The 57,671-nt window shown below is 63.1% G+C and carries 50 protein-coding genes and 2 tRNA genes (1 of these 52 only partly in view); 33 read left to right on the top strand and 19 right to left on the bottom strand.

The genetic code is table 11. The features are described 5' to 3' along the window. Window positions 1-17: 17 nt before the first annotated feature. Window positions 18-419: a rhodanese-like domain-containing protein gene (locus tag EN853_RS05095; protein ID WP_127858101.1), complete on the bottom strand. Its 402-nt coding sequence runs from the start codon at window positions 417-419 to the stop codon at window positions 18-20. A gap of 302 nt (window positions 420-721) precedes the next feature. On the opposite strand from EN853_RS05095, the gene EN853_RS05090 reads away from it, so the two are divergent. Continuing rightward, complete coding sequence (locus EN853_RS05090; protein WP_127858102.1) at window positions 722-2,599, top strand: murein L,D-transpeptidase; 1,878 nt, start codon at window positions 722-724, stop codon at window positions 2,597-2,599. Window positions 2,600-2,691: 92 nt separating this feature from the next. Here EN853_RS05090 and EN853_RS05085 read toward each other — a convergent pair whose 3' ends face one another. Together EN853_RS05085 and EN853_RS05080 are read right to left on the bottom strand one after the other, a co-directional pair. Further along, window positions 2,692-3,150: a hypothetical protein gene (locus EN853_RS05085; RefSeq protein ID WP_127858103.1), complete on the bottom strand. Its 459-nt coding sequence runs from the start codon at window positions 3,148-3,150 to the stop codon at window positions 2,692-2,694. A gap of 89 nt (window positions 3,151-3,239) precedes the next feature. Next, window positions 3,240-3,500 (bottom strand): PepSY domain-containing protein, encoded by a 261-nt coding sequence (locus EN853_RS05080; protein WP_127858104.1) that lies wholly within the window; start codon window positions 3,498-3,500, stop codon window positions 3,240-3,242. Window positions 3,501-3,909: 409 nt separating this feature from the next. Between EN853_RS05080 and EN853_RS05075 the strand changes: the two genes are divergently transcribed. Next, complete coding sequence (locus EN853_RS05075; RefSeq protein ID WP_127858105.1) at window positions 3,910-5,691, top strand: adenylate/guanylate cyclase domain-containing protein; 1,782 nt, start codon at window positions 3,910-3,912, stop codon at window positions 5,689-5,691. Between the two features lie 119 nt (window positions 5,692-5,810). Continuing rightward, window positions 5,811-10,079, top strand: a complete 4,269-nt coding sequence (locus EN853_RS05070; protein WP_127858106.1) for a cytochrome P450 — start codon at window positions 5,811-5,813, stop codon at window positions 10,077-10,079. A 16-nt stretch (window positions 10,080-10,095) separates the two neighbouring features. Here the strand turns inward: EN853_RS05070 and EN853_RS05065 are convergent, their stop codons facing one another. Continuing rightward, complete coding sequence (locus tag EN853_RS05065) at window positions 10,096-10,782, bottom strand: Crp/Fnr family transcriptional regulator (RefSeq protein WP_127858293.1); 687 nt, start codon at window positions 10,780-10,782, stop codon at window positions 10,096-10,098. Between the two features lie 714 nt (window positions 10,783-11,496). Between EN853_RS05065 and EN853_RS05060 the strand changes: the two genes are divergently transcribed. The 3 genes from EN853_RS05060 (at window position 11,497) to EN853_RS33865 (ending at window position 16,902) form a co-directional block, all read left to right on the top strand. Continuing rightward, complete coding sequence (locus EN853_RS05060; RefSeq protein WP_245516830.1) at window positions 11,497-15,057, top strand: S8 family serine peptidase; 3,561 nt, start codon at window positions 11,497-11,499, stop codon at window positions 15,055-15,057. Further along, window positions 15,050-16,594 (top strand): MBL fold metallo-hydrolase, encoded by a 1,545-nt coding sequence (locus tag EN853_RS05055; RefSeq protein ID WP_167524379.1) that lies wholly within the window; start codon window positions 15,050-15,052, stop codon window positions 16,592-16,594. Before EN853_RS05060 ends, EN853_RS05055 begins: the two co-directional genes overlap by 8 nt. A 137-nt stretch (window positions 16,595-16,731) precedes the next feature. After that, on the top strand, window positions 16,732-16,902 hold the full coding sequence (locus EN853_RS33865) for a hypothetical protein (protein WP_167524378.1): 171 nt from the start codon (window positions 16,732-16,734) through the stop codon (window positions 16,900-16,902). Window positions 16,903-16,980: 78 nt separating this feature from the next. Here EN853_RS33865 and EN853_RS05050 read toward each other — a convergent pair. Further along, window positions 16,981-17,055: transfer RNA gene (locus tag EN853_RS05050), tRNA-Val, on the bottom strand. Window positions 17,056-17,181: 126 nt separating this feature from the next. After that, a complete protein-coding gene (locus EN853_RS05045; RefSeq protein WP_127858109.1) occupies window positions 17,182-17,862 on the bottom strand; it encodes a phosphoglycolate phosphatase in 681 nt (226 codons plus the stop codon). A gap of 154 nt (window positions 17,863-18,016) precedes the next feature. Here EN853_RS05045 and rpiA point away from each other — a divergent pair, with 154 nt between their 5' ends. The 3 genes from rpiA to gor all read left to right on the top strand — a co-directional run bounded on the left by rpiA (window position 18,017) and on the right by gor (window position 20,861). After that, the gene (gene rpiA / locus EN853_RS05040; RefSeq protein ID WP_127858110.1) at window positions 18,017-18,748 is read left to right on the top strand and encodes a ribose-5-phosphate isomerase RpiA; all 732 of its coding nucleotides are present in this window, start codon (window positions 18,017-18,019) and stop codon (window positions 18,746-18,748) included. Next, on the top strand, window positions 18,735-19,352 hold the full coding sequence (locus EN853_RS05035; RefSeq protein ID WP_127858111.1) for a DUF2059 domain-containing protein: 618 nt from the start codon (window positions 18,735-18,737) through the stop codon (window positions 19,350-19,352). Before rpiA ends, EN853_RS05035 begins: the two co-directional genes overlap by 14 nt. A gap of 120 nt (window positions 19,353-19,472) precedes the next feature. After that, the gene (gor, locus tag EN853_RS05030; RefSeq protein ID WP_127858112.1) at window positions 19,473-20,861 is read left to right on the top strand and encodes a glutathione-disulfide reductase; all 1,389 of its coding nucleotides are present in this window, start codon (window positions 19,473-19,475) and stop codon (window positions 20,859-20,861) included. Between the two features lie 57 nt (window positions 20,862-20,918). Here the strand turns inward: gor and mgtE are convergent, their stop codons facing one another. Next, window positions 20,919-22,283, bottom strand: a complete 1,365-nt coding sequence (gene mgtE, locus EN853_RS05025) for a magnesium transporter (RefSeq protein WP_127858113.1) — start codon at window positions 22,281-22,283, stop codon at window positions 20,919-20,921. Between the two features lie 281 nt (window positions 22,284-22,564). Next, entirely contained in the window at window positions 22,565-24,457 is a 1,893-nt protein-coding gene (locus tag EN853_RS05020) for an ABC transporter ATP-binding protein/permease (protein ID WP_167524377.1), read from the bottom strand. 623 nt (window positions 24,458-25,080) lie between these two features. On the opposite strand from EN853_RS05020, the gene EN853_RS05015 reads away from it, so the two are divergent. Further along, window positions 25,081-25,488, top strand: coding sequence for a hypothetical protein (locus EN853_RS05015; RefSeq protein ID WP_167524376.1), 408 nt, complete (start codon window positions 25,081-25,083; stop codon window positions 25,486-25,488). 1 nt (window position 25,489) lies between these two features. Here EN853_RS05015 and EN853_RS05010 read toward each other — a convergent pair whose 3' ends face one another. Both EN853_RS05010 and EN853_RS05005 read right to left on the bottom strand, forming a co-directional pair. Beyond that, the gene (locus tag EN853_RS05010) at window positions 25,490-26,170 is read right to left on the bottom strand and encodes a DsbA family protein (RefSeq protein ID WP_127858116.1); all 681 of its coding nucleotides are present in this window, start codon (window positions 26,168-26,170) and stop codon (window positions 25,490-25,492) included. A gap of 34 nt (window positions 26,171-26,204) precedes the next feature. Continuing rightward, window positions 26,205-28,025: an extracellular solute-binding protein gene (locus EN853_RS05005; RefSeq protein ID WP_127858117.1), complete on the bottom strand. Its 1,821-nt coding sequence runs from the start codon at window positions 28,023-28,025 to the stop codon at window positions 26,205-26,207. 287 nt (window positions 28,026-28,312) lie between these two features. Here EN853_RS05005 and EN853_RS05000 point away from each other — a divergent pair, with 287 nt between their 5' ends. Next, the gene (locus tag EN853_RS05000) at window positions 28,313-28,942 is read left to right on the top strand and encodes an invasion associated locus B family protein (RefSeq protein WP_127858118.1); all 630 of its coding nucleotides are present in this window, start codon (window positions 28,313-28,315) and stop codon (window positions 28,940-28,942) included. Between the two features lie 74 nt (window positions 28,943-29,016). Here the strand turns inward: EN853_RS05000 and hspQ are convergent, their stop codons facing one another. Further along, the gene (hspQ, locus tag EN853_RS04995) at window positions 29,017-29,340 is read right to left on the bottom strand and encodes a heat shock protein HspQ (protein WP_167524375.1); all 324 of its coding nucleotides are present in this window, start codon (window positions 29,338-29,340) and stop codon (window positions 29,017-29,019) included. Window positions 29,341-29,671: 331 nt separating this feature from the next. Further along, window positions 29,672-30,883, bottom strand: coding sequence for a UbiH/UbiF family hydroxylase (locus tag EN853_RS04985; RefSeq protein ID WP_127858121.1), 1,212 nt, complete (start codon window positions 30,881-30,883; stop codon window positions 29,672-29,674). A gap of 100 nt (window positions 30,884-30,983) precedes the next feature. On the opposite strand from EN853_RS04985, the gene EN853_RS04980 reads away from it, so the two are divergent. From EN853_RS04980 to EN853_RS04940, 9 genes are all read left to right on the top strand, one after another. Then, a complete protein-coding gene (locus EN853_RS04980) occupies window positions 30,984-31,874 on the top strand; it encodes a DUF2182 domain-containing protein (RefSeq protein WP_127858122.1) in 891 nt (296 codons plus the stop codon). 11 nt (window positions 31,875-31,885) lie between these two features. Beyond that, complete coding sequence (locus tag EN853_RS04975) at window positions 31,886-32,500, top strand: DUF1326 domain-containing protein (protein WP_127858123.1); 615 nt, start codon at window positions 31,886-31,888, stop codon at window positions 32,498-32,500. Beyond that, window positions 32,497-33,315, top strand: a complete 819-nt coding sequence (pcsA, locus tag EN853_RS04970) for a phosphatidylcholine synthase (RefSeq protein ID WP_127858124.1) — start codon at window positions 32,497-32,499, stop codon at window positions 33,313-33,315. The genes EN853_RS04975 and pcsA overlap by 4 nt, the downstream gene beginning before the upstream one ends. A gap of 84 nt (window positions 33,316-33,399) precedes the next feature. Then, window positions 33,400-34,377, top strand: a complete 978-nt coding sequence (locus EN853_RS04965; protein ID WP_127858125.1) for a quinone oxidoreductase — start codon at window positions 33,400-33,402, stop codon at window positions 34,375-34,377. A 316-nt stretch (window positions 34,378-34,693) separates the two neighbouring features. Next, a complete protein-coding gene (locus tag EN853_RS04960; protein ID WP_167524374.1) occupies window positions 34,694-36,271 on the top strand; it encodes an ABC transporter ATP-binding protein in 1,578 nt (525 codons plus the stop codon). Next, window positions 36,268-37,380: an ABC transporter permease gene (locus tag EN853_RS04955; RefSeq protein WP_127858127.1), complete on the top strand. Its 1,113-nt coding sequence runs from the start codon at window positions 36,268-36,270 to the stop codon at window positions 37,378-37,380. The genes EN853_RS04960 and EN853_RS04955 overlap by 4 nt, the downstream gene beginning before the upstream one ends. Beyond that, window positions 37,380-38,300, top strand: coding sequence for an ABC transporter permease (locus tag EN853_RS04950; protein WP_127858128.1), 921 nt, complete (start codon window positions 37,380-37,382; stop codon window positions 38,298-38,300). The genes EN853_RS04955 and EN853_RS04950 overlap by 1 nt, the downstream gene beginning before the upstream one ends. Before the next feature lie 49 nt (window positions 38,301-38,349). Then, window positions 38,350-39,417 (top strand): BMP family ABC transporter substrate-binding protein, encoded by a 1,068-nt coding sequence (locus EN853_RS04945; protein ID WP_127858129.1) that lies wholly within the window; start codon window positions 38,350-38,352, stop codon window positions 39,415-39,417. A 288-nt stretch (window positions 39,418-39,705) separates the two neighbouring features. Next, a complete protein-coding gene (locus tag EN853_RS04940) occupies window positions 39,706-40,143 on the top strand; it encodes a hypothetical protein (RefSeq protein ID WP_127858130.1) in 438 nt (145 codons plus the stop codon). Between the two features lie 88 nt (window positions 40,144-40,231). Here the strand turns inward: EN853_RS04940 and rimO are convergent, their stop codons facing one another. From rimO to EN853_RS33860, 5 genes are all read right to left on the bottom strand, one after another. Beyond that, a complete protein-coding gene (rimO, locus tag EN853_RS04935) occupies window positions 40,232-41,545 on the bottom strand; it encodes a 30S ribosomal protein S12 methylthiotransferase RimO (RefSeq protein WP_127858131.1) in 1,314 nt (437 codons plus the stop codon). Between the two features lie 139 nt (window positions 41,546-41,684). Beyond that, on the bottom strand, window positions 41,685-42,344 hold the full coding sequence (locus tag EN853_RS04930; RefSeq protein ID WP_127858132.1) for a TerC family protein: 660 nt from the start codon (window positions 42,342-42,344) through the stop codon (window positions 41,685-41,687). Window positions 42,345-42,535: 191 nt separating this feature from the next. Then, entirely contained in the window at window positions 42,536-42,943 is a 408-nt protein-coding gene (locus tag EN853_RS04925; protein WP_167524373.1) for a DUF930 domain-containing protein, read from the bottom strand. Window positions 42,944-43,594: 651 nt separating this feature from the next. Then, window positions 43,595-43,900, bottom strand: coding sequence for a hypothetical protein (locus EN853_RS04915; protein WP_127858134.1), 306 nt, complete (start codon window positions 43,898-43,900; stop codon window positions 43,595-43,597). A 96-nt stretch (window positions 43,901-43,996) separates the two neighbouring features. Beyond that, window positions 43,997-44,158, bottom strand: a complete 162-nt coding sequence (locus tag EN853_RS33860; protein WP_167524372.1) for a hypothetical protein — start codon at window positions 44,156-44,158, stop codon at window positions 43,997-43,999. A 1,094-nt stretch (window positions 44,159-45,252) separates the two neighbouring features. Between EN853_RS33860 and EN853_RS34350 the strand changes: the two genes are divergently transcribed. Next, the gene (locus EN853_RS34350; RefSeq protein ID WP_135893692.1) at window positions 45,253-45,549 is read left to right on the top strand and encodes a hypothetical protein; all 297 of its coding nucleotides are present in this window, start codon (window positions 45,253-45,255) and stop codon (window positions 45,547-45,549) included. A 29-nt stretch (window positions 45,550-45,578) separates the two neighbouring features. On the opposite strand, the gene EN853_RS04905 is transcribed toward EN853_RS34350, so the two are convergent. Next, window positions 45,579-45,668 (bottom strand) — tRNA-Ser (locus EN853_RS04905). A 534-nt stretch (window positions 45,669-46,202) separates the two neighbouring features. Here EN853_RS04905 and EN853_RS04900 point away from each other — a divergent pair. The 11 genes from EN853_RS04900 (at window position 46,203) to EN853_RS04845 (ending at window position 56,595) form a co-directional block, all read left to right on the top strand. After that, a complete protein-coding gene (locus tag EN853_RS04900; protein ID WP_127858135.1) occupies window positions 46,203-47,468 on the top strand; it encodes a septal ring lytic transglycosylase RlpA family protein in 1,266 nt (421 codons plus the stop codon). An 82-nt stretch (window positions 47,469-47,550) separates the two neighbouring features. After that, window positions 47,551-48,729, top strand: a complete 1,179-nt coding sequence (locus EN853_RS04895) for a D-alanyl-D-alanine carboxypeptidase family protein (RefSeq protein ID WP_127858136.1) — start codon at window positions 47,551-47,553, stop codon at window positions 48,727-48,729. A gap of 72 nt (window positions 48,730-48,801) precedes the next feature. Further along, a complete protein-coding gene (gene tmk, locus EN853_RS04890; RefSeq protein ID WP_127858137.1) occupies window positions 48,802-49,476 on the top strand; it encodes a dTMP kinase in 675 nt (224 codons plus the stop codon). After that, window positions 49,473-50,528 (top strand): DNA polymerase III subunit delta', encoded by a 1,056-nt coding sequence (locus EN853_RS04885; protein WP_127858138.1) that lies wholly within the window; start codon window positions 49,473-49,475, stop codon window positions 50,526-50,528. The genes tmk and EN853_RS04885 overlap by 4 nt, the downstream gene beginning before the upstream one ends. 82 nt (window positions 50,529-50,610) lie before the next feature. After that, the gene (gene metG, locus EN853_RS04880) at window positions 50,611-52,158 is read left to right on the top strand and encodes a methionine--tRNA ligase (RefSeq protein ID WP_127858139.1); all 1,548 of its coding nucleotides are present in this window, start codon (window positions 50,611-50,613) and stop codon (window positions 52,156-52,158) included. Continuing rightward, window positions 52,158-52,946 (top strand): TatD family hydrolase, encoded by a 789-nt coding sequence (locus EN853_RS04875; protein WP_127858140.1) that lies wholly within the window; start codon window positions 52,158-52,160, stop codon window positions 52,944-52,946. The genes metG and EN853_RS04875 overlap by 1 nt, the downstream gene beginning before the upstream one ends. 3 nt (window positions 52,947-52,949) lie before the next feature. Continuing rightward, on the top strand, window positions 52,950-53,768 hold the full coding sequence (locus tag EN853_RS04870) for an MBL fold metallo-hydrolase (RefSeq protein WP_127858141.1): 819 nt from the start codon (window positions 52,950-52,952) through the stop codon (window positions 53,766-53,768). Window positions 53,769-53,831: 63 nt separating this feature from the next. Next, window positions 53,832-54,680, top strand: a complete 849-nt coding sequence (locus tag EN853_RS04865; protein ID WP_127858142.1) for a PhzF family phenazine biosynthesis protein — start codon at window positions 53,832-53,834, stop codon at window positions 54,678-54,680. 353 nt (window positions 54,681-55,033) lie between these two features. Beyond that, entirely contained in the window at window positions 55,034-55,447 is a 414-nt protein-coding gene (locus tag EN853_RS04855; RefSeq protein WP_127858143.1) for a transposase, read from the top strand. Continuing rightward, entirely contained in the window at window positions 55,444-55,845 is a 402-nt protein-coding gene (gene tnpB / locus EN853_RS04850) for an IS66 family insertion sequence element accessory protein TnpB (RefSeq protein WP_127858144.1), read from the top strand. Before EN853_RS04855 ends, tnpB begins: the two co-directional genes overlap by 4 nt. Before the next feature lie 141 nt (window positions 55,846-55,986). Next, complete coding sequence (locus EN853_RS04845) at window positions 55,987-56,595, top strand: alpha/beta fold hydrolase (RefSeq protein WP_189343860.1); 609 nt, start codon at window positions 55,987-55,989, stop codon at window positions 56,593-56,595. Between the two features lie 133 nt (window positions 56,596-56,728). On the opposite strand, the gene EN853_RS04840 is transcribed toward EN853_RS04845, so the two are convergent. After that, window positions 56,729-56,965: a DUF1127 domain-containing protein gene (locus EN853_RS04840; protein WP_127858145.1), complete on the bottom strand. Its 237-nt coding sequence runs from the start codon at window positions 56,963-56,965 to the stop codon at window positions 56,729-56,731. A 253-nt stretch (window positions 56,966-57,218) separates the two neighbouring features. On the opposite strand from EN853_RS04840, the gene EN853_RS04835 reads away from it, so the two are divergent. Then, window positions 57,219-57,671, top strand: the beginning of a protein-coding gene (locus tag EN853_RS04835; protein ID WP_189343859.1) for a winged helix-turn-helix domain-containing protein. The gene runs 1,065 nt beyond the window's last position; only the first 453 of its 1,518 coding nucleotides appear in the window; its start codon is at window positions 57,219-57,221; its stop codon lies off the right edge, out of view.

Here is a 57,671-nt window from a genome sequence, read left to right as displayed (position 1 = left end):
TTGCGCGAGAAACCCGGTCAGTCGGCCTTCTTCTTCTGCCCGGGCTCGACCGGCAGGCCGGCGGCCTTCCAGGCGGTGTAGCCGCCAAGGATGTGCTTGACCGGTGTGAGGCCCATGTCTTGCGCCGTCTTGGTGGCCAGGGCCGAACGCCAGCCGCCGGCGCAGAAGAAGACGAAAGTCTTGCCCGAGGCGAAGAACGGCTTGTGGTAGGGGCTTTCGGGATCAATCCAGAATTCAAGCATGCCGCGCGTGACATGCTTGGCGCCGGGGATCTTGCCGTCACGCTCGACTTCGCGAGGGTCGCGCAGATCGACGAAGATCGTGTCGTCATCTTCCAGCAGCCCGGCCGCTTCCTCAGGCGACACGACCTCGATCTCGGCATTCGCCTCATCGAGAAGTTCGCGATATCCCTTCTTCACCGCACATCCTCCAGGCCTCGCACGGGCCATCCGGATTTCGAGCATAATCCTCTCAGCTTGTCACGCCACCGCCAGCTCCGTCACGGCCCGGCGCAGCAACGCAAGCAAGGCGGGTACCAGGCGGGGTCGCAGCCTGCGTCACGATGATGTGAAACCGTTCTGCCACAGACCCATCGAAATTTATGGAAGCTTAACGAAATCGGTATGAATCAGTATAGTTGCGCCTTACATCCGCCATGCGGTGGGCGAGATCGTTTTCGCGGCGCGGAACGGGAACCGGTGACAACCGGAGCGGGTGATTCATGAAATTCCTCGGAAACAGACAGGCCGTGCTGCCAATTGCGATCGCAGCGACACTTGCCGTCGGCATGCCGCAGGCCAGCGCCCAAGGGCTGTTCGACATGCTTTTCGGCGGCGGCATCCGGCACAGCCCCCAGGGCGAATTTCCACCACCGCCGAAATCTCGCAAGATACAGCCAGGAGCATCCGCCGGAGGCGGCGTCAGAATCAGCAGCCCGACCTACAACACCTACAGGGCCGACAAGCTCGTGCGCGTCGACTTCAAGTCGCTGCTTCCGGCTCCGCAGCCCGCGACCGCGCAGGATGCCGCCTATGTGCCGTCGGTGACTGGAAGCGCTTTCCGCGACGCGCTGGCGGGCTTGAGCGACTATGAACTCTTTGCCGAACCCGATATCGCCAAGGCGTTGATCGCCTATTATTCGGCCAATCCGGATTTCATCTGGGTGACGGGGGCGGCGCCGAACAGCCGGGCGCAGGATGCGGTGCGGGTGCTCGGCGAGGCGGCGAGCTACGGCCTGACGCCTGCGGACTACTCCGTCGACGTTCCGGCGGCCACGACGTCCGCCGCGCCGGAAGAGCGGACCAAGGAACTGGCCCGCTTCGAGATGGCGCTGTCGGCGCGCGTGCTGCGCTATGCCCATGACGCCCAGAGCGGCCGCGTCGACCCGAACCGCATCACCGGCTATTACGATTTCCCGGCCAAACCGCTTGATCTCGAGGGCGTGCTGAAGACCTTGGCGCACACGCAGGAGGTGCGCACCTATCTCGAATCGCGGCACCCGCAGAACCCGGAGTACCAGGCGCTGCGCGTCGAACTGGAATCGCTGGAGGCGAGCGAGGAGAACGAGATCGTCGTCGATCCGAAGCTGCTGCTCAAGCCCGGCGAAAGTAGCCCGGAGCTGCCCAAGCTCTTGACGCTTATTGCCCGCAATCTCGATGACGAGATGGGCGGCGAATACGGCGAGGTCCTTGCCAGGCTCGGCAAGAGCGAGCTTTACGACCCCGAACTGGTGCCGGTCATCAAGGCGGTGCAGAAGCGGGCCGGCATGAAGGGCGACGGCGTCATCGGCGCGCGCACCGTTGCTTCGCTTGCCGGAACCTCCAAGGCCGACAAGATCGGCAAGGTGAAAGTCGCGCTCGAAGAGCTGCGCTGGCTCCCCTCCGACCTTGGCAGCCCCCGCGTGTTCATCAACCAGCCGGCCTTCACCGCAAGCTACATCGACAATGGCGAGGAGAAGCTGAAGACCCGCGCGGTCATCGGCAAGGTCACCAACCAGACCGCCTTCTTCTACAACCAGGTCAAGCAGGTCGATTACCATCCCTATTGGGGCGTGCCGCAGTCGATCATCGTCAACGAGATGCTGCCGCGGCTGCGCAGCGATCCGGGCTATCTCGACCGCGCCGGCTATGAGGTTACGGATTCGCAGGGTAGGCAGATCCCGTCGTCGGCGGTGGACTGGGGCGCCTACGGCTCCAAAATCCCATTCAGCGTGCGCCAGCAGCCAAGCGAGGCCAACGCGCTCGGCGAATTGAAGATCCTGTTCCCCAACAAGCACGCCATCTACATGCACGACACGCCGCAGAAGTCGTTCTTCGAGCGCGACATGCGCGCGCTGAGCCACGGCTGCATTCGTCTCCAGGATCCGCGGGGCATGGCGGCGGCAGTGCTCGGCACCTCGGTCGACTATGTCGCCGAGAAGCTGAAGCACGGCCATTCGACCGAGAATGTCACGCGCGTCATCCCGGTCTATGTCGCCTATTTCACCGCATGGCCGAACATGTCCGGCAAGGTCGAGTATTTCGACGACGTTTACGATCGCGATTCGAGGCTGATGCTGGCGCTGGATGCCACCGAAGCGGTGCGCGCGCCGTCAAGCTGAAGGTCGGATTGGTTCAAGCGCAGAGCCGCTTTATCTGTTGTTTGACGCAATTCCGGACGGAAGACCGCTACGCACTTTTCCTGGGAGCTGGTTTAGACGAGCGGGCGGCGGAAGCCGGCGTCGCGCCCGGCGATCAGCCAGTAGACCAAGCCGGCGACGAGACCGGCGCCGGCGATGATGCCCATGTCGGCCCAGCGTTCCGGATCGTCCGGCGCATCCGGCCATAGCAACATGAAGCCGGCAGCCGCGGCCGCGCCGCCGAACAGCATGTGAAGCCAGAAGCTCCGCAGCGAAAAGAACTCGGCAATCAGGGCGAAGACCAGGGTCTGCATGCCGGTGACCACGATCGTCAGGAAATAGACGAACATGCCGAGAGGCGGCACAACCAGCACCGCGACAGGCGTGAGCTGCATCAGCTCAAAATAGCCTATGGGCAGCGCGCTCAGCACCACGTAGATCACGACCAACGCGATCAACCCGACGAGCACCGCGACCAGATAGCCAGCGAGCACCATCAGGATGCGCTTCAGCACGTAGCCAACCATTGCCATGCACCCCCGTGCCCGCAATCGTGGCGCGCAGTCAGCCATCAAACGCGCGTCGACGCAAGTTCCCGCGGCGGGTGACCTGTCTGGGATGCCTATTTCGGCTCGCCGGTCACCGGATCATAGGTGATTTCGACCTTGGCCTTGTCGGTCGTGTAGTAGGTGACGGTATAGCCGTCACTGCTCCAGGCGACCTCCTTCACATATTGGAAGTCGTTCCGCCTCTCGACCTTGGCGACGATGTCCGAAAGCTTCTTGGCATTTTGTGGCGGCAGCGCTTGCTGGTCTGCCGCGAAGGCCGAGCCGCCGATAACGAAGAACGCAATACCGCTTGCCAAAACAACAACAGCGCGCATGACTGCCCCTCAATCTGGTGTTGGCATGAGTGCACTGAAAAACTCGAATCCCCGCCCGTTGGTTCCGCCACGAGTGGACAACGCCTTGCTCCACAGCCAGTCGAAGGAAGGCAACCAGGGTTTCATTCGTATTATCTAAAGTAAAGAAAGTCACAGGAATCCAATGACTAAGGAAGCTTCCACGATATGGTACTTTAGGTAACGAACGGCTAACCATGGGTCGGGCCGAGGCGTCGGTCCATTAGCTGTTCGTGGTAGAGCTTTTGGCCAGACCCTGTTAGACTTCCGTACTGACAGGGTGGCAACGGCGCGCCGAGCCTGCCGGGGATCTTCCGTCGGCAAACGGCGAAGTGTTTTGAGAGCGGAAGTCGCCTGTTCTGGACCGAAAACAGGGACCGGGGGCTCGATCATGGCTGAACGGAACTATACCCGTCAGCTTGCAACAATCATTTCTATCGACGCCGTGGGCTTTTCGCGGCTGATGGGCATCGACGACGAACGCGCCGTCGCGGCCTTCGAGGAAAGGCGCGATATCATCACAGACAGCTGCGGTACCTTTGGCGGCCGCACCTTCGGCGTTGCCGGCGACAGCATCATGGCCGAATTCGGCAATCCGATCGAGGCCTTGCGCGCTGCGTTCGATTTCCAGGATCGGATCATGGCTCTCAACGCCTCGGCCGCCGAGGAGATGCGGATGCCGTTTCGGGCCGGGATCAACACCGGCGACGTGATCGTGCGCGAGGGCCGTCTCTATGGCGACGACGTCAACATCGCCGCTCGTCTCCAGGAATTCGCTCCGCATGACGGGCTCGCCATCTCCGAGACAACCTGGCACCACGTGAAAGACAAGACGGCAGCGGTCTTCATCGACCTTGGCGAGTTCATGCTGAAAAACATCGCCCTGCCGGTACGCGTCCTGATTGCGGGGCGCGGTGGCAACGGCGCGGCGATGGCGGCTCCCCTGGCCGCCATGTCCACGGCATCCGGCCACTACAAACCCGTCCCGAAGGGACCGCCTGCAATCGCGGTGTTGCCGTTCCAGGGCGAGGGAAGTGAACCCGATGTCGGCTACATGGCCGACGGCGTTGCCGAGGACATCATCTATGGCCTCTCCAACACCCGGTGGCTTTCGGTGATCGCCAAAGGCTCCAGTTTCCAGTTCCGCGACGATAGCCTCGGAACCAGGCTCATCGGCAATGCGCTTGGCGCGCGCTACATCGTCAGCGGCACGCTGACGGGTCTGGGCGGCCAGATCCGCCTGAACGCCTCGCTCACCGATACCTCGAACGGGCGCCTCGTCTGGTCGCAACGCTTCGACCGCGATCTGGTCGACATCTTCAGCCTGCGCGACCAGATCGGCAGCGAGATTGTTTCGATCCTCGACAAGGAGGTCGACCGGGCAGAGCAGGTGCGGACCTTCCAGGTGCCGTGGGAGAGCCTCGAGACCTGGCAGCTGGTGCGGCGCGGCCGCTGGCATATGAACAGGCGCACGCGCAAAGATACCGAGATCGCACTCGAATTCTTCGACAAGGCGTACCGCGAAGATCCGAATTCCAGCGCCGTGCTGAACGAGCTGGCATGGTGGTATTTCTGGCGTGCATGGCTCCGCTTCGGCGACAGCGACGACCTGGACAAGGTCGAGGCGTTCGCGCGCAAGGCGCTTCTGATGGACAGCCTGGACGCGCGCCCGCACGCCTATCTAGGCGCGGCCGACATCATGCGCGGCCTGCCGGCATCGGCCGCCGAGCATCTCATCGAGGCGATCCACATCAATCCGAGCTTTGCGTTCGCGCGCTCGGCGATGGGCAGCGCGCGCCTGCTGCTCGGCGATGCCGCGGGCGCGATCCCGTTCTTCCTGGATACCGAGCGGCTGAGCCCGTTCGATCTCTACCGCTTCCACAATCTGGGGGAGCTGGCCGCCGCATATTGCCTCGTCGAGGACTGGCCGGCGGCAATTGCCGTTGCTGACCGCTCGCTCAACCTTTCGCCAGGCTATTTTTACGCAAGGTTCCTCAAAATCGGCGCCTTGATGCGGAGCGGCCGCCGCGACGAGGCCCGGCGGGAACTCGCCATTTTCGCGACCAGGCATCCGGATTTCTCAGAGCAGCGCATCCGCTGGATACCGTTCGCCGACCCGGCGAAGAACAAGTTCCTGATCGCCAATTTCGACCTGGCCAAGTCCATTGCATGATCATTACCGCCGAAGACAAACGACTGTGAGGAAATTCACATACGCCGGACCGATGCAAACCTAGGCCATGAGTTTGCCGGCATCGCATCGACGTTGACAGCCGGGGGGCTCGAACGCGCATGATCAAGTTGAAGTATTTCGCCGCTGTCCGCGCTGCCCAGAAGAGCCAGCGCCCCGTCGCTGAAATGCCGCCGTTCGATATCAATCGGCTTCGCGCCAAGGGGCTTGCGTCCCGTATCGCCGGCTTCTTGTTCAGCGATCCACGCTGGTTGTTGGCGCTGCTGCGCCGCTTTTGGCCGAACCTGGCTTTCGGCAATTTCCTCCTCGTCACCAAAGGTGCCGATGTGCGCGACATATTGGAGCGCGGCGACGAGTTCGAAACGCCCTACGGACCGGAAATGGCGGAACTGGCCAGGGGATCGAATTTCATCCTCGGTATGCAGGACGGGGCTGCATACCGGCAGATGAAGTCGGCCGTGCTAAGCGCCTTTCCGCCAGCGGAAGTCGAAGCCGCCGTCAGGCCGATCGCGGAGCGCCATTCGCGCGACATCATGACCAGGGCCGGCCCTGGCTTCGACGCCATCGCCGGGTTGATGAAGATCGTGCCGGTGCGCATCTGCCGCGACTATTTTGGCCTCGAGATCGACGACGAAACCGAATTCGCCGACTGGTCGATCGCGCTCAGCGCACTGTTCTTTTCCGATCCGGCGGCGAACCGGACGACACGTCAGCTCGCGGTCGTCGGCGGCGATCGCTTGATCAAGGTCATCGACCGCTCGATCGCCGCGGTCCGGGACAGGGGAGGCGAGGACAACCGGCCGCTGGCGCGTCTCGTCACGCTCATGGATCAGGGACGCCTGTCGCTGCCCGACATCCATTCCATCATGCTCGGCATGGTTGCCGGCTTCGTTCCGACCAACGTCCTTGCCGGGGGCAATTGCCTGGACGTGATCCTGTCGCGCGCCGATGCGCGGCAGGCAGTCGATGCCGCGCTTGCGGACTGCAGCATCGACAAGCTCGACCGGGCGATACTCGAAGCCATGCGCTTCAAGCCGATCTGGGTCGGGCCCTGGCGTTACACCAGGCGCGATGCGGTGATTGGCCAGGGCACGCGCCGCGAACGTCTGGTCAAGGCCGGAACGGTCGTGATGCCGGCGACGCTGTCGGCCATGTTTGATCCGGAAATCGTGCAGCGGCCAAACGAATTCGACGCCTTGCGGCCGCATCGCGACTATATGGTTTTCGGCCACGGCATTCATCTGTGCATCGGCGCCGAGATTGCCCGCATTCAAATCGGTGAATGCGTTCGCGCGCTGTTCAGCAAGCCCAACCTCAGACGCGCGCGCGGCAGGGCCGGCAAGATGGCCAATGTCGGCGCGTATCCGGCGAACCTCAAGGTCGATTTCGAGCGCTCGCCGCTTTGCCGCACGGTCGAGCAGTCGATGGTCACCGTCGTATGCCCGATCGTGCGCGCGATGCCGTTGGATGCCGTGCGCGACAAGGTTGGCTCTCTCGGCAATCCGGCGATCGACGAAGTGGGCGGCGCGCTCGACAAGGTGGGCTCGATTCATTTCACCAGCCTGGCGGTCGCCGCCACCGGCAAGGACGAGAAATCAGGCATGGAGAAGGGCGCGCTCGTGCTCGAAATCTCCGGCGACGGCAGCACGGACGATGTCATCGGCGCCATCACGCTTGCCATAGGCAACCGGCTGCGGCCGATCCTCAGGGATGCGTGCGGTCTGCCCGACGGCGGTTCGCTGGAGGACTTCCTGAAGAAGTATCACATCGAAATATCACCATCCTTCGGCAGCACGGCAGGGTTGGTGTTTTCGGGAACGCCTGGCCATTCCGTGCGCCGCATACTGGCGGAAGCGGAGCTTGCCGACAGTGTGCGCCAGATCGTCGAAAAGCCGCGCGCGGGCACCGGCAACGCCCTTGCGGTGCTTACCGAAGCGCGCCGGCACGCCCAGGCGCTTGGGCAATTCGGCTGGGCCTTCGAGCCGGCCGAGAGCCTGCTGGAGCGGCCGCCGGGCCGCTGGTGGCGGGCCCTGACGACGACGCTGCTTGCACCCGCGATGCTCGCCACTTTGGCGATCGTCGTTGTCGCCTTCTGGCGCATGACCTATGTGCTGGTGCTCGGGAACCCTCACGGCATCACCTTCACCAACATCGCAATCGCCGGCACCGCGCTTCTGCTGGCAGTGCTGGGTCTGCTCGCGATAGCCTCGGCGTTCGTCGGCTTGTGTTTCCTGGGCCTGCGGCGCCTGGAGGACAAGGACCGGCCGCAGAGCACGCCGGTCGACATCGGCGCCCTGGACAGGATCCTGGCCAACGAGGACCACAGCGCGCAAAACCATCTCACCGCGATCTCGACGATGAAGGCCGGCACCTTGCGGCGGCTGGCGCTGCGGCTTTCCTTCTACCTGATCTCGATAACGGCGAAGAAAGTGTTCAAGCCGGGGTTCCTCGCAACCATCAACACCATTCACTTCGCCCGCTGGGTGCTGCTGCCCGGCACCGACAAGCTGATGTTCTTCTCCAACTATGGCGGCAGCTGGGAAAGCTATCTGGAGGATTTCATCGCCAAGGCCTCCGAAGGCCTGACCGGCGTCTGGAGCAACACGGAAGGTTACCCGCGCACGCGCTGGCTCTTCCTCGACGGCGCGCGCGACGGCGACCGCTTCAAGCGCTGGGCACGGCGCCAGCAGGTACCGACGCTGTTCTGGTACTCCGCCTATCCGCATCTCAACACCACGCGCATCCGCATCAACTCCAGGATCAGGCGCGGCATCGCTTCCGCCACCGGCAATGAGGCCCGCGACTGGGTGAGCCTGTTCGGCTCGTTGCAGCGGCCGCAGGCAAGGTCGGCGTCGGCGTCAACCGGCCCGGCGCCTTCGCCTCTCGAGGAGTTGGAAGCCGGCGAGATCCAATCCATCTTCTTCGGTCCTTTTGGCGCCCTCGGCTACGGGCACATGCTGGCGATCCGGGTGCCCGAAGAGCTGCCGGCAATGCAACGCAAGGCGTGGCTGGACTTCGTCATCGACAAAACGAGTTTCGGCGACGGCGTGCCGGCCGGACGCGCCATGATGGTGGCCTTCGGTCCCGACGGCCTGCGCCGTCTCGGGCTGGAGGGCGGCGTCGACGACGATCCGCTGGACACATTTCCAGCTGCCTTTCGCCACGGCATGGGCAATCCGGAGCGCAGCCGCATCCTCGACGATACCGGCCCGGACGCGTCGGACAAATGGCAGTGGGGCGCGGCCAAGACGCCGGTCGACGCGGTCGTTATCTGCTATGCCGAGGAGCCTTCGGCGCTCAAGGCAGAGGTCACGGCGGCGAAGCGAAAGACGACGGGCGCGGGGATGAAGATCGTCGCCGAGCTGCCGCTCGTCGTGAATCGCGAGCCGAAGAAGGACGGCACAAAATCCCGGCATACGGGCAACGGCAAACCGGAGCGCGCCCGCGCCTATGAGCATTTCGGCTTCGCCGACGGTGTCTCGCAACCGATCGTCAGGGGTACCTCGCGCGCCAACAAGGGCGCCGCACCGATGCATTTGGTCGCGCCCGGCGAGTTCCTGTTCGGATATCGCGACGAGCACGGGTTCTATCCAGCCTCGCCCTCCGTGCGGGCAGCGCAGGACCGCACCGGCATCCTGTCACAGGTGCGGCGAAACCGGCAGATTCCCGGCCAGCCCCCGCCGCCGCGCGACTTCGGCCGCAACGGCTCCTTCCTCGTCGTGCGCCAGTTCGAGCAGCATGTCGAGTTGTTCGATGACTACTGCAAGCACGCCGCCGCGTGGGCTGCGCGCGAGACCGGTGACGACGCCATCACGCCGCGCTGGGTGGCGGCCAAGATGCTCGGGCGCTGGCAGGACGGCAGTTCGCTGGTGCGCAACCCCGACGGCCGCCCGGATCGCGCCGTCGACAACGACTTCGCGCTTGGCGCCGAGGACCCGCAAGGGCATCGCTGTCCGCTCGGCTCGCACATACGCCGCTCCAATCCGCGCGATTCGCTCGGCGAGGACCGCGAGACGCAGATCAGGATCGGTAAGCGCCACCGCATCCTGCGCGTCGGCCGCACCTATGAGAAGAAGGACCGGAGCGGCAAGGTCGAGAAGGGGCTGCTCTTCATGTGCCTCAACGCCGACATCGAACGCCAATACGAATTCATCCAGCAGACCTGGGTCTCGTCGAGTTCGTTCCAGGGCCTTGCCGGCGAAAAGGATCCAACGATCGGCGCGCGCAACGGCGGCGGCCGGTTCTCGATTCCCTCGTGGGAAAAGGTCACGGTGCTTAAAGACATGCCGCAATTTGTTACCACGAAGGGCGGCGGCTACTTCTTCATGCCGAGCCGGTCCGCGCTGCGCTACCTGATTTCACGGCTCTGATTCGAGGCAAAGCCGTTCAGTCGTCGTCCTGCGATTCTGCGATCTGGTTCAGCGCGGCGGCATTGGTGATCCGCAGCCCGCCGCGCCTGATGGCGATCATCTGCCGGTTGCGCCAATCATTGAGCGTCTTGTTGACGGATTCGCGCGTCGCGCCGAGGAATTCGCCGAGTTCCGATTGCGAGATCGGGATCCAGCCGGCGGCATCGGCCATGACGCCGCTGAGAAACACCAGGCGCTTCGCCAGCCGGGCTTCGATGCCGAAGAAGGCCTGGTCGCCGAGCTCGCCGCTGACCCAGCGCAGCCGTGTACACAAGAGTTCGATCATGGCGCGCGCCAGCGGCGGATTTTTTTCAATGCGATCAAAGAGTTGCGCTCGGCTGAGCGAAACCAGCTCGCAAGCGGTGAGGCAGATCGCGGTTGCCGTGCGCGGACGCCCATCCAAGGCGCCGATCTCGCCGATGAGGCTGCGCGACAGTTCGATATTGGCCACCAACTTCTGTCCGCCCGGCGAATAGAGCGAGATTTCGACGGTGCCGCTCAGGACGCCGTAGATGCGGTCGGACGCGTCCTCCTGGACAAAAAGGTGCTGGCCGGCGGCATAGCGTTCCACCTTGCAACCGCCGAACAGCAGTTCGAAGTGACGCGGATCGATCCGCGCCAGACGCGGCACAGCGCTCCTGTCGTCTGCGCTGGCTGGGGACATGATGCGATTCCGCCTCTCGTTGAGCGGAAATTGTATGACAAGTGCGTGCTCGATCAAGGCCTGGTCTCCTTTCGTGGTGGTTACGGCAACACACGACGGCCTGTGGTGAAGATCGAGCGCCAGACATGTGCCGCCGGCATCGATTAGCCGGCAACTTTCCTTGCAAAGGGATCGGAGCGTGCTGGCGGACACGGGCCGATCTTGGAAACGCCGTCCACGCGCGTGGCGGGAGGGGACCGACGCGCGCGGAACAGCAAATCTGAAAATGGCTAGGTGATCGAAATGCCCTGCCGAGGACCGCCCCATTTTCAAGCCCGGAAGCCATTCGAGCCCGTGCATCGAAGCAGAAGCCAGTGCCACCCGGTGCAGTATTTGTGCCCGAAGCCCGCCCGGCGTATGTGAAGCCAGTCACAGAAGCGCCGACCGGCCAGCGCGATTGTTGCCGGGCGGGTAAGCGAAGGCCGTATGCTTCAGCATCAAGCAACCGTGCTCGGCAAGACGGTTGTCCCGGCATCCGAATGATGAAGTGATTGATAGCGATGTGGTTGGAGACTCTGGGTTGACTGCAGCTGACAGTCGACACCATGATTTCTACTTCGGGGGCAGGCCATGGCACAAGCTGGGGGACTCCTTGTGAAGGTTCGCGGCCAAGGCGTAGGCCTTGCCGCAGTCGGGCCGGCGTTCGCGGGATTTGTTGCCGAACCAATTTTGACTGTGCCGCCGGGTGCTCCCGGCGCCAACCTTGGCGCCGCCGCGAGTCAAGGCGCCACCTGGCTAAAGCTCACCCCCAATGTCGCCGGTTCGGGCAATCCCTGGGACGATGCCCACAATCTGCTTTCCGGAAGCGCCGGCGTCGCCGCGGCGGCCAGCGCCAACGTCCTTGCGGTCGAGCCCGATATCGTCCAGCGGTGGGACTACAAGAACAGCAAAGGCGACCGTGGCATGGCGGCCAGCGCCAGCCCCGCCTGCACTTTCGACGACCAGGATCCGAGCGGCGGGCAAGCGATAAAACCAGGCGTAGTCGCCTGGAATGCCGGTCCGGCCTTCAGCCAGTTCACCGATGCCCGCAACAAAGTTGGCGCCAAGCAGTCCAACATCACCATCGCTCATCTAGATACCGGGTTCGACCCCGGGCACCGCACCCGCCCGGCAGAACTCGTCACGGCTCTGCAGCGCAATTTCGTCGATGGCGGCGCGCCGAACGACGCGACCGATCATGCTCCGGTGGGCACGCTCACCAGCAATCGCGGCCACGGCACCGGCACGCTCAGCCTGCTCGCCGGCAACAAGCTCGACGGCACCTCGCCGAATTGGCCAGGCTTCACCGATTTTGTCGGAGGCGCCCCATTGGCAAATGTCATCCCGGTGCGCATCGCTGATTGGGTGGTGCGGCTGACGACCGGCACGATGGTCCAGGGCATCGACTATGCGCGCTTGAAGGGCGCACAGGTCTTATCGATGAGCATGGGCGGGCTGACCTCGCAGGCGCTGGTCGATGCCGTCAACCTTGCCTATGACAACGGCGTGGTGATGGTCACGGCGGCCGGCAACAACTTCACCCTCACACCGCGAAGCATCGTCTTTCCCGCCCGCTATAATCGCGTGCTGGCGGCGTGTGGCGTCATGGCCGACGGCCGCGCCTATTCCGGCCTGAGCCTGGGAACGATGCAGGGCAATTATGGCCCGCCCTCGAAAATGGCGACGGCGATCGGCGCCTATACGCCGAATGTGCCCTGGGCCGAGATCGACTGCGCCAAGGTCGTCGACATGGATGGCAACGGCACCTCGGCGGCGACGCCGCAGATCGCCGCCGCGGCCGCACTCTGGCTGGCTGAGCATTGGGACGTCGTGAAGCACTATTCGCAGCCTTGGATGCGCGTCGAAGCCGTCCGCCACGCGCTGTTTTCAGCGGCGGCAAAGTCGACGCCCAGGATGAGCGCCGCTGAAACCTTGCAGAAGGCAGGGCAAGGAGTGTTGCGCGCGGACGCCGCGCTCCTGGTCATGCCGCTGGCTGAAAACCTCCTGAAAAAACTGCCGCCGGCCAGGTATTCGTGGGGCTGGCTCGATCTCTTCACCGGCGGCGGCAACGCTTTGTCGCCCTTGTCGCCGACGGAGCTTCGGCACCGGGAGATGCTGGCGCTGGAACTGACCCAGATGGCGCAAAATGTCGCTTCGGTCGATCAGGCGATCGCCGATCCGGACGGCGGCATGGTCTCGTCTGCGGCGTGCAACCGCTATCTGGAGGCAGCGCTGGACGAAGGCAATCCGTCGAAGCCGCTGCGGGCCTTTCTCGAAGGCGCGCTGGGACGCAAGAGTGCCAAACCAGCCACGCGCGCGGCGACAAAACGGGCGCCGCCGATCAAGCGTAAGCCGCGTCCGGCGGCATCACCGAAGCGTCGCCTGCGCATCTACGCGCTCGACCCTTCCATCGCCAAGCAACTGGATTCCGTATCTGTCTTTCAGGCGACCCTTTCCGTTCCCTGGGACGACGGGCCGCCGCCTGCAAAGGCGCTGTTGCCCGGCCCGATCGGCGAATATCTCGAAGTCGTCGACGTCGATCCGGCGTCCAACCGCGTCTACGATCCGGTCGACCTCAATGACAAGATCTTGCTCGCCCAGGATGGCCTGACGCCGTCGGAAGGCAATCCGCAGTTCCACCAGCAGATGGTCTACGCCGTTGCCATGACCACGATTGGCCATTTCGAGCGCGCGTTGGGACGCCGCGCGCTGTGGGCTCCCCACTATACCGGCAAACCCGGCAGCCGTGGGAGCATGGCCATGAAAGCACATGAAGTGCCGCGCCTGCGCATCTACCCGCACGCGCTGCGCGCCGCGAACGCCTATTACAGCCCTGACAAGAAGGCGTTGCTGTTCGGCTATTTTCCCGCCGAGAGCAAGGACGGCGACGTCACCACACCAGGCACGACGGTGTTTTCCTGCCTGTCGAACGACATCGTCGCTCATGAGATGTCGCATGCGCTGCTCGACGGGTTGCACCGTCTTTTCGAAGAGGCGTCCAATCCCGACGTGCCGGCCTTCCACGAGGCATTCGCCGACATCGTGGCGCTGTTCCAGCATTTCACCCTCAAGGAGCTGGTCAGCTTTGCCATCGCCAAGGCGAAGGGTGACGTCTCCGTGGCGACGCTTTTGTCCGGCATCGCCGCTCAGTTCGGCGAAGGCAGCGGTCGCGCCGGGCCGTTGCGCGACTATGGCGGCCCCGGCATGGCCGCGCTTGACTACACCAAGACCTTCGAGCCTCACGACCGGGGGTCGATCCTGGTGTTCGCCGTCTATCAGGCGTTCCTGGCGATCGCTGACCGCCGCACCGACGACCTTATCCAGTTGGCGACCGGCGGCACCGGCGTGCTGCCGGCCGGCACCTTGCATCCCAGCCTGGTGGAGCGTCTGACCGACGAAACCGCCAAGGTTGCGCAGCAGATGCTGACCATGTGCATTCGCGCACTTGATTACTGCCCGGCCGTCGACATCACCTTCGGTGAATATCTGCGCGCCCTGATCACGGCCGACATCGATGCCTACCCCGACGATCCGCTCCATTATCGCTTGGCCTTCATCGAATCCTTTCGCCGATGGAAACTTCTGCCGCGCGACGTCCGCACCATTTCGGAGGAGACGCTCGCCTGGAGCGAGCCTGACGATCCGTCGCCTCGTTGGCTGAAGGGGCTGTTGGGCGAAATCAACCTCGGCTGGAACCAGGAACTCGATCGCTCCGAGATCTTCGCGCTCAACGAGGACAATCGCTATGCGATGTGGGAGGCGATGCACCGTGTCTTCGCCGCTCATCCGGCGGTTCACAAGCAGTTCGGCCTTCTGCCCAACCTGCCACGCTACGACGACGATGGCACCCTGCTGGCCGAGGCAAAGAGGGGCGAGACCACTTTCAGTATCCTCAGCGTGCGTCCGACCCGCCGCGTCGAAGCTGACGGTTCGTTCCGCACCGAGGTGATTGCCGTCATCCAGCAACGCATTCCGATCGGCTTCGACGGCAAGCCGATGCTGAAGGGCGTGAAGGCAGGGGACGGCTTCATCTGGTTTCGCGGCGGCGCGACGCTCATCATCGACCCGCGCGAGGGGAAAGAGCGGATCCGCTATTCGATCATCAAGAACACCGGCAGCCTCGACCGGCGCGAGCGGCAGGCCAAGACTGCGACCGCCAACTTCCTGTCGCCACTGCGGGCCCTCTATTTCGGTGGCGAGATCACCGAACCCTTCGCCCTGCTGCATGCCAGCGATGGAGATGACGATCATGTCTAAGAAGCCAGCAGCAGCGACCAAGCCGGCAGCAGCGACCAAGCCGCGGGCAGTGACCGGCGCGGCGGCGGCGGTGAAGCCGGCCGTCACGATCCGGCACTATTGCCAGGGTATCGGTGACTGCCACCTGCTGACCTTTCCAGCGCCCGACGGCTCGCCTTTTCGCATACTGATCGACTGCGGCATCCACGTGTCCGTCCAAGGGGGCCCGGCGCTGGTGTCGGACATCGTCGCCGACGTCAAGAGCCAGACCGGCGGCAAGATCGACGTCCTGGTCATCACCCACGAGCATTGGGATCATGTTTCGGGCTTCCTGACCGCGAAAGACCTGTTTGCGGGTTTTGACGTCAAAGCGGTATGGATGGCATGGACGGAAGACCCCGCCGATCAGCAAGCCGCCGAGCTCGACAGGTTCAAGGGCGCGGCCCTGACGGCGCTACAAGGCGTGAGCCAGCGGCTCGACGCCGACGACGCGCCGACGCCTTATCTCGCCGGCATACGCGACGGCCTGCAGTCGGTGCTCGGCTTCCAGTTCGGCGCCGCCGGCGAGAGAGTGCGCTCGGCGCGCAACGCGGCGGCCAGCCTTTCGAAGAGCAAACCCATCTATCTTGAACCGGGCAAGCCGCCCCTTTCGATCAAGGAACTGCCCAAGCTGCGCATCTACGTGCTTGGTCCGCCGCGCGACAAGGCAGCACTTCGGCTTGAGGAGAAGGCGGGCGAAATGTTCCCGCTTGCCAGTGGCGGTCCATTCGCGCGAGCGCTTGCCGCAGGGCTGAAGATGAACGACGGAGCTGGCGATGCAACATATGTCGACGAACTCTGCCCTTTCGAGCGTTATGTTGGTACGGACCTGTCGGCGGCGCTGAATGGTGACAAGGGCAGCGATACGACGCTCGACATTGCCGCTTTTGTCCGCGAACACTATTCGGGCCTCGTCTCCCATACGGCGGCAAATGAAGACAGCGACCAGTCCTGGCGCCGTATCGATGCCGACTGGATGGGGATTGCCGCCGACCTCGCCCTGCAGCTCGATCGCGGTGTCAACAACACCAGCCTGGTGCTGGCGTTCGAGTTCACCGACAGCAACAATGTGCTGCTGTTCCCCGGCGATGCGCAAATCGGCAACTGGCTGAGCTGGAAGGATTTGAAATGGCAGCAGGAGCAGGCGACTGTGACAACCGCCGACCTCATGGCTCGCACAGTCTATCTGAAGGTTGCTCATCATGGCAGCCAGAACGCCACGCCGCAAAAGCAGGGCATCGACCTTCTGACCAACACCGATCTTTCGGCCTTCATTCCGACCAACAAGGATGACGCCAAGAAGGTGCACTGGGGCGAAATGCCTTACGACGCTATCGTGACGGCACTGGCCGAAAAGACCAGTGGCCGCGTCATCCGCGCCGACGACAAGTGGCTGGCCGACAAGAACGGCAAGCCGCCCTTTGCCGCGCCATCCGGTTCGATCCGAGCGGTCCGCCACGCACCGCGCGATGCGGTTCGTGGCCCCGGCGGGCTGTGGATTGAGGTGGATCTGGCCTAGCAACACCAGCGCGCAACAGACCGTCCGCCTTGTCGGGCTCCGCGCCGGGCCGATTGCGGAAATCGAAAAATCGCTCTATTGAGCGCACGGCTGATTGAGGGCGGCCATATCCATCTTGCTTCCACAATAGGTCGCCCATGCCCGATGAATTCTCGCGGATAGTCGCATTTCTCGCCGTGGTGATGGCCCTGCTGCTTGCAGGGTTTCATTTCCATCACGGCAACATCCTGGCCACGCTCTATTTCATGACCGGCGCCATCCTGGTGACGGCGGTGACACGTTTGAACGTGCGCAGAGGGCTGATCTGAGCAGCCGCTCGGCTGCCTGCGCTATGAATTCTGGAAGTTCGTCGCGGCCAGGTCATCCAACTCAATCAGGGAGTTGGATGGTGGGCGATGCAGGGATTGAACCTGCGACCCCACCCGTGTGAAGGGTGTGCTCTCCCGCTGAGCTAATCGCCCGCTCATTGCCCGAAGGCCGAAGCGAGCCGCGATATAAGGGAGGCGGGTGCGCTAAGTCAAGGCGATGTGGCGACGTTATGCTGCGGTTTGTTTCGTGACTTCCTGCGAGCCCGATCCGGCAGCCGTTCAGCGCGCCGCCGCGATCAAACGCTCCGCCAGGTCCGGCGTCAGCGTGTCGAAATGCGAGATCACCAGCGTCGGCTCGAACTCGCGCACGTGGCGATCCGTGTAGCCGAAATCGACGGCAACCACCGGAATGCCGGCGGCTTTGGCCGTGTCGATGTCGGTTTGCGAATCGCCAATCATCAGGGCGCCGTGCGGGTCACCGCCGGCCAGCTTGATCGTCTCGGTCAGGTGGCGCGGATCGGGCTTGCGGAAGGCGAAGGTGTCCTGGCCGCAGATCGCCGCGAAGTAGTTCTCCAGGCCAAGCGCGCCGATCAGCGCCACCGAATGCGCTTCGTATTTGTTGGTGCAGACCGCCATCAGGTAGCCGGCGGCCCGGAAGCGGTCGAGCGCCGCGACGACACCGGGGTAGGGGCGCGACTTGCCCGGAATGTTGATCGTGTAGTGCTCGAGGAAGAGTTTTAGCAGCCGGTCGTGCTCTTCCGCCACCAGCGCCCTGTTCTGTGCCGCATGCGCCCGTTCGATCATGACGCGGCCGCCATGGCCGACGAAGCGCCGGAAGCCGGCTTCGTCGACGGCAATGAGATCGCTTGCCGCCAGGCTGTGGTTGAGGCTGTCGAGCAGGTCCGGCGCGGTGTCGATCAGCGTCCCGTCGAGATCGAACACAATGATCGGTCGGGTCATGGTCAGTTCCTGCGACGATTGAGGTGCCGCAGCCGATACAAGTTGCGCGGTGGTCAAGCAAGCTACCTCTATCGGTCCACAGGCAGAGCCTTTGACGGGGCAGGCAAAAATGCTAGGACGCGCGCCAAATCACGGAAATCGGGACAATAGCGGCATGGACGCAAGACAGTTGAAGGTCGAGGCCGCACGCGCGGCCCTTGCCCATGTCGGCAACGGCATGCGGCTCGGCATCGGCACCGGCACGACCGCCGACGAATTCGTCCGGCTGCTGGCCGAAAAAGTCGCGACCGGCCTCACTGTCATCGGCGTACCCACATCCGAGCGCACCGCGGCACTCTGCCGCGAGCTCGGCGTGCCGCTGTCGACGCTGGAGGAAACGCCCGAGCTCGACCTCACCATCGACGGCGCCGACGAGATTGACCCTTCGTTGACGCTGATCAAAGGCGGCGGCGGCGCGCTGTTGCGCGAGAAGATCGTCGCCGCGGCGTCCCAGCGCATGATCGTCATTGCCGACCGGTCCAAGATGGTCGAGACCCTCGGCCGTTTCCCGCTGCCGATCGAGGTCAACAGGTTCGGCCTGCGCGCCACCGAGATCGCGGTCGGCGCAGCGGCGGCAAGCCTCGGCCTCGTGGGGCCGGTGACATTGAGGATGACGGGGGGCCAGCCATTTGTTACAGACGGCGGCCACTTTATCCTCGATGCATCTTTTGGCCGCATTCCGGATACAAGAGCGCTTTCGAATGCTCTCTTCGCCATTCCAGGCGTTGTCGAGCACGGTCTATTCATCGGGCTGGCGTCAACGGCCATCATCGCCGGCGGCGACGGCATCCAAACCGTCCATGTCGCCCGAAAACCAGGGAGTTCTACCGATCATGATGTTGCATAAACGGGTTCGCCGCCTTTCGACACTTCTGGCGGCCTCAGCTATCCTTGCGCTGTCCTCGCCGGCGTTCTCGCAGGATGTGAGCGAATCGCATCTCAAGGCCGCGCGCGCCGCGGTGGCTGCGATCCACGCCACTGACCCGTTCGACAACATACTGCCGCAGGCCGCTGCTGCGCTTGAGAACCAGCTGATCCAGAAGAACCCCGACATGCAGGAGCTGATCGGCAAGACCGTCAGCGAGAAGGCGCTCGGCCTCGCTTCGCGCCGCGCCGACCTCGAGAAGGAGGCCGCGCTCGCCTACGCCAAGGTGTTCTCCGAGAAGGACCTCAACGATATCGCCACCTTCTACAGCTCGGATGCCGGCAAGAAGCTGCTCGACAGCGGCCCGGCGGTCACGCGCGACCTCGTGAAGGCGGCCGACATCTGGCAGAACGGCGTCGCCCGCGACCTCGCTCAGCAGGTCGGCGAGACTCTCGCCGCCGCCGCCAAGGCCGCGGCTCCGGCCAAGCCTGCGCAGGATGCCACAGCCCCCGCCGACGGCTCTGCTCCGGCCGACGATTCAGCGCCGGCCGATGGCTCGGCACCGGCGGACAATTCGCAGAATTGATCGCCAATCAGCGCGGCTCCGCGCCGCTGGACCACAAAGCCCGGGTTTCCCCGGGCTTTTCTTTTGCCCCCCGGCAGCCTACCTCTGACGCGTCCCTCCCATCTTGCAGGAGCCCATCCGATGGCCGGTTACGATTATGATCTTTTCGTCATCGGCGGCGGCTCCGGCGGGGTGAGGGCGGCACGTGTGGCGGCGTCCCTCGGCAAGCGCGTCGCCATCGCCGAAGAATATCGCTATGGCGGCACCTGCGTCATCCGCGGCTGCGTGCCGAAGAAGCTCTATGTCTATGCCTCGCAGTTCCCCGAGCATTTCGCCGATGCGGCCGGCTATGGCTGGACGGTGCCCGAGGCAAGCTTCGACTGGCCGACGCTGGTCGCCAACAAGGACAAGGAGATCGCCAGGCTGGAGGCGATCTACAAGAGGAATGTCGAGGGCGCGGGCGGCGAGACGTTCCATTCGCGCGCCGTGCTCGTGGACCGGCATGCCGTATACCTGACCGCCGAGGACCGCACCGTCAGCGCCGACCAGATCCTGATCGCCACGGGCGGCCGGCCGGCCCCGCATCCTGCGCTTTCCGGCCACGAATATTGCATCTTCTCCAACGAGGCCTTCGATCTGAAGGCGCTGCCGAAGGCGATCATGATCGAGGGTGGCGGCTACATCGCCGTCGAATTCGCCAACATTTTCCATGGACTTGGTGTCGAAACGACGCTGGTCTACCGTGGCCAGGAGATCCTCAGCCGCTTCGACATGGACCTGCGTCGCTCGCTGCACGAGACGATGGAGAAGAAAGGGATCAGGATCCTCTGCCACGCGGTGTCCGAATGGGTGCGCAAGAACCCGGATGGCAGGCTGGACGTGCTGCTTTCCAGCGGTCAGGCGCTGACGGTCGACCAGGTCATGCTGGCGATCGGCCGCATCCCCAACACCGAGAACATGGGGCTCGAAGGCGTCGGCGTGGAACTCGGCAAGACAGGCGCGATCGTCGTCGATCAATATTCCCGCACCAATATCGACAACATCTGGGCGATCGGCGACGTCACCCATCGCGTGCAGCTGACGCCGGTGGCCATCCACGAAGCGATGTGCTTCATCGAGACCGCCTTCAAGGGCAATCCGGCATCGCCTGACCACGACACCATCCCGACGGCCGTCTTCTCGCAGCCGGAGATCGGCACCGTCGGCCTGTCCGAGGATGAGGCAGTCAAGCGCTTCCCGGATATCGAGATCTATCGCGCTTCCTTCCGTCCGATGCGGCACACGCTGTCCGGCCGCGACGAGAAGATGCTGATGAAGCTTGTGGTCGACAGCGCCACGAGAAAGGTGCTCGGCGCCCATATTCTCGGCCCCGACGCCGGCGAAATGGCGCAGCTTCTCGGGATTCCGCTGAAGGCGGGACTCACCAAGGACGATTTCGACCGCACCATGGCGGTCCACCCGACCGCGGCCGAGGAACTCGTCACCATGTACAAGCCGACCTACCGCGTGAAGAACGGCGAGCGCGTCTGAGCACGGCGTTGCGGAGCGGAACCGCCGCCGGCGAAGCCGGCGACGGTGAGGCTTGGTTCAAAGCAAGGTGCCGCGCAGGATCACCAGCGCCACCGAGAAGTAGATGACCAGCCCGGTCACGTCGACCAGCGTGGCGACGAAAGGCGCCGAGGCGCTCGCCGGATCGAAGCCGATGCGCTTCAGCGCGAAAGGCAGCATCGAGCCCGACAGCGAGCCGAAGGTGACGATGCCGATCAGCGCCGCGCCGACCGTTGCCGCGATCAGAATCCAGTGCGGGCCGTAGTCGTAGAGGCCGAGATACTGCCAGAGCGCGATGCGGCAGATGCCGACGATGCCGAGGATCGAGCCCAGCACCAGACCGGTCGGCAACTCGCGCAGCGCCACCCGCCACCAGTCGCGAAGGCCGATTTCGCGCAGCGCCAGCGCCCGAATGACCAGCGAGGTGGCCTGCGAGCCGGAATTGCCGCCCGAGCTCATGATGAGCGGGATGAAGAGGGTGAGCACGATCGCCTTCTCCAGTTCGCCGTCATAGCTCTGCATGGCGTTGGCCGTCAGCATCTCGCTGAGGAACAGCGCGCAGAGCCAGCCGGCCCGCTTCTGGATCATGGCGAGGAAGCTCATCTTCATATAAGGCTCGTCAAGCGCCCCCATGCCGCCGAAACGATGCACGTCCTCGGTCGTTTCCTCCACCATCGTGTCGATGATGTCGTCGATGGTGACGATGCCGAGGATCTTGCCCTGATCCACAACCGGCACGGCGAGCAGGTCGTATTTGGAAATCGTCTGCGCCAGCGTCTCGCGATCGGTGAGCGGGGTGACCGTCACCGGCATGCGGTCCGGCGCCACCGACAGGATCGAGTCCTGCGGCTCGCCGGTGATCAGCCGGCGCAAGCCCGTTGCCCGCAACAGGAGGTGCGTCTGCGGGTCGGTGATGTAGATCGCGTAGACCGTCTCGCGCGTCCGCTCGACCTTGCGGATGTAGTCGAGCGTGCGGTCGACGGTCCAGTCCGAAGGCACGCTGACGAATTCCGTCGTCATGATCGAGGCGGCACTGCCCTCGGGATAGCCGAGGATGGATAGCAACGTTGCGCGCAGCGGCGGAGCAAGCGCGCCGAGCAGTTCGGAACGGGCCGGCTCATCCAGCTCGCGCAGGATGTCGGCCGCGCGGTCGACCGACATGGCGGTCAACAGCCTGCTCGCCTTGGCGCGTGGCAGGGCTTCGGCCAGCTCTGGGGCGCTTTCGAGCTCCGGCTGGTCGAAAATCTCGACCAGCCGCTCGAACGGCACGGCGCAGAGCAGCTCGATGGCCGTCTCACGGGGTTCGCGGTTGAGGGCTTCGACCACGTCAGCGACGTGATCGTTGGCAAGAACACGGGCGACGGCGACCGCTTCGTCGTCCAATACGGGTGCGAATTCGTTCATGGCTCACTCCTTGCCGTCCGGCAGGACGTGAGCCGTCAGGTCACGTCAAGGCGGACGGCCGTTGCGTTCGACTGTGACTATCGCCAGGCATGGCGGGTTGACCTTTCTGCTCGCGGGGTTCGCGTTTTGAATTTTGCGAGCGGGCGCAACATAGGAGTGGGCGATGCCGAGTCAATCGCGGCGAGCGCGAAAAATGAGCGAAGGGACGTCGGCTCGCGAGACTGTGATCGACGCCAGCCGCAGCCTGGCGATGGAGTCAGCTCAAAGGCTTGGTATGGCCGCTATTTCTGCTTCAGCCGGCGGAAGCGCAGCCATTTGTCCTCGGCCGGCCGCGGTGGCTGGGCGAGGATGGTGGTGAGCTCGCGCGGCAGGGTGGGGACCAACGGCTTCTTGGTCGCGACACTGTCGGTGATCGCCACGACGCTGTGGTAGAACTCTTCACCGGCAAGCGAGCGCGGCGGCACGGCCTCGTGCATCACGCTGATCACCGTGACATCGGGGCAATTGGCCTTGATCGCTTCGTGGAAGGCAATCTTGCCTTCGGGGTCGAGCGCGCCGGTCGCTTCGTCAAGGAACAAAAGTCCCGGCTGCTGCAGGATGATGCGGGCGACAACCAGCTTCTGCTTCTGCCCGCCGGACAGGACCTGATCCCAGATCTTGCCCTCGCGGCTCTCGTCAGGCAGGTGCCCGATGAACTCGCCGAGGCCAGCCTTGTGCAGTGCCGCCGCCACCTGCATGTCGCCGTGGTCGTTCTCCGAGCCCGGCAGGCAGACGAGCTGCTTCAGCGAAACCTGCTGCAGCTTGACTTCCTGGGCGGCGTAGAAGCTCGTTACCCCTTCCGGGAACACGATCGTGCCGCGGCCATAAGGCCAGAGGCCGTTGATCGCCTTGATCAGCGAGGTCTTGCCGCAACCGGACTCGCCCTTGAGGAACGTCCACTCGCCGCGGCGGAAGCGAAGGTTGGCAGCGCTGAGGAAGGGCGTTGCGTCCTCGCCTTGATGCGCCAGCTCGAGCTTCTGGATGGTGAGGCCGAAAACGGGGTTTTGCGTGGCGTAGCTGAAGTCCGAGCGCCCGGTCTGGCGATAGAACTCCCGCGGCTGCTGGACATTCTCGATGGCGTCGGCGAGCTCGGTCACGCGCTGGCTGTTGGCCCTGAGCGTGGCGATCGCCGGCATCACATGGATGAACCACGAACACTGGCTGATCAGCTGCGCGACCATTTCGGAGCCGGTAATGTAGCCCTTGAGGTCGAAGCCGTTGTGAATGAACGGCACGAGACCGGGTCCGTAGGCAACGATACGAGCGCCGATGAAATTGTAGATCAGCTCGAATGATGTGTAGCTGGTGTTGACGACGTTCAGCCGTCCCCAGGTCTTGTCGATGTCGACATAGAGTTTGTCGTGCATCGACTTCTGCACATCCTCGCCATGCGAGGCGGCGACGTGGAAGCTGCGACGCAGGAAGGTCGTCAATTCGCCGCGATAGCTGCCCTCTGCCTGCTGCATGCGTACGTTGAGACGTTCGAGCAGGCCGCCGAGCTTGATCGCGATCCAGGTGTTGAGCGGAACGTAGGTGGCGACCGCCAGGAAGGCGAGAACGGCGCTGCCATAGCTGCCGAGAAACTCCAGCCCTTTGACCTCCACCGAGGCTCCGATGAGGTTCTCACCGACGAAGTAGAGCGAGGTCGCCACGCCCAGCACGCCCATCGCGAGGCCGATCGCGCCACCCGTCATGTCCTTGATCGATTCCTGGATGCGCTGGTCGATGTTGTCAGGGGCGACGATGCCGCCGGCCACGGAACCATGCTGGGCATGGAAATGGGTATGGTTGCCGTCGAGCAGCGCCTGGTTGAACTGGTTGTTCAGCCAGCCGCGCCATTTGCGGTGCAACGTCGTTGAAACGAGGTTTCGCACGCCGGTGAAGCCGGCGTCCTTGAGCACGACCAGCAGCACCAATATGCCGGCATTCGTGAGAAGCGTCTGCAAGGGTTTGGTGTTGGCGGCGTCGTGGAAGAAGGCGATCGAATTCACCAACTCGCCCGATGCCATGGCGAACCAGACGCCGGCCTTGCTGGAGAGCGCCGTGAGCAGCGCTATGACGAGGGTGAGGGTCCAGGCTTCCTTCCACCGGTCGGAGAACCAGTAGGCTCGCATCAGCCCCCAGAAAGTGCGCATCGACGATACCGGCGTCAGGGGCGAGGGTTTTGCCGCCTCGCTGGATGTTTGCTCCGGTACTGTACGTCGCGGTCTACCGACCCGAATCACGATCCCGCCCAAACCTTTTCTAGTTTTGTTACGGATAGTAACACCAATTGATCATTTTCCATTAATTTTCTGCTGCCGAATGTGAGCAGGGTTACCCGCCGTGGCGCGAGCGCAACAGAATTGCCGCACCGGTCGGGCGCTCCCGGCGCGGATTTTGTTTCTATTTCAGCCAGTTGGGGTAGGGGCCCAAGGTCCGGCGCAGCCTTCCCCTAGGGAAAGCAAGAACACGGGTTTGTGAACGGAAATGACATGCCGGTCCGCCGATTTTAGCGTCCGGAAGGCGAGTGCAGCGATCCAAAAACAGCCACTGTCCGTCCCGTTCGGGCACCCTCAATCGCCTCGTCCAGGGCCGCGACGCTTCCGGAAACAGTTTTGGCGGCGAATCGTGTTTGTCGATTGCCGCGCCGCTGCTGACGCGGACAGGCCCGACCAGGGCGATGAGCCAGCGTTGACAATTTTGTCCCCAGAGGTCGAATCTGGGCGCTTCGCATCGAGGGGGATCAACAATGTCTTAAAGGATGTTTTCGCCCGCGATGCTCGTGGTGTTCGCCTGGCTGCCGCACGCACTTGCCGGCAACCAGACCATTCCGGCCAACGCCGAAGGCCAGATCGAATTCAACACGCCGTCCGGCAATATCGGCTGCATCTACACGCCGAAGGGGGGTACAAGCACCTACCAGCCGCAGAATGGCGGGCCGGAGCTTTCCTGTTCCCGCGTCGAGCCGAACTACGTGACGGTGATTTTGGGGCCGAAAGGGCCGGCGACACTTATCAAGAACCCCGGCGAGCAGGGCTGCTGCGGCGACGTGACCAAGCTTGGCTACGGCAATGGCTGGAGCAAGGGGTCATTCACTTGCCTGTCGTCGACCAAGGGATTGACCTGCACGAGCAGCAGCGGCCACGGCTTCTTCGTCAGCAAGGCGAAGGTGACAGTGAAATAGTCTAATCCGCGATTTCGAGCTCACCGCGCGCCTTGGCCCCGGCGACCTGACGGATGGCGTCGGCAAGCGTTTCGGCGTCCTGCGCGCCCATGACGGCATATTTGCCTTCGAGCAGGAAGCACGGCACGCCTGTGATGCCCATGCGCGATGCGGTGGCGATCTCGTTGCGCACGGCGTCGACGTCGGCGTCCGTCGGCAAGAGCGTTTCGACCACGGAGGCGTCCATGCCGGCCTCCCGGGCTGCCTCGACCAGCACGGCGTGGTCGCCGAGATTGGCGCCTTCCTCGAAATTCAACTGGAAGAAGCGGCGCACCAGCCGGTTCTGCACGTCCTCGCCGGCGGCGCCCGCCCAGCGGATGACGCGGTGCGCGTCCAGCGTGTTGGGGGCGACCTTGATAGCGCCGAAGGCGAAATGAATGCCTTCCGCTTCGCCGAGCGGTTCGATGCGCGCGTGGATCTGGTGGATGCGTTCCTCGCTGCCGAACTTGCCAAGCATGTATTCGCGGCGATCCATGCCTGCTTGCGGAATGGTCGGATCGAGCTGGAAGGGCCGCCAACGCACATGCACGTCGACGTCGCCGGCCTCGGCAATCGCCTTGTCCAGCCGCTTCTGGCCGATGAAGCACCAGGGGCAGACGACGTCGGACACCACATCGACGGTGATCGAGTTCTCGGCGCTCATGGTCGTCTCCGTGGTTGCGTCGGTTGGGATTGTGTCAGTTGGGCTTTCGCCACCATGCCGGCAGCTGATAGCCGAATATGGGAGTCTTTTGCGGATGTTCCAGATAGCTCCAGTAAGCAAGCCACTGCTGGGTGTTGTATTGCATGGGCACGATGTAGCTGCCGGAGATCAGAAGCCGGTCGAGAACGCGCACCGCAGCGACGTAGTCTTCCTTGGCGCGGGCGTTCAGCATTGCGTTGATCGCCGCGTCGACCGCAGGGTCGGCGACGCCCGCCAGGTTGAACGAACCCTCCTGCTTGGCCGCGACAGATCCCCAGCGCCCGACCTGCTCGCTGCCGGGCGACAGCGAATTGTTGAAGCCGCTCGTGCCGATCAGGACTTCGAAGTCGAACCGCTGCTTGCGCGACTGGATCTGGTCGCCGTCGAGGCTGCGGATGGTGACCTCGATGCCGATCTTCTCCAGCGTGCGTTGATAAAGCGCCGCTAGACGCTCCTCGTCCTGCGATGACGTCAGGATTTCGAAGCCGAAGGGATTCCCTTGAGGGTCGAGCATCCTGCCGTCTTCCACATGGTAGCCGGCGCCCTTCAGCACCTCGAAAGCCGCTCGCAGCACCTTGCGGTCCTGGCCGGAGCCGTCGGTGACCGGCGGCCGCCAGGTGCCGTCCAAGACCTCGGCAGGCACGCGGCCGGGGTAGGGGGCAAGCAGCGCCTTCTCCCGGTCGTCGGCCGGATGGCCGAGCGCAGACAGCTCGGAGTTCTGCCAGAAGCTCATGGTGCGGTTGAATTTGCCGGCGAACAGGTTCTTGTTCGCCCACTCGAAGTCGTAAAGCATGCCGAGCGCGCGCCGTACGAGCGGACTGGCGAACTTCGGCAGCCTGGTGTTGAACAGGAAGCCCGTCACCACGGGCGGAATTCCGGTATCGAAATATTCCTGCTTTACCTCGCCCTTGCGAAAGGCAGGGAAGTCGATATCGCGGTCGCGCTTGACCGGATCGGTCTCGTCGTCGAGGGCGCAGATGCCCTTCTTGAACGCTTCCGTCTTGGCGTTGGCGTTGAGGAAATACTCGATCGTAATCTGGTCGAAATTGTCGAAGCCGCGCTTCGAGGGGATGTCCTTGCCCCAGTAATCGGGATTGCGCTTGAAGACGATGCGCTGCCCCGGCTGCACCTTGTCCACGGTATAGGGACCGCTGCCGATCAGCGGCTTTAGCGTCGTCTTGTCGAAGGTGCCCTTGTCGAAGGCGTGCTTCGGAATGATCGGCGTCAGCGCGACGATCAGCGGAAATTCGCGATTGGCCTTGTCGTTGAAGGTGAACCTCACGCTGTGGTCGCCGGTCTTCTCCAGCTTGGCGATCATGCTCATGCGGTCGCTGTAGGGCGGGCGGCCCTTGTCGGCGAAGACATCGTAGGTGAACAGCACGTCGTCCGGCGTCACCGGCTGGCCATCCGACCATTTGGCGTTGGGATTGAGATGAAACTCGATGCTCTTGCGTTCCGGATCCATATCGGCGCTGTCGGCGAGCAGGCCATAGAGGCTGAACGGCTCGTTATAATTGCGCTGCATCAACGGCTCGAAGACGAGGTTGCCGTAGACCGTATCGATCATTCCGCGCGCGGTGGTGCGCAGGCTCTTCAGGATGAAGGGGTTGAGGTTGTCGAAACTGCCGACGACGCAATAGGTGACGCTGCCGCCTTTCGGCGCATCGGGATTGACGTAGTCGAAATGCGTATAGTCCGCAGGCAGCGCCGGCTCGCCCTGCATGGCGATGCCGTGCTTCGGTTCCGACAAAGCCGGAAGCAGCGAGAGGGACAGAAACGAGGTCGCGGCGATCAGCCGAACGAGAACGCGGTCCATGACCGTCTCCTTGCCGGGCAGCTTGGTGATTCGACACGCACCCTAGAGCATTTCGCGCCCCGATTGAATCGGCGCGCACCAGCGGAAACCGGCTTCAGCCAGTGTGTCGCCAATCGAGCTTCGCCCAGGGAGGAGAAACCCGGAAGAAATCCCGGAAACCGGGCTGGATTCGGCGTCGCTGGCAGTGTAACACGCGCTCCGAAGTCATGCTGTTGCCTCATTTGGGCAACAGGTAGCGGGACCACACGGCAGGAAGAAGCCGGTCCCCGGGATTATTTGAGAGGAAAGTGCACCATATGACGAGCAACGCGTATCGCCTTTCGGTGCTGGCTGCAGGCGTGGTCGGCGTCCTGGGCGCCGGGCTTTTCACCGCTTCGGCACAGCAGCAGCCGCAGATTCCGCAGGGCTGGTTCAAGGCCTGCACCAAGCAGGAAGATGTCGATATCTGCAACGTGCAGAACATCGTCACCGCCGGCAATGGCCAGCTCGTCACCGGTGTCAGCCTGATCGAGCTCAAGGGCAAGGTGAACCGCAAGGTGTTCCAGGTGACGGTGCCGACCGGCCGTCTCGTTCCTCCGGGCATCGCTCTGCAGATCGACGCCGGCAAGGCGCAGAAGCTCGACTATGTGATCTGCTTCCCGGATCGCTGCGTCGCGGAAGTGCCGCTGAGCGACCAGCTGGTCGCTTCCTTCAAGAAGGGCCAGCAGATCACCCTCACGTCGATCAACTTCCAGAACCAGCCGAACCCGATCAAGGTCGCGCTGACCGGTTTCAGCGGCGCCTATGACGGCCCGCCGCTGCAGCAGTCGGACATCGAGGACCGGCAGAAGAAGCTGCAGGACTTCGTCGCCAAGAACAACCAGGACTTCGCCAAGAAGCTCAAGGAAGAGCAGGACAAGGCGAAGACCGCCAACTGATCGCCGGAGCGTTTCTCCAGTATGAAAAAAAGCGGGGCAGTCGCCCCGCTTTTTTGTTGCCGCTTGAGCGGCCTTCAGTGCTTCGAGTGGCGTTTCGGCTCGTAGCGTCCGTCAGGCAGTTTGTCGAACATCTCGCCGATCTGCGGGTGCCGCACGGGTTCGCCCGAGCGGTCCTCGAGCAGGTTCTGCTCGGACACGTAGGCGATATACTCGGTCTCGGAATTCTCGGCGAGGAGGTGGTAGAAAGGCTGATCCTTGCTGGGACGCATGTCGGCGGGAATGGCCTCGTACCATTCCTCGGTGTTGGCGAATTGCGCATCGACGTCGAATATCACGCCACGGAAGGGAAACAGCCGATGGCGAACCACCTGTCCGATCGCGAATTTGGCCGTTTTCATCGCACTCACCACCTGCAGCGCCGCGCGTCCCTTCGGGCGCGCAAAGGACGCTGCAGCACCTTCACTTTGCGCATGACCCCTTCCGAAAATCGATTTCGATTTCCCAGATCACACGCCGGACCCGAGGCGCCGTCAGTGGCTTGCGCGCAGGGCGCCTAAGGTCTTGAATTTACACGTTACGCAGCCAAAAATCGACCCCGACTTTCGACTTGGTACCATTGGCGCAGACGTTGCCCCAATTCAATGCCGCAACGCCGCCTTATGGCCAAGCTGCGGACCGGCGAATGCAATGGTTTCGCGACCGGAAAGCGCGAAGTCCAAAAGTATCGCCTCAGCGCGCGCCCTGCTTCCTGAGGCCGCCGGCAATCGCGCGAAAACCGCTGCCCGGACGCAAGCCTTCGCGCATGAAGAAGGCACGCAGCGGCGCGAAGCTGCCCAGCACGGTGAGGCCGGCGCTGCGCGCAAGCTGCGCCGGCAGCATATCGGACAGCAGCGACATGTTGAGCAGGTTCACCGCGCTGCTGCGCGCCAGGATATCGGGACGGCGCCTTGTGTCGTAAGCGGCGAGGCACAGCCTCGACCCTGGATCGTCGCGGTTTTCGCTGGCGATTCCAATCAAGTCGTCGATGTCCCTGATGCCGAGGTTGAGGCCCTGCGCGCCGATCGGCGGGAAGACATGGGCGGCTTCGCCGACGAGCGCCACACGGTTTTGCGCGAAACGGCCCGGCGAGGCGGCCGACAACGGATAGACCTGGCGACCGGGTTCAACTAAGACGCGGCCGAGCATCGACTGCATCTGCTCCTCGACCCGCACGGACAGCGTTGCGACGTCGAGGGCCGCCAGTTCCTGCGCCGTTTCCGGCTTTACCACCCAGACCAGGCTGGAACGCTTGCCCGGCAGTGGGACCTGGGTGAACGGCCCGGTCTCGGTGTGGAATTCGGTCGAGATGAAGCCATGCTCGCTGCGATGACTGAAATTGAGAACGAGCGCTGACTGGGGATAGGGGCGGGCGGAGGCCTTGATGCCGGCGGCTTCCCGTGCCGGCGACAGGCGCCCATCGGCGGCGACCGCCAGCGACGCGGAAACCTCGCCGCCGTCAGCCAGGCTCGCATGAGCCCGGTCGGCTTCGAGCCGCCATGTCTCGACCATCGACTTTCGCCACTCGATGCCCGGATGAGCGGCAACCGCCTTGGCGAGCACCGGAATCAGGACATTGTTCGGCAGATTGAGCCCGAACTGCTCCTCGCCGATCTCGCTGGCGCGAAAGGTCACGGTCGGGCTGCGGATCAGCCGGCGGGTCGCGTCGACGATGCGCATCACCTTCAACGGCGCCGCATGCGGCCTGAGCCCATCCAGCACGCCGAGCCGCTCGAGGACTTTCAGCGAAGGATTCATGAGGGCCGTGGTGCGGCCGTCGCTGTTCGTTACCTCGGGGCCTGCCAGGATCACGGCAAAGCCGGCCTCGGCAAAGCCGAGCGCCGCGATCAGGCCGGCCGGACCGGTGCCGGCAACCAATATGCGGGCTTTGTCGTTCTGCTCCACGCCAGGCTTCCATGTGAGGTGCGGCCCGTCGGGCCTAGATGCGGATATAGGGCAGATCGGCGGGCTTGATCAACGCGGCGATTCGGCCCATTCGATTGCCATGACCGGCCAGGAGCACGATTTCAGCCATCTCGACCGCGCCGGCCGCGCCACGGCGGGACTCGCGCGCAGCCCACGCCTAGCGGTGACGCTCACCATAGGAGCGGGCATCGTGCTTGCCTGGTTCATCCTCGCTGCCATGGCGATCCGCGGTGCCGAAAGCCGGCTTGCCGGCGGTGCTCCGGGCGATACGCTGCTGAAAGACCTGCCGCGTTTGCCGCTGCCGGAATTTCTCGATCGCTTTTTCGCTTTGTGCCTTGCGCCGGCTCCGCTCGCAGGCTCGGCTGCCGCGCAGGCGTTGGCGTTCGTCCTGATGTGGTTCCTGATGGCGGTGGCGGCGATGCTGCCTTCGGCGGCGCCGATGATCCGCACCTATTGCGAGATTGCCGACACCGCTCGAACCAAGGGCGAGCCCGTCGTCCATCCGCTGGTTTTGGTGGCGGGATACCTCGCGACCTGGCTGGCCGCCTCGGTGGCGTTCGCCGCGCTGACGCTTGCGGTTCATGGCTTTGCCGCGGGGCGGGTGCTCGATCCCGCCGTCGGGCTTGCCGGGGCCGCTGCGCTTACGATTGCCGGCCTCTTTCAATTTAGCGGCTTGAAGCAGGCCTGCCTGAAGAAATGCCGCAACCCGTTCTCGATCCTGTTTGCCAACTGGAGCGTGATACCCGCGCGTATCTTCGGGCTCGGCGCGGAACAGGGCATCTGGTGCCTCGGCTGCTGCTGGGCGCTGATGCTGGTGATGTTCGCCGTTGGCGTGATGAACATCTTCTGGATGGCGCTGATCGGCCTGTTCACCCTGATCGAAAAACAGACCACCGGCAGGGTGGCAAGCCAGGTCGCCGGTGCGATACTGCTTGTGTGGGCCGCCGCCCTGCTATTAGTTTCGGCGTGAGGGAGAATTCGATGACGGATCAAAGCTGGGCGATGAAGGGAGAGCTTGTACTCTCCTGCAATTGCACGGTTTTCTGCCCTTGCGTCCTGTCGCTCGGCAGCCATCCGCCGACGGAGGGCTATTGCCAGACCTGGGCGGGTTTCCGCATCGACGCCGGCCATTTCGGCGAGGTCGACCTCTCCGGCCTCAATCTCGGGCTGATCATGGAAATCCCGGGTTATATGAGCCGCGGCAACTGGACCGCCGGCCTGTTCATCGACAAGCGCGCCTCGGTCTATGCGGTGAAGGCGCTGACCAAGATCTTCACCGGCAAGGCCGGCGGCACCACGTCGCTGCTGTCGATCCTGGTCGGCAAATTCCTCGGCGTCGAGCAGGTGCCGATCACCTATGAGACGCGCGATAAAACGCGCGTCTTCCAGATACCGAAGACCATCGACGGCGCGGTGACGCCGATACCCGGCAAGGACCGCGAGAAGGATACGGTGATCACCAATTCCGAATACTGGATCGCGCCGGAAATCATCGTGGCGAAGTCCGAAAAGAGCAAGATGCGCGCCTTCGGCCGCAACTGGAATTTCGCCGGCCGCTCGGCCGAGATCTGCAAGCTGGACTGGCGGGGCCCGTGAGCAAGAACACAGCGGCCCGGAAAGCGGCCAAGAAGATCGCGGAGCGGATTCCGCTGCCGAAGAAGAAAGTGACGTGGCCGCAGGCGCGCGCTTTTTCAGTGCACCTGCTCACCGCCTCCGGTTCGTTCCTCGCCTTCCTGTCGCTGGTCGCGGCCAGCGAGGAGCGCTGGACTGCAATGTTCTGGTGGCTCGGGCTGGCACTCTTTGTCGACGGCATCGACGGCCCGATCGCGAGAAAGCTGGAGGTCAAGGAGATCCTACCGACATGGTCGGGCGAATTGCTCGACAACATCATCGACTATGTGACCTATGTTCTCATCCCGGCCTTCGCGCTCTACCAGCGCGGCTTGATGGGCGAGCGGCTGTCGTTCCTGTCGGCGGCCATCATCGTGGTGTCGAGCGCAATCTACTATGCCGACACCGGCATGAAGACGAAGGAGAACTTCTTCAAGGGGTTCCCGGTCGTATGGAACATGGTGGTGTTCACGCTCTTCGTCATCGAGCCGGGCCAGTGGGTTTCTTTCGCCGTGGTCGTTGTCGCCGGCATCCTTACCTTCGTGCCTATCAACTTCATCCACCCGGTGCGCGTGGTGCGGCTCAGGCCGATCAATCTCGGCATGACGCTTTTGTGGTGCGCTTTCGGCGCGCTTGCGCTTGCGCAGGCGGCGCTTGCCGCCTTTTACGACAAGATCGGCGTTCTGAGCGAGCAGGTCAGCATCTTCACCAAGGCTGGCATTACGGTCACAGGCCTCTATCTCGCCTGCATCGGGGGCATCATGCAGATGTTTCCCAGTCTTGGCGCCAGGAAACCCTGACCTAGCTTTTTGTTGGAGCATGATCTTTTCCGAAAACCGGTTTCGGGATCATGTTCTAAATCCCCTCCTGAAGAGAGTTGAGCGATGTCCAAGGCAATCCGCATTCATGCCCATGGCGGCCCGGAAGTCCTGACCTATGAGGATGCCGATCCCGGCCAGCCGGGAGCCGGCCAGATCCGGGTCAGGCACACCGCGATCGGCCTCAACTTCATCGACGTCTATCATCGTTCGGGCCTTTACCCGCCGCCCGGCGGGTTTCCGCTGATCCCGGGCGGCGAGGCGGCCGGCGTGGTGCTGGCGGTCGGCGCCGGCGTCGACTGGCTGAAGCCCGGCGACCGCGTCGCCTACGCCGTCAATGTCGGCGCCTATTCCGAGCAACGCGTGATCGCCGCCGACCGCGTGGTGAAGGTGCCGGACGGCATCAGCGACGAGCAGGCGGCGGCCATGATGCTGAAAGGCATGACGGCAGAATATCTGCTGCGGCGCACTTACAAGGTGAAGGCCGGGGACACGATTCTCTATCATGCCGCCGCCGGCGGCGTCGGCCTGATCCTCGGCCAGTGGGCGAAGCACCTCGGCGCCACCGTCATCGGCACGGCGAGCTCCGCCGACAAGATCGAGCTCGCCAAGGCGCATGGTTTCGACCATGTCATCAACTACAAGGAGCAGGATTTCGTCGCGGGCGTCGCCGCCATCACCGGTGGCAAGAAGTGTGACGTCGTCTATGATTCCGTCGGCAACGACACGTTTCCCGCCTCGCTCGATTGCCTGAGGCCGCTCGGGATGTTTGTCAGCTTCGGCCAGTCGTCGGGGCCGATCCCGCCTTTCTCGATGTCGCTCCTAGCGCAAAAGGGCTCGCTCTACGCAACCCGCCCGACGCTCTTCGTCTACAACGCCAGGCGCGAAGATCTGGTGGCATCGGCCGAGGCGCTCTTCGATGTGGTGCTGAGCGGCGCCGTCGAGATCAAGATCAACCAGCGCTTTGCGCTGAAGGACGCAGCACAAGCGCAATCGGATCTCGAAGGCCGCAAGACGACCGGCACGACAATCCTCATTCCCTAAAGCGCGTCGCGACCTTTCAGGTCGCTCCATGCGCTTTGGGTTTTGATTTCAAGCACGTCTTTGTCCCGAACCCGGTTCCCAGTTTCGGGAGACATGCTTTGAGCCGCAGCCTTGTTTTTCAGCACCTAGCCATGCGTGAAGGCACGGTTTGCCCGAAAAGCCAGCCAGTCTTTCCCGCGCTCTCAATAGGTATATCCTTACCCCTTGAGTTTCCGCTGGAATTCTTGAAGCTCTTTCAAGTCGGGTGCCGCTTTCCGACTGAAGCCGGCCGCGCATACGATACCAGCGGGAACACAGAACATATCCGGGAAACTGGATGGGAGGCACTGTGAGTGCAAATCATGACAGGGCGAACCTGCTGGAGGTTCGCGGCCTTACGAAGATTTTCGGCACGCTGACGGCGTGCGATCATATCGACCTCAACATCGCCAAGGGCGAGATCCACGCTCTGCTCGGTGAGAACGGCGCCGGCAAGTCGACGCTGGTCAAGATGCTGTTCGGATCGCTCGAGCCCAATTCGGGCGAAATCTTCTGGGACGGCAAGGCGGTGAGGATCACCAGCCCCGGTGTCGCCAAGAAGCTCGGCATCGGCATGGTATTCCAGCATTTCTCGCTGTTCGAAGCCCTGACCGCGGCCGAGAACATCGCGCTTTCGCTGAACGACGGCTCGCCGATCAGCACCATCGCCGCGAAGGCGAGGGCGCTCTCCTACAGCTACGGCCTGCCGCTCGATCCGGAGTCGCTGGTCGGCGATCTTTCCGTCGGCGAGCGTCAGCGCATCGAGATCATCCGCTGCCTCTTACAGACGCCGCAGCTCATCATCCTCGACGAGCCGACCTCGGTGCTGACGCCGCAGGAAGCCGACAAGCTGTTCGAGACGCTGGAGCGGCTGCGCGCGGAAGGCAAGTCGATCCTCTACATTTCGCACCGGCTGGAAGAGGTCAAACGCATCTGCGACCGCGCCACGGTGCTGCGTCACGGCAAGGTTGTCGGCCACTGCAATCCGCGCCAGGAGACGGCCGCATCGCTCGCCCGCATGATGGTCGGCAATGAGGTCAAGGCGGTGGTGCGCGCGCCGGCCGAAGGCATCGAGACCGCGCCGGCGCTGCTGGAGATCCGCGGCCTTACCCGCAAGCCGGCAACGCCCTTCGCCATCCCGCTCAAGAACATCAACCTCACCGTGCGTGCCGGCGAAGTGATCGGCATCGCCGGTGTCGCCGGCAACGGTCAGGGCGAGTTCTTCGAGTCCGTCTCGGGCGAGGTGCTGCAGCAGGATGCCGGTTCCGTGCGCATCCGCGGCAAGGATGCCGGCGCGCTCTCGATCACCGGCAGGCGCCTGATGGGCGCCGCCTTCGTGCCGGAGGAGCGGCTCGGCCATGGCGCGGCGCCGCGCATGAAGCTCTCGGAGAACCTGCTTCTCTCGCGCCATGCCACCGACGGCAAGTCCTTCGTCGGCTCCGGCGGCATGGTCAGGAACGGTTCGGTCTACAGCGCCGCCCAGCGCATCATAACCGCAATGGACGTGCGCAAGAGCGCGCCGGACCCTGAGGCGGCAGCGCTGTCCGGCGGCAATCTGCAGAAATTCATCGTCGGCCGCGAGCTCGACCGCAAGCCGAGCGTGATGGTCGTCAACCAGCCGACCTGGGGCGTCGACGCCGGTGCCGCCGCCCATATCCGCCAGGCGCTGATCGAGCTTGCCCGCAGCGGCTCGGCAGTCCTCGTCATCAGCCAGGACCTCGACGAATTGTTCGAACTGTCGGACGCGATCGCGGTCATGCACAACGGCGTACTGTCCGCGCCGCTTCCCATCGCCGAAGCCACTTTCGAGAAGATCGGCCTGTTGATGGGCGGCGCCGAGCCCGGCCACGCCGAACACACCATGGAGACGGCATGATGCGCCTCGAACTGGTCAAACGCCCGCAGCGCTCGGCGCTGTTTTCGGTGCTCTCGCCCTTCATCGCCTTCGCGCTGACGATGATTGCCGGCGCCATCATGTTCGCCTTGCTCGGCGTCAATCCGGTGGATGCCTTCAACATCTATTTCATTCAGCCGATCAGCGAGGTCTGGCAGCTGCACGAGCTGGCCATCAAGGCGGCGCCACTGATCCTGATCGCCGTCGGCCTGTCGGTCTGCTACAAAGCCAATATCTGGAACATCGGCGCCGAGGGACAGTTCATCCTGGGCGGCATCTTCGGATCGATCATCCCGGTACTGTTCCCGCAGTTCGAAGGTCCGCTGGTGCTGCCGCTGATGCTTCTGCTCGGAATGGTCGGCGGCGCGCTCTACGCGGCCATCCCGGCGCTCTTGAAGACCCGCTTCAGCACCAACGAGATCCTGACCAGCCTGATGCTGGTCTATGTCGCGCAGCTCTTCCTCGACTGGCTGGTGCGCGGCCCCTGGCGCGACCCGCAGGGCCATGGTTTCCCGCAGACCATCCAGTTCGGAGACTCGGCCATCCTGCCGGAGCTGATGCCGGACGCCGGCCGCGCCAACTGGGGCTTCGTCTTCGCGCTCGTCGCGGCGATAGCGATCTGGCTGATGATGAGCCGCATGTTGAAGGGCTTTGAGGTCCGCGTGCTGGGCTCGAGCCCAAGGGCAGGGCGCTTTGCCGGCTTCGGTTTCAACAAGATGGTGTTCTTCACCTTCCTGCTGTCCGGTGCATTGGCCGGTCTTGCCGGCATCTCGGAGGTGTCCGGTGCCATCGGCCAGCTGCAGCCGGTGATCTCGCCCGGCTACGGCTTCACCGCCATCATCGTCGCCTTCCTCGGCCGCCTCAATCCGCTGGGCATCGTCGCCGCGGGGCTTGTGCTGGCGCTGACCTATCTCGGCGGCGAGGCGGTGCAGAGCGCGCTCGGCATCTCCGACAAGGTGGCGAGGGTGTTCCAGGGCATGCTTCTGTTCTTTGTGCTCGGCTGTGACACGCTCATCCACTACCGCATTCGTCTGATCGGCTTTGCCGCGCCGAAACTCGAGGCCGCGCCCAAGCTGGAGGAGGCACGCTGATGGACATCACCGTCAACATCCTTTTGACCATCGCGACGGCGGCGACGCCGCTGTTGATCGCGGCGATCGGCGAGCTGGTGGTCGAACGCTCCGGCGTGCTCAACCTCGGCGTCGAGGGCATGATGATCATGGGCGCGGTCGGCGGCTTCGGCGCCGGCTATCTCACCGGATCGCCCTGGATCGGCCTGCTTGCCGCCATCATCGTGGGCGCGCTGTTCTCGCTCCTCTTCGCCGTCATGACCTTGTCTTTGGCCACCAACCAGGTGGCCACCGGCCTGTCGCTCACGCTGCTCGGCCTCGGCTTGTCCGGCATGATCGGCACCAGCTTCGTCGGCCAGCCCGGCGTCAGGCTGCCGAACCTCGACATCCCGGGCTTGAGCTCGATCCCGGTCGTCGGCAGGCTGATCTTCGGCCAGGATCCGGTATTCTACATCTCGATCGCGCTCACCGCCGCAGTGATGTGGTTCCTGTTCAGGACGCGCATCGGCCTCACGCTCCGCTCGATCGGCGACAGCCACTCTTCGGCGCATGCGCTCGGCATCAAGGTCATCCGCTACCGCTACCTCGCGGTTATCTTCGGCGGCGCCTGCGCCGGTCTTGCCGGCGGTCACCTGTCGCTGGTCTATACGCCGCAATGGGTCGAGAACATGAGCGCGGGCCGCGGCTGGATCGCGCTGGCGCTGGTGGTGTTCGCATCCTGGCGTCCGTGGCGGGTTCTGGCCGGCGCCTACATCTTCGGCGCCGTGTGGATCGGCCAGCTTCATGCACAGGCTTTTGGCATTCCGGTGCCTTCGCAGTTTCTTTCTTCGCTGCCCTATCTGGCAACCATCGTGGTTCTCGTTCTAATCTCGCGCAACAAGCGGCTGACGATGATGAATACGCCGGCTTCGTTGGGGCAGCCGTTCGTTCCGGATCGTTGACCAACAAAAAGACGGGAAGCTCCAAGGCTTAACTCAGAGAGGTAACACGATGAAAAAACTGCTTATTGCCCTTATGACCACGGCTGCGGCCCTGTCGCTGGCGTCGTCCGCCGAAGCGGCCGGCAAGCTGAAGGCCTGCTGGGTCTATACCGGCCCGATCGGCGACTTCGGCTATTCCTACCAGCACGACCAGGGCCGCCTCGAGGTGGAAAAGGCGCTCGGCGACAAGGTCGAGACCGCTTACCTCGAGAACGTCTCGGAAGGCCCCGATGCCGACCGCGCCTTCGAGCGCCTGGCGCGCGAGAAGTGCAAGATCATCTTCGGCACCTCGTTCGGCTTCATGGACGCCGAGGTCAAGGTCGCCAAGAAGTTTCCCAAGGTGATGTTCGAGCATGCCACCGGCTACAAGACCGGCGACAATCTCGGCATCTACAACGCGCGCTTCTATGAGGGCCGCTATGTGCTCGGCCAGATCGCGGCCAAGGAATCGAAGAAGGGGCTGGCCGGCTACATCGTCTCCTTCCCGATCCCGGAAGTGGTGATGGGCATCAACTCCTTCATCCTCGGCGCGCAGTCGGTCAATCCCGATTTCAAGGTCAAGATCGTGTGGGTGAATTCCTGGTTCGACCCGGGCAAGGAGGCCGACGCCGCCAAGGCGCTGTTCGACCAGGGTGCCGATATCATCGTCCAGCACACCGACTCGACCGCCGCCCTGCAGGTTGCCGAGGAGCGCAAGCTGCACGGCTTCGGCCAGTCGTCCGACATGATCAAGTTCGCCCCGAATGCGGCCTTGACCTCGCTGACGGACGAATGGGGTCCGTACTACATCAGCCGCGTTCAGGCGGCGCTCGACGGCACCTGGAAGCCGGACAATGTCTGGCTTGGCATCAAGGACGGCGCTGTGAAGCTCGCGCCCTTCACGAACATGCCCGACGACGTCAAGGCCATGGCCGAGGCGACCACGAAGAAGATCGCCGGCGGCTGGAACCCATTCACCGGTCCGGTATCCAAGCAGGACGGCTCGCCCTGGCTGAAGGACGGCGAGGTTGCCGACGACGGCACGCTCCTCGGCATGAATTTCTACGTCAAGGGTATCGACGACAAGCTGCCGCAATAAGCGGCGACGAAGTTTCGAACACGGAGGGCGCCTTGTGGCGCCCTTCGGCTTTCTGCCTTGGCCGGGAGCGCATCTCGCTTTGCTCAGCTGGCGAGAAATCATGTGCGTCAAGTATTTGACGCATACCCTCTTCATTTTTGCAGAATTCCATATCTTCATGCGCCGGGTACAATATCTGCGACCCGTTCGTGATAATTTTCACATACTCCAACGACCTCTACTTCCATGTTGCTCGGGCATATCGAACGGAAGCAGCGGGTGTGACAAGCGCCTGCAGAAGGAGGTCTTATGCAATTGAATAAAAAGCTTTTGGCAATCATCGGAAAGCGGATTCCCGCCATTTACGATGTCATTCCGCACGGACCGCAGGGCGGGCTTGCGCGCGTCGCACTCAATCCACAGCCGCTCCCGCCGCATGAACTGGGCGCCGCGGTTGCCGACGAGTTTGTCCGCTCCGCATGGGTGGCCGAGCGAGGCGGGCTCGATATGAAGGCGGTGTTTAGCGACCTTGACGACTGGTGCCCCACGCGGCCGAAGATACCGAAGCTTCCGCCGTGGTGGGGCCCGTTTCCGCCGGAGCCGGAGCCGCACCCCGAGTGGTTCGTCGACTACCATCTGGGATTTGCCGCTCGGCTGTCGGCGATCGCAACGGGCACGCGCCTCGATAAGACTCTCGATCAGGTGATCGACCGTTCCCTGACAGCGATTGAGTCGGTGAAGCTCTGACGCGGCTGCTGAAGCCGAAGGCCGTCAAGTCCAAGGGCGCCACAAGGCGCCCTTGTTTCATGGGAGGATGTCTGCTCTCGCGCGGCTATCAGACCGCCGAGCCGTAGAGGTCGTAGGCATCGCCGCGGTCGATCTTGACGGTGACGATCTCGCCGGCGCGCAGCGGACGCCGCGACTGGATATGCACGGAGCCGTCGATCTCCGGCGCGTCATATTTGGTGCGGCCCTTGGCCGAGGTGCCGTGCGCCTCGTCGATCAGCACCGGCAGGCGCTTGCCGACCTTCTTGACCAACTGCGTTGCCGAGATCTTCTGCTGGCGCTGCATGAAGCGGTGCCAGCGGGCTTCCTTCACCTCCTGCGGCACCTGCTCAAGGCCGAGATCGTTGGAGCGCGCGCCCTTGACCGGCTCGTATTTGAAGCAGCCGGCGCGGTCGATCTTTGCCTCGTCCAGCCAGTCGAGCAGCATCTGGAAATCGTCTTCGGTCTCGCCGGGGAAGCCGACGATGAAGGTCGAACGGATGGCAAGATCAGGGCAGACCTCGCGCCAGCCGCGGATGCGCTCCAGCGTCTTTTCGCCATGGGCGGGGCGGCGCATGTTCTTCAGCACCTGCGGCGAGGCGTGCTGGAAGGGAATGTCGAGATAGGGAAGAATCTTGCCCTCCGCCATCAGCGGAATGACGTCGGCCACGTGCGGGTAGGGGTACACATAATGCATGCGGATCCAGATGCCGAGCTTGCCGAGCTCCTCGGCGAGGTCGAGGAATTTTGCCCGCACTTCGCGATCGCCGAATAGGCTCGTCTGGTATTTGATGTCGATGCCGTAGGCGCTGGTGTCCTGCGAGATGACGAGGATTTCCTTGACCCCGGCCTTGGCGAGCTTTTCGGCCTCGCGCAGCACATCGGCCGCAGGCCGCGAGACGAGGTCGCCGCGCAGCGCCGGGATGATGCAGAAGGTGCAGCGATTGTTGCAGCCTTCCGAAATCTTCAGATAGGCGTAGTGGCGCGGCGTGAGCTTCACACCCTGCGGCGGCAGGAGATCGACATAGGGGTCATGGCTCGGCGGAGCGGCCTCATGCACCGCCGCCATCACGCTCTCATAGGCTTGCGGACCGGTGATCGCCAGCACGTTCGGGTGCTTCTCGCGGATCACCTCCGGCTCGGCGCCGAGACAGCCGGTGACAATGACGCGGCCGTTTTCGGAAAGGGCGGAGCCGATGGCGTTGAGCGACTCGTCGCGGGCAGAATTCAGGAAGCCGCAAGTGTTGACGACGACGAGGTCGGCGCCGTCATGCTTGCGGGCGATCTCGTAACCTTCGGCGCGCAGCCGCGTGATGATGCGCTCGGAATCGACGAGCGCCTTCGGGCATCCAAGGCTGACGAAACTGACACGAGGGGCAGACATAAGGTTTTCCAGGCTTTTCGGGATCGGCGGCGCAATACCACACTAATTGCGGCATTGGTATGGGCTGGCCCCTGCTGCGGCAAAACGCAATGCGAAGGACGGATCACGGGTCGGCCGAAGCCTGCGTCAGGCGGCGATGTCAGGTCACGGCGTTGTTGACGTGCGGCCAGACTTCCATCGCGCCGCGGTAAACCATGTCGAGCGCGACATAGAGGATGATCAGCAGGCCGACATAGGCAATCCAGCGGTAACGGTGCAGCAGCCGGGCAATGAAGCTCGCGGCAAGGCCCATCAAGCCGATCGACAGCACCAGCCCGATGACCAGCACCCAGAAATGATCCCGCGCCGCGCCGGCTACGGCCAGCACGTTGTCCAGCGACATCGACACGTCCGCGACGACGATCTGCAGCGCCGCCTGGCCGAGCGTCTTGCGCGGCGCCTTGCCGGCGATTGCCTTGTCCATGTTAAGGTCGGAGTTGGCCAGCGCTTCAGTGGCCTCCTCCTCGTCCGCGTGCGAGGTGCGAAGCTCGCGATACATCTTCCAGCATACCCAAAGCAGCAGGATGCCGCCGGCGAGCAGCAGGCCGACAATGGCGAGCAGCTTGACCGTGACCGCCGCGAACAAGATGCGCAGCACCGTGGCCGCCAAAACGCCGATCAGTATCGCCTTCTTGCGCTGCTCCGAGGGCAGGCCGGCGGCCGCCAGCCCGATGACGATGGCATTGTCGCCGGCAAGCACCAGATCGATCGCGATGACCTGAAGAAGGGCGCTCAGGCTTGCGGCGCTGAAAATATCCATCGTCTGGAAGGCCTTTGCTGTTCGCCGAGTGCCGGTCGTCGAATATCCCGACGCCCTAACGTGTATGACTCCCGCGCGTCAAGGGAACCAGCGGGAGCAAGCGCTTGCGCATCGGCTTGTTCCACCGGAATTCATATGGATTTTGCAGCGGGGAAGGCCTGGTTCAGGTCCGGCGGATCGGGGTCAACCCATCAATCGTAAAGATTGTATTTTGCCCAGTCGGTTTCGGGGATCTCGTCGCCGATCTTGTAGCGGAACTGCAGCACCTGCATGTGGTCGGGCGCGGTCTGGCACTTGAACTTCAGCCGGTACCATTGACCCTTGCTGCGAAAAGCGGCGCCGGGGCTCCTGATCGCATCGGCGCTCATCTGCGGCGTGGCGAAGGCATAGGCCACCACGCGGTCGGCCTTGTAGTTGCGGTCATCGTGGCTGATCCGGTCGAGCACCTCGGCGTCGCAACGCTGCTCGAGACGGGTCTGGGGATCGAGTTTGAGCAGGCCGGCGCGCAGTGCGTTGTCCATCGCCTTGGCCGGCCAGGCCAGCGTCAGGGACGCCAGAGCCATCAGGCAGAGCTTTTTCATGGGCGCGACAAGCAGCATACTTTGTCTGGCAAATCAACCAAACGCACGCGCTTGTGAGATGGTGCCGGCTTCGGCTCACCGGCATTTGTTCGAGGCCACCGCGCGCAGGCCTATGGCGGCAATGTCGGGTTCAGAGTGAGCTGGCAAGGAGCGGTCCAGCGATTGCTCCGACTGCCGGGCTAATCCAGGGTATTGCCACCAGCACTCTGGTCCGTCGTCCCGTCGCCGCCGGTTCCGGGATCTGGCGCCTGGTTATCTTCCGAACCGGGCGGGGGAAGCACCGTGACGTCCATTCGAGCGATTCTGGATGCTGCCCGACCTTGAGCGCCTGGTTCGCTGTCGCCCGTCTCCAAAACAGCGGCTTTCGCAAGGTGACCAACGCTCTCGGCGCTCTTGCCGGGGAAATTGGCCTCGGGTGGCGTCGGAACTCTGGTGTTACGCGGCACTGCGCCAGCGTTGTGCTGGTTTCCAATGGGAGAGGTCATGACTGCGCTCCAGGTGGATGACCGCCGCCATTTAGCACGGCTGGCTGGCGCCAGCCTTGCGGATTTCAGTATTTGCTAATTAACGCGTCGCCAAGCAGGTCTGGCGGTCACTTGTCTGGCGACAAGCGCAAGGGCTCGACGCCTTGTCCTTGTGCGTTAGCGCGCTGGCAGGGCTCTGCGTCGGTTAGCCCTGGATCAAATGAAACAGAAGTTTCAAAAAGGGAAGGGTGAATATCAAAATCAATAGAGCAATGTGAGACCGTTTTATGTTCACACTTTTTTTCGGACCAAGTAGCGCGATCCCAGTCGAGATTTTGTTGTAAAGAGCCACTAACCCAAACATTCCGATAAAGACAAGTAGTGCAAATGGCAGCGCATACAGCTTGAACCAAACAGGAAAGAAGGGTCTGCCGATCAACAGAGAGAAAATCAGCACGCCGGCAACGACCACTATCGCGCTGCGAAAGTCGAACCGCCCTAAACGTTCCATGTTCCCCCTCCCAAGAACTTCTCAGGGAGAGCTAAACCAAGGTCCACAGTTGTTTGCCACGCAAAACAACGTGAACGGAGATCCTTTTCGTATTGGCTAGCGCAGCAGCACATAGAGAGCCAACCCCGCAATCATCAGGCAGGCAGCCACGCCGATGAAGTCGCGGCACAGATAAAACCAGATCGCGCTGGTTCGCTGTTCATCGCTTAGAACACGGTGCTCCGCCAGATACAAAGCGGACGCTACCGGGGCCGACAAGGTAGACGATCTTGCCCGGCGGTCGTTGCCTGGGACCTCTCTTAACGCGATCCCTGACAGTCAGAGCTTGCTGAAGGCGAATTTGGTAAGTGAACTTTCTGTTGCCCGAGGTCGCTTCGACCAGTGCAGTCAGATCGGCGATGAGGCGCTCAAGTTTCTTGAGAAAGGCTGCTTTGCGAGATAAGCGGCCACCAGCTCTGTTCTTTGTCGCTGGCCTTTGCTGGCTTTCTTCCTTCCCCTCAATGGTTTCCCAAGGTTGCCCAAGCTCTCACCTCATTCGTACGTCACGAAGCGTATTTCGCGCGACCACCCATGAGGCGACCGAAAAGCCAGTGAAGAGCGCGGCGCCTTAGGTGGCCGGGCTATTCTTTATGAGGGACAATATACCTGACAGCGCTGCCGCCGCGCGTAACCATAACTGTCGTATAGCCGGCGGGGACGGAGCCTGTGACGATCGGATCGACGACTTGGCACCGGCCGATCATTCTTCCACTAGGAGCCCGGGCGAGCTCTTCTGCCAACGAGGTACGGCATTCGCTGAGGGATGCGAACACCCGAGACGAAGCCGTATTGACCGGTTTGCAGATGGACGCATCGCCGGGGCTGCATAGAAGCAAAACCATCACAGCGGCGGTGGCCGGATCCATCATCGAAGCTCCTTTGTGGAGCCTCAACGCCTGGGAAAGTGCTTTGTTTCGCGGATGCTAAATTAGGTGCGGCTAATCACGGCAGGGGTGGCGATTCTAGGCCTCAGTTATTGGGGACTGCACCCGGGATGGAAGCTGGTGACGCTGGCCGCCGTTCTCCTGGTCGCCGGTATCCTGCGATATCGCGAGCAACAGGCTTGGGAAAGGCGAAGGTTTGACGCCATCATGAAGGGTAAGGACTGAACGTCCCTCGACGGGAACTTTCAAAGGTTCCGGCGGCTCGGCTTCCGGGCCTTCCTGTCTCCAGTGGCAGAAAAGTCACGCGCCTGTAATATGCAGCGCTTCAACCAGGGCGCGCTTATTCTCCATCTAAGCGAGGCGTACCGTCTTATCCGCGAGGGGCCATTGGAGCGCTCGCTGCGGCAAACGTAGCGGGCGCTTCCGATTTTGGGCGATGGCAATCCACGCCGGCTGTCGGGCTTCGGCTTCCGGGCCGTTCTTTTATTCGGCTGGCTTAGCCTCTTCAGCGGCCTTGATGCCGCGATCGATCTTCGCGGTCAAAACGAAGAGGAAGTTCCCAAGAGCCGCAACAAACTCGACGGACTGCTTCGCTTCATCGGGCGAGACGTGAGGATGTTTTTTCATCGGCATGCCTGGGCCGATTCGAACCAAGCCTTACCGAGTGAGCCCACTTTGCCGTTCCTGCAGTTAGAAGGTTCTGCTTCAGTGTCTCATCGCAAATAGCATATAACGTATTGAATTTGTTACGATCGTGGCGGAGGGAGTGGGATTCGAACCCACGGTGAACTTGCGCCCACGCCGGTTTTCAAGACCGGTGCCTTAAACCGCTCGGCCATCCCTCCATCGTGATTCTTCACGAGGCGCTCCGTCCCGGTTGGCCGGTAGGCCGCGATGCCGACGGAAGCACACATCCTCTAGTGTGCTGTATAAAGCCATGTCAATCGTTGGAAACCGGTCCGGCCGGTTATGCCTGGCCTTGTTGGCTGGCGCAGAGTGCGGCCCCAAGGTGCTATGGCTAACGGCTTTATCAAGCGATAGCTAATATAGATGAGCCGAGTCATCCGTTCGACCGAGGCAGTCCCTGCAGGGGCTCATGCTAAACTTTACCTGGCGCAGTGAGTTCCAGCGCCATGAGCGCCGGTTGGAAAAAGGAAGTCCCCCTCCAAAAAGCTGCCCCTCCTTCCGGCGCTCATCCACGCTAGGCTCTTCCTCCCAGCGGATCCCGCCATAATCTCGCCCGGTTCCGGCCATAATCGATTAACATCGTGATAAGCAATTCCTGTGCACAAAGGGATTGGGGATCAAGGTGTTGCTGGCATTCGCGGTCGCTTTGGCTTCGGCTGATGGCGGCGAGACTGTAGGGGACAATCGAAAACATGCAGACCTCGGCGCGCCCGCGTCTTCGTCGCGCTTCCGCTTTCGGGCTGTGCGCCATCTCAGCGGTGTTGCTTGCCGCCTGCACCTCCACGCCGCAGCCGAAGTCGATGATCGACAACCGGCCGCGCTCCAAGGAATATTTCGCCGAGTCCGAGTACGGCGTGAAGGCGAGCCCGCGCGTTGCCTTCATGCGGCGCGGCGGTGGCCGCGACCAGCTCGGCAAGCCCTACCAGGTCCGCGGCAAGTGGTACTATCCCAAGGAAGACAAGAAATACGCCAAGGTAGGACTGGCGTCCTGGTATGGCGATGCTTTCCACGGCCGGCTGACCGCCAATGGCGAAGTCTATGACACGGCCCAACTTACGGCAGCGCATCCGACCATGCCCTTGCCGAGCTATGCCCGTGTCACCAACCTCGAGACCGGCAGCTCGATCATCGTGCGCGTCAACGACCGCGGCCCGTACCATGAGGGCCGTATCATCGACGTCTCGGAGCGGGCTGCGCAGATGCTCGACTATGGCAAGGTCGGCACCGCCAAGGTGAAGGTCGAATATGTCGGCCGGGCGCCGCTCGACGGCAACGACGACCAGTCTCTGATGGCCTCCTATCGTCCCGGCAACAGGCGCCCGGACCCGTCCGACGGCCTGCCGACCGGCGTGATGGTGGCCATGAACGGTCCGTCGCCCAGCGTTCAGACGGACGCGCCTCCGCCCGCCGTGCCGTTCCCTGGACAGCTTACCAATTCGGGAGGTGCCTTCGCCGCGCAGCCTGGCCTATCGGAGCAGCCGGCGGCGCAACCGGCGATGTCGGCGCAGGCGCCGGGCCCGAGCGATGTCGTGCTGCCCGATTTCGGGCCGATCGTGCCGGAGCGGCCGGAGTACCGGCTGCCGCCGAACTCGCCTTTCGCGATGGCCTCGCTGTCCTACGCGGATGAGCGCGTCAATCGCGCCGACGTCTTTGCTGCCCTCGACAGCAGCGGCATGTCGCCGGCCGACATCCTGCAGTCGTGGAAGAAATCGAACCGCCAAGATCAAGCGCCGGCCTCGGATTATGTCGCCGCCGGTTCCTTCGACGACGCCGCCCAGGCAAAGCGCGTGGCGGCGGCTCTCGAGCCGTTCGGCAGGACCGAAATCCAGCGCACCGAACTCGACGGCAACGATTGGTACGCGGTCAATGTCTATCCGGATGGCCATGGCAGCATCGACGACCTGCTGCAGGCGGCCTGGTCGCACGGGGCGCCGGATGCATTGGTTGTGCGAAACTGATCAATTTCGCGCGCGCCGTTGATCCGGCTGAAAAAACCCTGATAGCTTGAGCGGGCCAAACCGGCTAACGGGTCGATATTTCATGCAGTTCCGCGCTCTTCAGCCTTTCGCCGGACTTTTGGCATTGGTGCTGACGCTGCTTTGTGCCGTGCCGGCGAGCGCGCAGCTGTTCGAGACCAAGGCGGCGCAGGTCTTCATGATCGATGCCGAGACCGGCACGGTACTGTTCGCCAAGGATGCCGACAAGCCGATCCCGCCGGCCTCGATGGCCAAGCTGATGACGATGGAAGTGGTGTTCAACGCCATCAAGTCGAAGCGGATCACGCTCGACGATACGTTCGTGGTCAGCGAAAACGCCTGGCGCACCGGCGGCGCGCCGTCCGGGACCTCGACCATGTTCGCCAAGCTCAAATCGGCGGTCCGTGTCGAGGACCTGATCCAGGGCGTGACGGTGCAGGCCGCCAATGACGGCTGCATCGTTCTCGCCGAAGGCATGGCGGGCTCGGAGGCGAATTTCGCCGCGCAGATGACGGAGCGCGCCCGCCAGATCGGCCTCCCGACATCGACCTTCGTCAACTCGACCGGGCTGCCGGCAGACGGCCAGCGGACGACGGTGCGGGAGCTCACGATGCTGGCGCTGCATATCTGGCGCGACTATCCGGAGTTCTTTCACTATTACGGCCAGCCGGAGTTCGCCTGGAACAAGATCTCCCAGAGGAACCGCAATCCGCTGCTGGCCATGGGCATCGGTGCTGACGGCTTCGTGGCCGGAGCGAGCGAGTCCGCCGGTTTCGGCATCGTCGGCACGGTCAGTCATAACGGCATCCGCGTCATCGCTGCGCTGAGCGGCCTGGCCAGCGATCGCGAACGCTCGGAGGAGGCGCGCAAGCTGCTCGACTGGGGATCGCGCTCGTTCCAAAAAACGGAGATCTTCGCCAAGGACGAAGTTGTCGGCGAAGCGCAAGTCTTCGGCGGCGCCAAATCCGGCGTGGCCTTGAAAGCCAAGGGGCCGGTGGACATCTTTCTGCCGATAGCCAACCGCGACAAGCTGACCGCCAAGATTGTCTATGACGGTCCGGTGGCGGCGCCGGTGGAGGAGGGGCAACCGGTTGGGGAGCTGCGCGTTTGGATAGGCGACACGCTCAGCCAGCGAACGCCGCTTTTTGCCGCCGAGCCGGTGAAGGTGGGCACGCTGCCGCAGCGCGCGCTTGACGCGGCCAAGGAACTGGCTGTCGGCTGGTTGCGTCAGAAACATTTGTGATCGGGCTGGCTCGTGGACCTTTTGCCGGACGGGAGCTATGACAGCGGCCAGCGCGGGCAAAGGCATTCTCGATTGGCGAGCGGATTTTTCATCACCTTCGAAGGCGGCGAAGGAGCAGGCAAGTCGACGCAGATCGAGCGGCTGGCACGACGCATGCGCACCAAGAAATACGAAGTTCTGGTCACGCGCGAGCCGGGCGGCTCGCCAGGCGCCGAAGCGGTCAGACATGTGCTTTTGTCGGGCGCTGCCGAGCCATTCGGCCCGAAGATGGAGGCGATTCTCTTCGCCGCCGCGCGTTCCGACCATGTCGAGCAGGTGATCCGGCCGGCCGTCGAACGCGGCACGATCGTGCTCTGCGACCGGTTCATCGATTCTTCCCGTGTCTATCAGGGCGTTACCGGCGGGCTCGACCCGGATTTCATGGAAGCGCTGGAGGCGGTCGCCATCAACGGCATGGTTCCCGACATGACGCTGATCTTCGATATCGACCCGGCCGAAGGGCTGAAGCGCGCGGCTGCCCGCCGCAGCGCCGGCGATAGCGCCGACCGTTTCGAGAAGGAGACTTTAGCCATCCACCAGCTCCGGCGCGAGGCCTACCTGGCGATCGCCGAGGCGGAGCCGGATCGCTGCATTGTGATCGACGCGTCGGCCGATCCCGAAACGGTGGAAAATGTCGTCACCGCGGCTGTGTTCGCGGTGCTGGAGAAGCGGATGCCGGCGCAAAGGAAGCAGACGGCGCCGGCATGATCTTCGAACGCATCGCTCCCGAACAGCACGACACGCTGGACGGCGTCCCCGAACCATCGGAAACGCCGCGGCTCATCGGCCATGCGCAGGCGGCTGGAATGCTTGCCGCGGCCTACCGCTCCGGCAAGCTGCCGCATGCGCTGATTCTCGCAGGACCGCTCGGCATCGGTAAGGCAACGCTTGCCTTCCACCTGGCGTACCATCTTCTCAAATATCCCGATTTCGCGGCCGCGCCCGAAACGCTCGCCGTTCCCGATCCGGCGTCGTCGCTGTTTCGCCAGATCGCCACTGGCGCGCATCCTTCGGTGCTGCATCTCACGCGTCCGGCCAACGACAAGACCAAGAGTTTCAAGACGGTGCTTACCGTCGACGAAATCCGCAAGGTCAGCCGCTTCCTGTCGATGACTTCGCATGACGGCAGCTACCGCGTCGTCATTGTCGATCCCGCCGACGACATGAACACCAATGCCGCCAACGCCTTGCTCAAGAATCTGGAGGAGCCGCCGGCGCGTACGCTTTTCATCCTGATCGTCCATGCGCCGGGCAGCCTTTTGCCGACCATCCGCTCGCGTTGCCAGATGGTGCGGCTGACGCCTCTTGCGCCGGACGAACTGATGGCGGTGCTGGGAGGCATCGAGCCGCCCCCGCCGGAGGATCCCGCGGCGCGCGCGGCACTGGCCGAGCGGGCAGGGGGCAGCGCCCGAAACGCGATCCTGCTTACCCAATATGGCGGGCTGGAGATCGCCGGCGCCCTCGATGCGCTGGTGGCGGCGCGCAAGCCCGACATTGCCGGCGCCCACCGCCTTGCCGAGGCGGTCGCCGGCCGCGACCAGGCGATCCAGTTCGATATCTTCAATCGCCGCGCGCTCGACCTTCTGTCGGCGGCGGCCAGCGAAGCTGCTTTGGGCGGCGACCTCGCCCGGGCCAAAACGCTGTCCGAGGCTTGGCACGAGGCCCTGAACACGATATCTGAGGCCGAGACCTACAATCTCGACAAGAAGCAGCACGCCCTGACCATGATCGACCGCCTGAATTCTGTGATGCGAATGTGACGGCCCTGCGGGATGGCAATCGCCATGCCGATAGTTTATCCACCGCCACAACTCACATTCAGACATTCATGACGGTTCATTCATGTCACGCGAAAAATTCTATCTGACGACGCCGATTTTCTATCCGAATGGCAAGCCGCATATCGGCCACGCCTATACCGTGATCGCCAGCGACGCGCTGGCTCGCTTCCAGCGTCTGGACGGCAAGGATGTGTTCTTCCTCACCGGCACCGACGAGCATGGCCTCAAGATGCAGCAGACGGCCGAGAAGGAGGGCATCGCGCCGATCGCGCTTGCCGACCGCAATTCGGCAATCTTCCGTTCGATGACCGAGACAGTTGGCGGCTCGAACGATGAATTCATCCGCACCACCGAACAGCGCCACTACGCATCCTGCCAGGCGATCTGGAAGGCGATGGCCGCCAATGGCGACATCTATCTTGATCGGTATAGCGGCTGGTATTCGGTCCGCCAGGAAGCCTATTTCGACGAGAGCGAAACCACGCTCGGCGACGACGGCGTGCGCCGCGAGCCGCTAGGTTCGCCGGTCGAATGGAACGAGGAGGAAAGCTATTTCTTCCGGCTGTCCGCCTATCAGGACAAATTGCTGGCGCTTTATGAGAGCCAGCCCGACTTCGTCGGTCCGGCCGAGCGACGCAACGAGGTGATCAGCTTCGTCAAGTCCGGCTTGAAGGATCTGTCGATCTCGCGCACCACGTTCAAATGGGGCGTCCCGGTGCCGGGCGACGACAAGCATGTGATGTATGTCTGGGTCGATGCCTTGACCAACTACATCACCGCCGCCGGTTATCCTGACACCAAGTCGGAGCAATGGCGCTACTGGCCGGCCACGCATATCATAGGCAAGGACATCGTGCGTTTCCATGCGGTCTATTGGCCGGCCTTCCTGATGTCGGCCGGCATCGAATTGCCGAAGCGCGTCTTCGCCCACGGCTTCCTGTTCAACCGCGGCGAGAAGATGTCGAAATCGGTCGGCAACGTCGTCGATCCGTTCACCATGATCGAGCATTACGGCCTCGACCAGGTGCGCTATTTCTTCCTGCGCGAGGTGCCGTTCGGCCAAGACGGCAGCTACAGCCACGAAGCGATAGTCAACCGCACCAATGCCGATCTCGCCAACGGCCTCGGCAATCTGGCGCAGCGCTCGCTGTCGATGATCGCCAAGAACTGCGGTGGGGCCGTGCCGAAGCGCAGCGAGCTGACGGAGGCCGATACCGCGATCCTCGACCAGGCGATTGAAGCGCTTGCCGTGGCGCGCAGGGCAATGGCGGAGCAGGGCATCCATCTGGCCCTGGCGGCGATCTTCGGAGTGGTGGCCGAAGCCGACCGCTACTTCGCCTCCCAGGCGCCTTGGGCGCTGCGCAAGACCGATCCGGAGCGCATGGAGACGGTGCTGTGGGCGACGGCCGAGGTCGTCCGGCGGGTGACCGTGCTTTGCCAGCCCTTCATTCCGGGGTCGGCAGCGAAGCTGCTCGACCTCCTGGCCGTGCCTGCCGACAAGCGCGCTTTCGCGCATGTCCATGCAGACCATGCGCTGGTGTCCGGCACAGCTCTGCCGGCGCCCGAGGGCGTGTTCCCGCGTTATGTCGAGCAGGACACAAAAGCCTGATGCTCATCGACAGCCATTGCCATCTCGACTTTCCGGACTTCGCCGAGGAGCGGGGGACAATAGTCGCCCGCGCCCTGGCGGCTGGAATCGGTCGTATGGTTACGATCTCGACGCGTGTGAAGCGTTTTCAACAAATCCTTGAAATCGCTGAAACTTTCAATGAAGTCTATTGCTCCGTCGGCACCCATCCGCACAATGCGGCGGAAGAGCTCGATGTGACCGCCGACGAGCTGGTGCGGCTGTCCGACCATCCCAAAGTTGTGGCGATCGGCGAAGCCGGGCTCGACTATTTCTATGACCACGCGCCGCGCGAGGCGCAGGCTGAAGGCTTCCGCACCCACATCGCGGCCGCGCGCCGGACCGGCCTGCCGCTGGTCATCCATTCGCGCGACGCCGACGGCGACATGGCCGCGATCCTCGAGGACGAAACAGGGAAGGGCGCCTTCCCCTTTATTCTGCACTGCTTTTCGTCCGGGCGCCGGCTGGCGGAAGTCGGCGTGGCGCTGGGCGGCTATGTCTCGTTCTCTGGCATCCTGACCTTCAAGAACTCGACCGACTTGCGCGCCATCGCCGCCGACATCCCACGCGATCGATTGCTGGTCGAGACCGACGCGCCTTACCTTGCGCCGATCCCATTCCGCGGCAAGCGCAACGAGCCGGCCTATGTCGTGAACACGGCAAGGGTGCTGGCCGATACCATCGGCGTCAGCGAGACGGAGATCGCCGACATCACCAGCGAGAACGTCTTCCGGCTGTTCACCAAGATGCCGCGACCGGCGGCAGGCTGAGACATGAGCGCCCGGCTGCGCCTTACCATTCTCGGCTGCGGCTCGTCGCCCGGGACGCCGCGCATCACAGGCGACTGGGGCAAGTGCGATCCGACTAATCCCAAGAACCGCCGTATGCGCACGGCGGCCCTGGTGGAGCGGATCACCGCTAATGGCGCCCGCACGACGGTCGTCATCGACACCGGGCCGGATTTCCGCGAGCAGATGCTGCTCGCCTCGGTCAGGCGCATCGACGCTGTGGTCTATACCCATCCGCATGCCGACCACATCCACGGCATCGACGACCTGCGCGGCTATGTGCACGAACAGCGCCACCGCATCGGCATCCATGCCGACGAGCCGACCATGCGGCGGCTGCGCCAGGCTTTCGGCTATTGCTTCGAAACACCGCCCGGCAGCTCCTATCCGCCGATCGTCAGGCCGCATCTGATCGACCACGCCAGACCGGTGGTGATCGAAGGCGAGGGGGGTCCCCTCACCCTTGAGCCGCTGCCGCAGATCCACGGCGACATCGTCTCGCTCGGATTCCGCATCGGCGGCCTCGCCTATTGCCCTGATATCAGTGACTTCCCGACCGCTACGGCGGAGCGCTTGCGCGGCCTGGACACACTGGTCATCGACGCGCTGCAGTACAACACCCATCCCAGCCATCTGTCGCTCGGCCAGGCTCTGGGCTGGATCGAGAAGCTTGCGCCTAAAAACGCCGTACTGACGCATATGCACGTGCCGCTGGACTACGCGGTCGTGATGGCCGAGACGCCTGACCACGTGGTGCCGGCCTATGATGGGATGGTGATTGAAATCCCTGTTGAATCAGGATGATGGGCCCACAATTGCGTCAAATGCGGAAAGGCCGCGTAAACTCAGAACGCCAGGATTGTTACGGTGAGACACGGAACAACAAAATTTTCATTCCAGCAGGTCGATGTTTTCTCTTCCAGAGCTTTGCTAGGTAACCCGTTGGCGGTTGTCATCGGAGCAGATACCTTGACCGCGTCTGAGATGGCTGCTTTCGCGAGTTGGACGAACCTCAGCGAAACGACCTTCCTTCTACAGCCGAAGTCGGCGGATGCTGACTACCGCGTTCGCATCTTTACGCCTGTTTCTGAATTGCCCTTCGCGGGCCACCCTACCTTAGGGAGTTGCCACGTCTGGCTGTCTTCCGGTGGGCGGCCAAAGAGTGGTGACATTATCCAAGAGTGCAATGCAGGACTTATCCGCATTCGGCGTGACAATGAGAGGCTATCTTTCGAAGCTCCCGAGCTACGCCGCTCGGGCCCAGTGGAACTCGACACACTGACGCGAGCCATCGAAGGTCTGCGATTGACCTCTGATGTCATCGTCGACGCCAACTGGGTGGACAATGGCCCAGGTTGGCTTGCTGTCCTGCTACGCTCCAGGGCTGACGTCTTGGCGCTGCGCCCGGATTTTGCCGTGCTGTCCGGATTGCGGGTCGGTGTCGTTGCTCCCTGGGATCCTATGAAGGATGGGCGGGATGCGGATTTCGAGGTGCGTGCCTTTTCCGCGGCCGGTTTTGAAGATCCTGTAACCGGCAGCCTAAACGCTGGCATCGCGCAATGGTTGATAGGAAATGGCATCGCGCCCTCGTCGTACATTGCCAGCCAGGGTACCGTCCTTGGAAGGAAAGGACGTGTTCATGTGGAGCAGGTCGAGAACCAGGTTTGGATCGGCGGCGACGTGACGACGTGTATCGAGGGCGTTGTAACCGTTTAATTTGAACTAGCACTGGCAGTCATCGAAGTCCCCGCCAAATCAGGCTGCCTAACCTGTGGCCTTCGCCGGACGGTTACGGTGAGACGGCATCATCGCCGGGATAGATCTCGAGAACCATTCCTAAGTTGATGGCAGCCAGGTGCTTCGGTCCGGAGCCATGCTGTTCCTGGACGAACTCGAATCCAAGCAGACGGCAGACGTCAGCCGTACGTTCGATGTCGCGGGCAAAAAACGATGCGAAGCATGGCTGATCAATTGTAAGCGACCGGTGACGACCGTCTTCCGTGGCGGGGCTCGGATCGGATAGCAGTCGGGCTCCGGACGCTGAGGATAGTGTCCACGAGCGGGGCTTAATGGACACGATCGCGACGGATGGAGTGGCTGGCCAAGATTTTCGTGGCGAGACGGCGCGCGCCCGCCGGCGCAAGTCATACACCCTCGAAGAGAAACAGCGGCTGGTGGCCGAGAGCTGTGAGCCTGGCGCGTCGGTGTCGCTGGTGGCGCGGCGGCACGACATCAATGCGAACCTGTTGTTCACGTGGCGCCGGCAGATGCGCCCGCCGGCGTCGGCGGCATCGCCGCTGGAATTGATCCCGGTCGAGGTCATCAGCAGCGTGCCGGCCGCCTCACCAGCCGCGGCGGTTGGGGCGGAACAGCGCGGTGTGATCGAGATCGTCCTGGTCGGCGGCGTGCGCGTGCGGGTGGACGCCGAGGTCAGCGAGGCGGCACTGCGGCGGGTGCTGTCGGCTCTGAAGGCGGTGGCATGATCGCGCCCGGGTCTGGGGTGCGGGTCTATCTGGCGACGCAGCCATGCGATATGCGCAAAGGGATGGATGGCTTGGCCGCCCAGGTCCAGAACGTGCTGGCCGCCGATCCCTTCTCGGGGGCGCTGTTTGTGTTCCGGGGCAAGCGCGGCGACATTTTGAAGATCCTGGCTTGGGACGGAAGCGGGCTGTGCCTGTTCGCCAAGCGCTTGGAGCAGGGAAAGTTCGTCTGGCCGCCGATCGTGGCGGGTCGGCTTCAGCTGACACCGGCCCAGTTGGCCTTGCTCGTCGAAGGGATCGACTGGCGGCGGACCGTTGCGCCGTTGCCGGCCAGAAACCCGGAATTTCCGGTCTTCGCCTCGCTCTTTCAGTTCCATAATCTATCTTATGCGACTTGTTGACGTAGGGAACGCGGGTGCTCGGGAACTGAACTCCTGCATTGTCAAAGGCGGCCTATGTGATTGCCCCCGACCTGCCTGGGTTCGGCAAGTCTCACGCGCTGCCTGCACCGTCCTTACGCTTGTGCCGATGCGATCTCGGAGTTGCTCGGCCATCTCTCGGTCGGCCCACGCTACATCTACCTCCACGACTTTGGTGCGCCGGTCGGATTGCGGATAGCCATGCAGGCTCCCGATGAGGTATTGGGTTTGATCATCCAGAACGCCAACGCACATCGGAGCGGAATGGGGCCGTTGTGGAAGGCGACGCAGGACTTTTGGGCCAATCCAAATGCGGACAGTGAGGCAGGTGCTACCGCTCACCTGACGTTCACGGGCACGAGGGATCAGTATATTGCGGGCGTACCCGAGGACCTGGCCGTGCAAATTCCGGCGGAAAGCTGGGAGGAGGACTGGCGCGTTATGCAGCTTCCCGGTCGCATGGCGACGCAGCGCGCCCTCATTGCAGACTATGGCAAATATGTCGCTCGCTTCGACGCGATCGCCGGCTATCTGAAGCGCCGGCAGCCTCGCGCCCTCATGGTATGGGGACGGCATGACAGTTTCTTCGATCTTGCAGAGACACTATCGTGGATGCAGGCGTTGCCCAGGATGGAAGCTCATATCCTCGATGGTGCTCACTTTTTGCTGGAAACCCACGCGGAACAGGCCGGATCGTTGATAGTCGACTTTCTAGAACGGCAATATGCATGATGGCAGCCGCTTCGTGACCGCTCGATCTGGTCGGCGCCCTCGTCCGGCAGGTTTGAACCCCGCTTTCAGCTCTTCGCGAAGGCTGGCGGACAGCGATCGTCCCCACATCGCCCTCGCCTGCGCCACGCAGCGCTCATCGCTGCCAGAAAGGCAGCTTGGCGATCTCGTCCTCTGCCTGCCGTTTCGTCAGGCCGATATCGTCGATCAGATGCGGATTGGCCTCCGAAATTCGCTTGAGATCCCAGCGAAAGCGTGTCTGCTCACGCCAGGCCGAGATCATGCTTCGCAGGGTCGCCAGGCTGTAGCGCCTAGGCGATGCCCGCCTGACCAGCGCTCTCTGATGCGGGACTGATGCAAGGGTCTTGTTCATGGCAACCTCCGTATGGCTCAGGGTCCCGGAGGGCCCTTCGACCTGAAAGAGATTGAATTCTGCAGGTTGCGGACGGCTTCGTAATTAAGCCCTCCCAAATAGTTCTCAAAACTTCCAAATGGGCTTATGCGGCCTGTCGCTTCACGGAACGACGAGCCGCCCTATCTCTTTGATTTGACGCAATTCCGGACGGAGGCTACGGCGAAGTCGCCAAGCCAAACCGTTTCACACTTTTCCTCGAATTGCTCTATAGATGCGCCGCATGCAGGGATCCCGCTTTGCCTTTGGCCCATACGTGCTTGATTCGACTGCGGGAACGCTGCTTCGGAACGATGTTCCCGTGGCAGCCGGCTACCGCGGGCTGAGGCTACTCGCGGCGCTCGTCGAACGCCCCGGCGAAATCCTGGCCAAGGCCGAGCTGATGGATGCGGCATGGCCGGGCACGGCTGTCGAGGAAGGCAACCTCACCGTCCAGATCGCGCAGCTCAGGAAGCTGCTTGGCCCGGCCGCCGATGGCGGTGAATGGATCGCCACGGTTCCGCGCGTCGGCTACCGCTTCACCGGCGCCATCGAACAGCTCGGCGATGCGAAGCGGAAACCTTTGCCGCTGCCCGGCAAGCCGTCGATCGCCGTGCTGCCTTTCGTCAATTTCGGCAACGATCCCGAGCAGGACTCCTTCGCGGACGGATTGACCGAGGACCTGATA

The organism is Mesorhizobium sp. M1C.F.Ca.ET.210.01.1.1, assembly GCF_004791585.1.
Taxonomy (GTDB): domain Bacteria; phylum Pseudomonadota; class Alphaproteobacteria; order Rhizobiales; family Rhizobiaceae; genus Mesorhizobium.
This window is presented reverse-complemented; position numbering and strand designations above follow the sequence as displayed.

What these genes read in the sequence shown, in the direction of transcription:
- EN853_RS05090 (WP_127858102.1), top strand. Translation starts at nt 722, where the DNA reads ATGAAATTCCTCGGAAACAGACAGGCCGTGCTGCCAATTGCGATCGCA.
- EN853_RS05085 (WP_127858103.1), bottom strand. Translation starts at nt 3,150, where the DNA reads ATGGCAATGGTTGGCTACGTGCTGAAGCGCATCCTGATGGTGCTCGCT.
- EN853_RS05080 (WP_127858104.1), bottom strand. Translation starts at nt 3,500, where the DNA reads ATGCGCGCTGTTGTTGTTTTGGCAAGCGGTATTGCGTTCTTCGTTATC.
- EN853_RS05075 (WP_127858105.1), top strand. Translation starts at nt 3,910, where the DNA reads ATGGCTGAACGGAACTATACCCGTCAGCTTGCAACAATCATTTCTATC.
- EN853_RS05070 (WP_127858106.1), top strand. Translation starts at nt 5,811, where the DNA reads ATGATCAAGTTGAAGTATTTCGCCGCTGTCCGCGCTGCCCAGAAGAGC.
- EN853_RS05065 (WP_127858293.1), bottom strand. Translation starts at nt 10,782, where the DNA reads ATGTCCCCAGCCAGCGCAGACGACAGGAGCGCTGTGCCGCGTCTGGCG.
- EN853_RS05055 (WP_167524379.1), top strand. Translation starts at nt 15,050, where the DNA reads ATGTCTAAGAAGCCAGCAGCAGCGACCAAGCCGGCAGCAGCGACCAAG.
- EN853_RS33865 (WP_167524378.1), top strand. Translation starts at nt 16,732, where the DNA reads ATGCCCGATGAATTCTCGCGGATAGTCGCATTTCTCGCCGTGGTGATG.
- EN853_RS05045 (WP_127858109.1), bottom strand. Translation starts at nt 17,862, where the DNA reads ATGACCCGACCGATCATTGTGTTCGATCTCGACGGGACGCTGATCGAC.
- rpiA (WP_127858110.1), top strand. Translation starts at nt 18,017, where the DNA reads ATGGACGCAAGACAGTTGAAGGTCGAGGCCGCACGCGCGGCCCTTGCC.
- EN853_RS05035 (WP_127858111.1), top strand. Translation starts at nt 18,735, where the DNA reads ATGATGTTGCATAAACGGGTTCGCCGCCTTTCGACACTTCTGGCGGCC.
- gor (WP_127858112.1), top strand. Translation starts at nt 19,473, where the DNA reads ATGGCCGGTTACGATTATGATCTTTTCGTCATCGGCGGCGGCTCCGGC.
- mgtE (WP_127858113.1), bottom strand. Translation starts at nt 22,283, where the DNA reads ATGAACGAATTCGCACCCGTATTGGACGACGAAGCGGTCGCCGTCGCC.
- EN853_RS05020 (WP_167524377.1), bottom strand. Translation starts at nt 24,457, where the DNA reads ATGCGCACTTTCTGGGGGCTGATGCGAGCCTACTGGTTCTCCGACCGG.
- EN853_RS05015 (WP_167524376.1), top strand. Translation starts at nt 25,081, where the DNA reads ATGCTCGTGGTGTTCGCCTGGCTGCCGCACGCACTTGCCGGCAACCAG.
- EN853_RS05010 (WP_127858116.1), bottom strand. Translation starts at nt 26,170, where the DNA reads ATGAGCGCCGAGAACTCGATCACCGTCGATGTGGTGTCCGACGTCGTC.
- EN853_RS05005 (WP_127858117.1), bottom strand. Translation starts at nt 28,025, where the DNA reads ATGGACCGCGTTCTCGTTCGGCTGATCGCCGCGACCTCGTTTCTGTCC.
- hspQ (WP_167524375.1), bottom strand. Translation starts at nt 29,340, where the DNA reads ATGAAAACGGCCAAATTCGCGATCGGACAGGTGGTTCGCCATCGGCTG.
- EN853_RS04980 (WP_127858122.1), top strand. Translation starts at nt 30,984, where the DNA reads ATGACCGGCCAGGAGCACGATTTCAGCCATCTCGACCGCGCCGGCCGC.
- EN853_RS04975 (WP_127858123.1), top strand. Translation starts at nt 31,886, where the DNA reads ATGACGGATCAAAGCTGGGCGATGAAGGGAGAGCTTGTACTCTCCTGC.
- EN853_RS04965 (WP_127858125.1), top strand. Translation starts at nt 33,400, where the DNA reads ATGTCCAAGGCAATCCGCATTCATGCCCATGGCGGCCCGGAAGTCCTG.
- EN853_RS04960 (WP_167524374.1), top strand. Translation starts at nt 34,694, where the DNA reads ATGGGAGGCACTGTGAGTGCAAATCATGACAGGGCGAACCTGCTGGAG.
- EN853_RS04955 (WP_127858127.1), top strand. Translation starts at nt 36,268, where the DNA reads ATGATGCGCCTCGAACTGGTCAAACGCCCGCAGCGCTCGGCGCTGTTT.
- EN853_RS04950 (WP_127858128.1), top strand. Translation starts at nt 37,380, where the DNA reads ATGGACATCACCGTCAACATCCTTTTGACCATCGCGACGGCGGCGACG.
- EN853_RS04945 (WP_127858129.1), top strand. Translation starts at nt 38,350, where the DNA reads ATGAAAAAACTGCTTATTGCCCTTATGACCACGGCTGCGGCCCTGTCG.
- EN853_RS04940 (WP_127858130.1), top strand. Translation starts at nt 39,706, where the DNA reads ATGCAATTGAATAAAAAGCTTTTGGCAATCATCGGAAAGCGGATTCCC.
- rimO (WP_127858131.1), bottom strand. Translation starts at nt 41,545, where the DNA reads ATGTCTGCCCCTCGTGTCAGTTTCGTCAGCCTTGGATGCCCGAAGGCG.
- EN853_RS04930 (WP_127858132.1), bottom strand. Translation starts at nt 42,344, where the DNA reads ATGGATATTTTCAGCGCCGCAAGCCTGAGCGCCCTTCTTCAGGTCATC.
- EN853_RS04925 (WP_167524373.1), bottom strand. Translation starts at nt 42,943, where the DNA reads ATGCTGCTTGTCGCGCCCATGAAAAAGCTCTGCCTGATGGCTCTGGCG.
- EN853_RS04915 (WP_127858134.1), bottom strand. Translation starts at nt 43,900, where the DNA reads ATGGAACGTTTAGGGCGGTTCGACTTTCGCAGCGCGATAGTGGTCGTT.
- EN853_RS04900 (WP_127858135.1), top strand. Translation starts at nt 46,203, where the DNA reads ATGCAGACCTCGGCGCGCCCGCGTCTTCGTCGCGCTTCCGCTTTCGGG.
- EN853_RS04895 (WP_127858136.1), top strand. Translation starts at nt 47,551, where the DNA reads ATGCAGTTCCGCGCTCTTCAGCCTTTCGCCGGACTTTTGGCATTGGTG.
- EN853_RS04885 (WP_127858138.1), top strand. Translation starts at nt 49,473, where the DNA reads ATGATCTTCGAACGCATCGCTCCCGAACAGCACGACACGCTGGACGGC.
- metG (WP_127858139.1), top strand. Translation starts at nt 50,611, where the DNA reads ATGTCACGCGAAAAATTCTATCTGACGACGCCGATTTTCTATCCGAAT.
- EN853_RS04875 (WP_127858140.1), top strand. Translation starts at nt 52,158, where the DNA reads ATGCTCATCGACAGCCATTGCCATCTCGACTTTCCGGACTTCGCCGAG.
- EN853_RS04870 (WP_127858141.1), top strand. Translation starts at nt 52,950, where the DNA reads ATGAGCGCCCGGCTGCGCCTTACCATTCTCGGCTGCGGCTCGTCGCCC.
- EN853_RS04855 (WP_127858143.1), top strand. Translation starts at nt 55,034, where the DNA reads ATGGACACGATCGCGACGGATGGAGTGGCTGGCCAAGATTTTCGTGGC.
- tnpB (WP_127858144.1), top strand. Translation starts at nt 55,444, where the DNA reads ATGATCGCGCCCGGGTCTGGGGTGCGGGTCTATCTGGCGACGCAGCCA.
- EN853_RS04840 (WP_127858145.1), bottom strand. Translation starts at nt 56,965, where the DNA reads ATGAACAAGACCCTTGCATCAGTCCCGCATCAGAGAGCGCTGGTCAGG.